Source organism: Parabacteroides goldsteinii, from assembly GCF_020091425.1.
GTDB lineage: Bacteria > Bacteroidota > Bacteroidia > Bacteroidales > Tannerellaceae > Parabacteroides > Parabacteroides goldsteinii.
The window spans coordinates 1,441,784-1,499,454 of record NZ_CP081906.1 but is presented as its reverse complement, the minus strand read 5'-3'; the positions used below and the strand labels follow the sequence as shown (position 1 = coordinate 1,499,454).

Below are 57,671 nucleotides of genomic sequence, written 5' to 3'. Positions count from 1 at the left end.
TGCCAGGGCTGCACCGACAAACAGTACACCGGGCATCAGTATGCGATGGTCGGATGTCTGGAAAATGGCACGGCAAAGATGAGGAACAGCCAGTCCCAGGAAGACGATCGGACCACAGTAAGCGGTCACGATGGCTGTCAATACACCGGCAGAGGTGATAACGAGCAGGCGTGCCCGTTTGATATTCAGTCCCAGATTACGAGCATACCCATCGCCGAGAAGCATCAGATTCAATGTCTTTATCAATAGGAACGAAAGAGGGATCAGGATAGCCATAATCGCTACGAAAAGCATCATCTGATTACCGGAGACACGCGAGAAACTTCCCAGCCCCCAGATCACATAAGCACGGATATCTTCTTCCACACTAAAAAACTTCAGGACTCCGATTACCGCATTCGCCACATAGCCGATCATCACACCGATAATCAATAGCGTCACATTCCCTTTTACCTTCTGCGAAACATAAACGATCAGTGCCATGACAGACAAGGAACCGACTATGGCCGCAATGGATAAGGCAATCTCCCCCATAAAGCCCAGCTTACTCAACGCCACGCCTCCCAGACTTCCGCTCAGTAAAACAACGAAGGCAACTCCCATACTTGCACCGGAACTGATACCCAATACAGAGGGGCCGGCCAACGGATTGCGGAATACGGTTTGCATCTGAAGCCCGCTGATCGCTAATCCGGCTCCGGCGACTAATGCCGTTAAGGCTTGCGGAAAGCGTGATTTCCAGATAATATTCTGCCAGGTGACCGGTTCGTCGCCATTGCCGCAGATGATATTCCAAACCGAATGGAAGGGTATCGAAACAGAGCCCAACACCAGATTCAGAAACAACAACACGACGATCGAGACAAAGATCACAAACATCAGGAAAGTGTTAGAATACTTCATCGTACCCATTTATTTAAGTAAATCATAATAGACAGGCGTATGATCCGGCAGTAGATTCGGATGGAAGATATGCAATAAATCGCCCAGCACCACTTCCGGCTCGGTCGGCATGCTTTCGTAAAAAGGTTTTTCCCTCATGTTGCAATAGATCACTCCTTTTTCCTTGAAGGCACGGAAGTCTGCATAACGGGGATCCTGATCTTTCAGTGATTTATAAGTATATATTCCCGGATAGCTGTTTACGATACGCCAGTAGTCGGCTTCGTCGGCCTGGTTATAGACGGTCTCGAAGTCGAGCGTCACACCGCCGGAGCGATCGTCGTCTTTCAAAAAGTAATCAGCGCCGGCATCTTTGAAAAGTTGTGCAAGGAAGCTCTTTCCTCCTACTGCATACCAGTTACCACCATGTATTTCGCCACTGAACACGACAGGACGTTTCTGCACTTTACCTTCGGCTGTCAGCTCTTTCAGCTCGTTGTAGCGGTTCTCTATAGCCAAGAATTTTTCATTGGCTTCCTGCTCTATCCCGAGTAACAAACCGACGAACTTGATCCATTCAGCCTGCCCCAGCGGTGTCATTTCTTTATATCCCAGATGAGGAATCAGAGGGATACCGATATCTTTCATTGTTTCATAGCCACCACGCTTAAAAGGTGAGATCAGGATCAGGTCGGGATTGATACTCATGATCACCTCATTATCGAAGTTGCCTTCGATCCCGATCTTTGCCGTCTTTCCTTCCTTCAGCTGATTATTGATAGTTTTATTAAACAGATGGCGCGTACTCGTAATGCCGACAACCTTATCCTCCGCTCCCAACTTAATGAAATTGGATAATTGCAGGGAAGTCATACAGATAGCACTACGTACAGGTGTTTCGATAACCGTATAATCCGCATGAATCCCTTCCGGCTTCGTCCCCCGGGGAACCAAAGCATACAGGAAATGCGTACTTTCTTCATTCTGCGGATCATGTATATCCACCAGCGTATAATCATCTTTATAGGTCAGTTGAAAACCTTCGGCATGCTTTGGTGTCACCTGAACCCGGCTATCCGTCATAGTCGTTTGTTGTGAAGAAACATTCTTTTTCTCCTGTTGATTTCCTTTCGATGCACACGACGTAGCCAATAGTGCAACCAGGCAACAACCTGCTAAATACTTGTTCATATTCATATTCTTTTTATCCGACACAAACCGTCCGAACCCACGAGGACAATCGCTATGTGAAAAATGGCAGGTCTTCTGACTTACTTCCATCCCGAAAGCCTTCCCGGCGAGGCTGTCTCTCCGCCAGTGGCAAAAGGTGTTATCGGGATGTTACTGAAGTTTTACAGCAGCGTGGACTGTCCGGGATTTCCACCCGGTTCCCTTTTAATCTGTCTCCATGAACAGGAGTTTTACAGAACCGATTTCGATCGCAAAAGTAATAAGAAGTTTGCAACTTTGCACTATTTTCAGCACATTTGCACCCCAAATAAAAACAAGAATAAAATGACTTACCCGATCAGTTTCGTATCATTAGGTCCCGGCGAACCGGAACTTATCACAGTGAAAGGTCTCCGACAACTTCAGAAAGCAGATATTATCTACTGTCCCGCCACCCGTAACAGGCAAGGTGAAATCCTCTCACGTGCCGCCGATATCGTACGTGCACTGGAAATAAACGAAACTGCCATCCGCTGCTTTATGCTTCCCATGAGCAAAGACCGCACGGAAGCCTGGAAAGCCTACGACGCCCTCTACAACGAAGCCGCCGCAAACTATGCGGAAGGCAGACAGATCGTTATCGTAGCCGAAGGCGATGCCGGCTTCTATTCTTCCATCCAGTATATATATGACAAGTTTATAGAGACGGGAATCGACGTTCAGCGTATTGCCGGAATCCCCGCCTTCATCGCTGCCGGAGCATTGGCCGGCTTGCACATTGTCAAACAGGAAGAACAGATCATTGTTATCCCCGGCACTCCTTCCGCAGAAGAATTGTCAGAAAAGATAAATGTCGGATACGTGATCGTCATTATGAAACTGTCGCAATGTGTGGAAGCCGTACATGCATGTATTCGCAAGCATCCGCAGACACAATTCCATTATTTTGAAAATGTAGGGACGGATAAAGAATACTACACCTCCGACCGGCAAATCATCGCAGAGAAATCTTTCCCCTATTTCTCACTGATGATCATACAATAAAAAAAATTACTATCCCAATTATTGTATCGCAAAAACTATACGGATTCTATGATACCGTTCAGACGGTTCATATGGTAGCGGAGCGACTGGACAGATTCCCAGTTCTGATGCCCCGACTTGCACAACTCACGTGCACTCACTAATACTCCTGAAATGTGACTGCTGATCTCTTCAATCTTTTTATTCGTTTCATTATAAAGAGTTTCAGTCTCTTCCGGTGAATAGATAGAAGCAGATTGTGCCAACGATTCAAGTAACTTCATCTGATAGACTCCGGCCCTGGGGATCAAGTTGCTGATGGCATAATGATGAAGATCCTGGATTTCCTTCTGCTTGGTGGTATCCCAACCGACATTATTCATACTCTCCGAAGAACCCATCTTCGAAAACATTCGAATACCCAAACAATCTGCAATTGTTTTAACCCATGATCCTGTCTCTGTTTCTCTTGAAACGACGCCTGTCAAACTAAATCTCATTGTTGCCATAATCAAATCTCCTTAATTACATAAACCGAAGTTTTTAAAATTGTTATTTACTTTCTTTTTATCACTATAAACTTGCTGTTAGTTTCATTTTGTTATTGTGATATCGCAAAATTAGGCAAATTATCATACACCACAACCCTTTATCTATATTTTAAAGTTCTTTAATACAAGAACTGTCGAAATGCACTGTTTTTGTCAACTGAAGATTACAAATATGTTGAAAAACGCGCACTTCACTTAACAAAGAATCATTGCCGGCCTCCTTTTGGTAACTTTTATCAATATAACACTAATTTTACACAGTTATCAGGTATTACAACCTTTCATTCTATCATTTTGTTATTTAATTAAAAATAATATACTTTTGTTGCCTCTTTAAACTTACATAAGCACATGAAATCGGATATAGAAATTGCAAGAGAAGTCTCCCTTCGCAAAATAAAGGAAGTTGCCACGGGTTTGGGTATTCCGCGCGAAGAAGTACAAAACTATGGTCGGTATATCGCCAAAGTGCCCCTTCACCTGATCGATGAAGAGAAAATCAAAGAACATAACCTGATCCTGGTAACGGCCATCACGCCTACCAAAGCAGGTATCGGTAAAACAACCGTATCTATCGGTCTGGCCCTGGGCCTGAACAAGATAGGTAAAAAAGCAGTCGCCGCCCTGCGTGAACCCTCGCTGGGTCCGTGTTTCGGTATGAAGGGCGGAGCAGCCGGAGGCGGATACGCACAGGTACTGCCGATGGAAAACATCAACTTGCATTTCACCGGTGATTTCCACGCGGTTACATCTGCCCACAACATGATCACGGCGTTGCTGGATAATTATATCTATCAGACACGCAATACTTGCGAAGGGCTGAAAGAGATCAAATGGAAACGTGTGCTCGACGTAAACGACCGTAGCCTGCGCAATATCGTATCCGGCCTGGGAGGCTCGGCAAACGGTGTTCCGACAGAAACAGGATTCGACATCACGCCGGCTTCCGAAATGATGGCTATCCTTTGTCTGGCAACCGATCTGGAAGACTTGAAACGCCGCATCGGTAATATCCTGCTGGGATATACAAACGACGATCAGCCGTTCACAGTCAACGACCTGGGTGTTGCCGGAGCGATCACCGTACTACTGAAAGACGCCCTTCTGCCTAACCTGGTGCAGACAACAGAAAATACCCCTGCTTTTGTGCATGGCGGCCCGTTCGCCAACATCGCCCACGGCTGTAACTCGATCATTGCGACAAAGATGGCGCTTACCTACGGCGATTATGTGATCACGGAGGCTGGTTTCGGTGCCGACCTGGGTGCTGAAAAGTTCTTCGACATCAAATGCCGCAAAGCCGGCCTGAAACCGAAACTGACGGTTATCGTTGCTACCGCACAGAGCTTGAAGCTGCATGGCGGCGTTCCCGAATCACAGATCAAGGAACAGAACATCGAAGGTCTGCGCAACGGCTTTGCCAACCTCGACAAGCATGTGGCCAATATGAAACGTTTCGGTCAGGAAGTGATCGTTACCTTCAACCGGTATGCTACCGATACGGACGAAGAAATCGCCCTGGTTGCCGAACATTGCAAAGAGCTGGGTGTAGGCTTCGCCATGAACAGCGTATTTGCCGAAGGCGGTGAAGGTGGCGTGGAACTGGCCAAGCTGGTAGTAGATACGATCGAAAACAAGCCGTCGGGCGAGTTGAAGCTGATCTACGAAGATACAGACAATGTACGCGACAAGATCAAAAAGGTATCCGAAGAAATCTACGGTGCCGCCTCAGTCACTTATACGACATTAGCGGACAAAAAGATCAAACAGATCGAAAGCCTGGGCATCTCCCACTACCCGATCTGTATTGCCAAGACACAATATTCATTCTCTTCCGACCCGAAGGCTTACGGCGTTGCCAAAGACTTCGAACTGAAAGTGCGCGATATCATCATCAACAACGGCGCCGAAATGATCGTTGTCATCATGGGTGAGATCATGCGTATGCCGGGACTCCCGAAAGACCCGCAGGCAAAACGGATCGACATCGTGAACGGGCTGATCGAAGGGTTGAGTTAATTAAAAATTAAGAGCTATTTGTTTATAGTGACAGGAGTTACTAATTCCATCATTATAAACAAATATTCATATCTGATCAATTATGATTCAACGCGTCGATCATTTATTCCTGTTGAAAAATTTATTAAAGAATACTATCTGATAGTCAATGGAATTGCGCCAATAGTCGCCATTATGCGCACCCGGGCGGACAATGAAGTCGTGGTCGATCTTGTATTTCAGCAGCTTTTCATGGAAATTGTTATTTACTTCAAAGAAGAAATCACTGTAACCACAATCAAAGATCAAAGCTAATTCGTCGTTCTTTAGATGCTCGACCAGGTTGATGACCGTATGTTTCTCCCATACTTCTTGATTTTCACTTTCTTTGCCCAGCCATTCACTCATATTCCAGTTATTGGGAAAAGGACGGATATCGACACCGCCGCTTGTGCTTCCGGCTGCACCGAAAATATCCTTATGACGGAACGAGAGCCACATGGCACCGTGGCCTCCCATGCTCAGACCGGTGATGGCGCGTGCCGTGCGGTCTTTTATTGTCGGATAGTTGGCGTCGATATAGTTGACCAGCTCCTTAGCGACAAAAGTCTCATAGCGGTAAGAAGGATTGACCGGACTGTCCCAATACCAACTGTTCTTGCCATCCGGACACACAAATATGATTCCATACCGGTCAGCGATCTCGGGTAAGTTTGGTTTCAGACCGATCCAGGTTTTGGCATTTCCTCCATGCCCGTGCAGTAAATAAATGACAGGAGCCGTTATCTTTCCGCTTCCCGGCAGGACGATAACGGTCTGAATCTCTTTATTCATCGCATCACTGCGTACATTGATCGTATCAACAACTGCCGCCTGAACAGACAAGGCGAAAAAAGCGACTAGAGACAAAAAAAATATCTTTGCTTTCATAATCTTGTATAGAATTTATTAGTTGAAAGCAAAGATATTTATTTTTTGGTTAGAAGACTTCTTTCCAGTGCTTCAGATTTGTATCGATCGTATCCATTACTTCTTTTGAGCGGCCTTCCATCAGCAGTTTATACATGGTCTGCGCAAATCCGAGCATCTGGGTGAACTCGATCTTCGGAGGCATCGCCAGGGCATTCGGATCGGTCATGATATTGACCAGGACGGGACCGTCGGAGGCAAAGGCTTTTGTCAGCGTCGGCAGCACATCATCCGGATTGCTGACATTGTATCCCGCCATTCCCATCGAGAGGGCAACGCGGGCAAAGTCGGGATTGAGCATCGTTGTCTGCCAGTCCGGCAGTCCGGCGACTTCCATTTCCAGTTTGACCATTCCCAGTGAACGGTTGTTGAAGACGATCAGCTTGACCGGCAGTTTATATTGCACGATCGTCGCCAGGTCGCCCAGCATCATCGAAAGGCCGCCATCGCCACAGAGGGCAACCGCCTGACGGCCGGGATAAGCCAGTGCCGCCCCTATGGCCTGCGGCATGGCATTCGCCATCGAACCGTGGTTGAACGATCCCAGCATCTTCCGTTTTCCGGTTGCTTGCAGGTAACGGGCGCCCCATACGCAGGTCATGCCCGTATCGACCGTAAAGACGGCATCTTTTGAGGCCAGTTCGTCGATCAGGGAAATGACATATTCCGGATGGATCTTTTCATCTTTGCCTTTTACTTCAGCGGCCGAGCGCAGGTTTCGCTTCACCTTGTCGTAATGGGCCAGTTGTTCACGCAGGAAGCTGTCATTCGTTTTCTGACGGACCAAAGGGAGTAGTTCCTGTAAGGTATCTTTCACATCGCCGCAGAGTCCCATCTTTATTTTGGCACGACGCCCCAGACGGTTTGCTTTGATATCGACCTGCACGATTGTATTGTTTTGCGGCATAAAGGCTTCGTAAGGGAAATCCGTACCCAACAACAATAAGACTTCCGCTTCGTGCATGCTGTAATAGCCGGAGGGCATTCCCAGCAGGCCGGTCATACCCACTTCGTTCGGGTTATCGTACTGGATTTCCATTTTACTTTTGAAAGAATATGCCACCGGGGCATTCAGACGTAGGGATAATTCGACCAGTTCCTTATGGGCGTCTTTCGCTCCTATTCCACAGAAAATGGTTACTTTTTCCGCTTTGTTCAGCAGGTCGGCCAATGCGTCGATCTCTTCTGCCGAGGGGCAGACGCGCTGTTTGGTAGGGAAAGGCTGCTGGGATGATTCGCCCGACGTTGCAGTCTTCGAAGTCAGGTCGCCGGGCAGACCGATCACTCCTACTCCGCGAAAAGAAAGGGCGGCCTGTATAGCTCCCTGCAACATGCGGGGGAACTGTTCGGGCGTTGTTGCGACCTGGTTGTAATAACTGCAATCTTCAAATAATTTGATTGTATTGGTTTCTTGAAAATATTCCGTTCCGAACTCGTGGGTCGGCAATGTGGATGCGATGGCCAGCACCGGAGCTCCCGAACGTTGGGCGTCATATAACCCGTTGATCAGGTGGACATGCCCAGGGCCGCTGCTTCCCGCACAGCAGGCCAGTTCGCCGTTCAATTGCGCTTCGGCGGCGGCGGCAAAAGCGCCTGTTTCTTCGTGGCGGACGTGGATCCATTTGATCTTTCCGCTTTTACGCACTGCTTCGTTTACCTCATTCAAGCTGTCTCCCGTGACAGCATAGATACGTTTTACGCCTGCCTTTTCAAGCGTGTCGACTAATTGTTCCGCTACATTCTTTGCCATAATTATATGTACTTTTTCTTTTATGTTTTGTTTATAAAAGAACTATGGTAGAATGCAAAATGTTTTGAAAACAGGGCATAATAAACATCGACAGATTTTATAAGTGTATCCCAGTCCTTTTTGATATAAAATCGTTACCTTTGCGGCGATTGTTTAGGGAAATAGTTATGGGAACTTCAAAAGAAATGACCTCCGGCGCTGCATTACCGTTGATCTTCAACTTTGCGATGCCGGTACTTTTAGCCAATTTACTCCAACAGACCTACTCTTTGATCGATGCGGCTATTGTTGGCAAGTTTTTAGGGATCGATGCTTTCTCGGCTGTCGGTGCCAGTACTTCCGTCATTTTTCTTATCATCGGGTTTTGCAACGGGTGTTGTGCGGGATTCGGCATACCGGTAGCGCAGAAGTTCGGAGCCAGGGATTACAGCACGATGAGGCGGTATGTTTCTATCAGCCTGCAACTGGCGGCTGTCATGTCGGTTATTATTGCGGTCGTTACAAGTCTCTATTGCCGGGATATTTTAAGGATCATGCAGACGCCGGAGAATATATTCAGGGATGCTTATTTCTATTTGCTGGTTACTTTTATCGGCGTTCCGTGTACATTTTTCTATAATCTGCTTTCCAGCGTCATCCGTGCACTGGGCGATAGCAAGACTCCATTCTGGTTCCTGCTTTTTTCAACGATACTCAATGTGATTCTCGACTTGGTTTGCATCCTGGTATTTAAATGGGGAGTTGCCGGGGCAGCCATTGCAACGCTTCTTTCACAAGGTATATCGGCCGTTCTCTGCTACATTTATATGTATCGCCGCTTTGAAATATTAAGGAGCACGCGGGAAGAACGGAAGTTTCGGTCCAACCTGGCAGGGAATCTGATGTGGATTGGTGTGCCGATGGGACTTCAGTTTTCCATCACGGCAATCGGCAGCATTATGTTGCAGAGTGCTAATAACGCACTGGGATCAGCCTGCATTGCTGCGTTTGCTTCGGCTGTGCGCATCAAATCGTTCTTTATCTGCCCGTTCGAAAGCCTGGGGATTGCCATGGCCACTTATACCGGACAGAATTACGGAGCCGGAAAGCCGGAACGTATCTGGCAGGGTATTAAGGCAAGCGGATTGATGATGATTGTTTATGCTGCATTTTCTTTCCTTATACTGATGCTGGCATCACGCGAACTGACGCTGATCTTTGTCGATCCTTCCGAGACGGAAATCATAAATGATGCCGTTCAGTTCCTGCATATCTCCTGCTCATTCTTTCCGATTCTGGGGATTCTGTGTATCCTGCGTTATACAATCCAAGGAGCCGGATTTACGAATCTGGCCATGCTGTCTGGCGTATCCGAGATGATTGCCCGTACGCTGGTCAGTATTTATGCGGTACCTGCTTTTGGATTTATGGCTGTTTGCTTCGGCGATGCGACTGCCTGGATGGCTGCGGATTTATTTCTGATTCCAGCCTTCATCTATGTATATAAGAAAATAAAAAAGGTAAAAAGATAAAACTCGCAGTACGGACTGCGGAGAGAGCGGGATTCGAACCCCAGGAACCTTTCAGTTCAACGGTTTTCAAGACCGCCGCAATCGACCACTCTGCCATCTCTCCAATAAATCAAAATTATCAACACCTCTTTAGAGGTTGCTTTTCAAAGCAGTTGACGTTTCTTGTTTACGGGTGCAAAAGTAGGTAAAAGATTTATACGCTCCAAATTTTGGATGCTTATTTTTATATCTTTTTTTACGATATCCAACATAAAACCACCTTTTTTACAGGTAAGTTTCTGATACTCTTTATAGATAGAAAAGATCACAAATTTTGAATCAGTTCACGCTGTGCTTTAAAAAATGCGATCCTCTGCCTCTCACCACTGACTGAAATCATGATAGAAGAACGGATCAGGGCTCTTAACCATTTCCGCAACTTCTCGTAAGTCCCCTCATCCAGGGAGGCGACCGAACTGAGGATGAATGTTTTTATCAGGCTGATATGGTAGTTTTTTATCTGAACGCACCAATAACTCGTATCAAAATTCACACTCGATATATAGATAAAGACTTTATTACCGGTCTCTTCAAAATAGCCGCGTGTTGCAAGTTTCTCCATTTCATCCAACAAATCCATCAGTTCATTCTTCAGATATTTTACATCCTCTTTCCCGATCAGATGAATACTCATAAAATAATTAATATCATTTACCAGATAATGAAATATCAACGGATCGAGTATGTAATATGAATGATGGATATGCCGTGCTTCTTCTACCCCGGCCAACTGTATTCCCAGAAAGCGGTCGGTGACCTCTATCTCTTCAAAACGCTTTGTTTTTCCTGGAGTTCCGCATTGGTACAACCACTTGAAAAGATAAAAACGTGAAATATATTTATATTTCATATAAAGCTGCTGAGGCAAGATATTCGTACAATCGATCAGTTCGGACCTATCGTCTTCGCGTGCCAGACCTAATATATCGATATACTGATCCAGCATATCATAATCAGTCTCCATCGGATTCACAAAATCCACCAATTTCAATTGGAACGGCCTGCTTTTTGCAGTAACTGTACCGACCAGGTTATCCAATGATATTCCAAATGCATTCGCGATAGTGACGATCTCTGCAAATGTAAAAGCGACCTCTCCCCGTAAACGCCGGTAAACAGCTTCCTTCTCAATACATAACAAATCAACAAGCGCATTTACTAAATTCGTTTTTTGAGGAAATTCCTCTTTGATGGCATTTAGCAAATTATCATACAAAAGTTCTTTTTTCATGTTACAGAATTATAAGTCTTGATATTAGTGGATCTATAGTTTTCATGCAAAGATAAATAAGGAACCCATAAATTAACTGTCGGACAATCCGGTAAAGCATCTTTTAAAACCCAAAAAAGGCTAACAAAACAAACAAACATTGAATCTTGGTTGCTGATAAAAGTCGTATTCTCAGTTAATAATCTATAATATCCTTTTTCACAAAACCTATAAGGCTTTAATAATGGAACGTTGTTTCTCAAAAAAGCGGATACGCTGCCTGGCACCACTCACGGAGATCATTGTCGACGATCGGATCACAGCCTGGAGCCATCCCGATATCCGTTCATACGTCTGACGGTCCAAAGAAACGACAGCATTCAGAGTGAAGGCTCTTATCAGGCTGACACGTAAATGTTTCACCTCCACACACCGGTAGCTGGTATCGAAATTCGTACTCGATATATAAAAATAGACACTGTTTCCGGTATCATCAAACTTTCCTTTTATTGCCAACAGTTCCATATCATCCAAAAATTGCAACAGCTCTTTTTTCAGCAACTGCAAATCCTCTTTTCCCAGCAAATTGACACTCATAAAATAATTGATATCATTGGCCAGATAACAAAAGATCAACGGATCCCATATATAAAACGTCTGGCTGATAAGTTTTGCGGCCGCAACGCTCCTCTCCTGTATCTTTTCCAGACTTTGAGTCGGATAAACGTCTTTAAAACAAAGTTTCCTGTCAAGGTCCTTATTCTGATAGATCCATTAAAAAAGGAAAAAGCGCGATATATTTTTATATGCCAGATAAAGAGACTGGGGCAAAACGCCGGAGCAATCCATGACTTTCGATTTTTATCCTCTTTTCCCTGGTTATGGATATAAATATAATGTTCCAGCATCTCATAATCGATCTCACCGGAGTCAACATATTCAATCAGCCTCAACTGGAAAGGCCTGCTATGAACATACCGGGCTCCCACCTGGTTATCAAGAGAGATTCCAAGCGTACTCGCAATGACAGCTATCTCAGAGAAAGAAAATGCCACTTCACCGCGCAGCCGTCGATATACTGCTTCTTTCTCCAGATTTAACAGATCCGCAAGCGTATTCGTCAGTATTCCCCGGTTGGGTATTTTTCCCCTGATAGCATCCAGTATATTATCATACAATAAATCTCTTTTCATAGTTTTATCCTTTCCATGCCAGCCTGGTTATTACCTGCTTTCATGCTTATTATTACAAATATAAAGATCTATTCTCCCTAAAACCAGACGATATGAAATAAAGCCGGTATTTTTTATGATGTTTTCAGGCATTACATATCCATCCAATCCGCACATAATCAAATAATAAAATAAACAAGTACCGATTTACGGCAATTGCCATTCAGAAAAGCATAAACCGGCAAAAAAAGAGAAATAAGCGATCTGGCAAGACAAAAACAGTCGGTTCCTTTCCGTCGTACGCCAATAACACCTTTTATAAATAAAGAGAAATACCCAGTTCTCCATTTTACATCAGGCTTACAACATAATACTTGTTATCAGGCAAATACAAGTAAATTAAAAAACATACATTTACTTTTGTAAATATGGCAAAACTTGTACTTTAAACCGTCCCAAGATGTGAACTCAGACAGGATTACAGCATCCTCATATAATGTACATAGGAATGTGAATCCGAATCAGTTACAAATAACCAAAACATTCTCGGTAATAAAATGAAAATTGCAGCGGTAAAAGGGGATGCTGCTAAAAGGGGTTGTCCGTTCTGACGACAGGTTGTGAAATCTACAAAACGGCAGCTCCTTTTCTTTCAGGGATTCAAATACATTCATTATCTTCGTAAACTAAAACAATTAAATATATGCATATCACAAAAATTCTTTCATTTATAGTCACTATGACTCTCCTTCTCTTTTCCTGTATAAAGGATGACGAGAACGAAACTATTAATTATATCAATGTCAACAGCCAGATCCCTACATTTGCAGTCGAAGATACAGCCGGAAACACATTCAGCTCCAAACAGTTCATCGGAAAACAATCCTTACTGGTATTCTTCGGAACTTACTGTCCGGATTGCAAACAGGTTCTGCCGGTTATAGAAGAGGTCTGGAAAGAACTGAAAGACGACCCCAGATTCCTGCTGGTAACGATTTCCCGGAAAGAAACAGCCGAAGTTGTTTCCAATTACTGGAAAGAGAATCAATTCACAATGCCATTCTACCTGGATACCCGCGGTGAGGTTTTCTCCCTCTTCGCCAACAATACGATTCCCCGGATATATATTATCAATCCGGATAACGAAGTCGTCTGGATGGCTGTTGAGTCTTTGGATATTTCAGCAAAAGAACTAATTCAAAAGATCAAGGGTTTGAAATAAAGCAAGGCACACCATCATTCTTTCATAACAATCCGTACAGGACCTAACAAACCGGATTCCAATAAAGGAGAATCTTTGGTATAATGGGTAAATGTAGCGAAGGTATATCTGTCGCCCGGTCTTTTTTCATCTCCAATCAAATTTAAAAGGTTGTTATCCATATTTCATGATATGCAAATATATCGAATCCGAATCAGCCTTATTTTTACAAATTTGACTTTATATCTCTAAAAAATGACAGTTCTTATATAAATCATTACGGATTCATCTACAGAAGACGTATTATGCAGTAAATGTGGTTTATACTAAATAAAAATTGTCCATATAAAGCTTCAAGCAATATGCTCTTAACTAATTACATGGACAATTATTATTTCTATTCTTTACGAAATGTGCGCAGAATGAGACTCGAACTCACACACCGGAACCGGCACTACCCCCTCAAAGTAGCGTGTCTACCAATTTCACCATCTGCGCGAATGGTGCCCAGAACAGGACTCGAACCTGCACGCCTTGCGACACACGCACCTGAAACGTGCGCGTCTACCAATTCCGCCACCTGGGCATTTTCCATTACATAAAAAAGGCGGCCTCTTACCGCGCTTATTATTTATGAGCGGAAGACGGGACTCGAACCCGCGACCCTAACCTTGGCAAGGTTATGCTCTACCAACTGAGCTACTTCCGCGATAACGGGTGCAAAGATAGAGGTATTTTTTTATTTTCCAAAACCGGAAGATACTTTTTTTATACTATTTTTTCCTTACTCACCCGTTCAAATTTCTATCTTATTTTAACACAGCAACTTTCATCCCGAAAAAAATCAGATACAGGAAACGAGTTCACTGAATAAAGTTGTCATTACTACCGCAGCCTTGTTGGCAGCCACGATTACATCCGCTCCGTCATTCACAAAATCGTCGGCAAAATGATAACCTTCATTCGTAATAACCGACATACCGAACACCCTTAATCCTGCATGGCGGGCTACGATTACTTCCGGAACCGTACTCATTCCAATCGCATCACCTCCTACCCGGCCATAAAAAGCATATTCGGAGGGTGTTTCAAAAGAAGGACCGGTCAGACCGACATATACACCTTTTTTCAAAGGAATATTATGAGAAGCTGCAATCTCTTCCACCAAACGGACAAACTCACGGTCATAAGCACGGGTCATATCCGGGAAACGAGTACCGAACAATTCATTATTCGGACCTATCAACGGATTAGGCATCATATTTATATGATCACGGATAATCATCAGGTCACCGACTTTGAAAGTGTTATTTATTCCACCGGCAGCATTCGACACCAAAAGATTCTTTATACCCAACAGTTTCATCACACGAACGGGAAATGTCACCTGTTGCATGGAATACCCTTCATAATAATGAAAACGACCCTGCATAGCCAGAACTTGCTTACCTCCCAGTTTACCGCAAATAAAATTACCTTTATGACCGGCAGCCGTAGAATGCATAAAATGAGGAATCTCTGCATACGGAATTACAATGGCATCCTGTATCCGGTCTGCCAATGAACCTAATCCGCTACCGAGAATAATAGCCGTTTCCGGATTTCCGGTAATGCGTGCAGCTATAAATGCCGCTGCCTCCTGATATTGTTCGTTTGTATAATTTGTATTCATAGCATTATAAATTTATTTCAATATAATAATCTCCCCGAAATGCCATTATGACAGAAACGTATCTTTATAAAGACTTTTCTGTCATACCTACCTCTAAATTCATTTAGACCTAGGTGTAAATAGATTTAGAGGTAGGTGTAAATCATTTTAGACGTACGTCTTTTACAAAAGACATTACGAACTTTTCCAAAAAAGCTACTGATGATGTAAAACAATCATCGGCAACTTAAAAGTTATCTTTTCATTAAATTGTAGGCTATTTGTGCCGCGCGTTCCATTATCTCCTCTTCACCCGGTACTTTCTTATCCTGCATCAGGATTTTTCCGTCACAAATAACAGTATCGATGCAGCTGCCGTTTGCAGCATAGACAAGGTTGGATATGAAATTGAAATTCGGAGTAAATGCCGGCATATTCAAATCTACCAAAGAAAGGTCTGCCAGGTAACCTTCTGCTATCCGTCCGGCTTTTAAGCCCACAAAAGAGGCTCCGGCTTCCGTGGCGGAATGGAATATTTCATCGGCTGTAACGGCTTCCGGGTCTTTTCGCCAGACTTTTCCCAACAGGGAGGCCAGCTTCATCGCTTCCACCATATCGAGATTATTGGACGACGAACAACCGTCAGTACCCAGACCGACAGTGATGCCGGCTTCACGCATTTCCTTAAATTTGAAGTGCATGCCGGAAGCCAGTTTCATATTGGAAGCCGGATTATGAGCGACCTTCACTCCATGGTCTGCCAGCATACGGATTTCATCCGCATCTACATAGATACCGTGGGAAATCAATAACCGGGGAGACAATACACCCAACTTATATAAATACCGGACAGGAGTCGCCCCGAACTGCTTTACAGAGTTCTCCACTTCCCCTTCCGTTTCTGCCAGATGCAGTTGGATTGGCACGTTATGTTCTTTTGCAAAAGCATCCGCCCATTGCAGCAACTCACCGGAAACCGTATAGATGGCGTGCGGACCTACGGAGAAATGTATCCGTTTATCGTATCTGTCCATCTCTTTATACAACTTCTGAATGGTCTGTTTGCTTTTCTCTGCCAACTCCGGTTGGAAATGGTCGAAACAGGCACTGGAAATGACTGCCCGGATTCCCATCTCTTCAACAGCCTCTGCCGTAGCATGAAACTTATGATACATGTCGAAAAAAGTAGTCGTTCCGCTTTTTATCATTTCCAGACAGGCCAGTTTAGCTCCCCAGAAAACATCTTCTTTCGTCAGCTTCGCTTCATTGGGCCATATCTTTTCTTCCAACCAGGGCATTAAAGGCATATCGTCTCCAAAGCCGCGGAACAAAGTCATAGCCGCATGTGTATGCGTATTGACAAATCCCGGAATGGCAGCCTTACGACGACCGTCAATTACTTTATCGGCGACAACAGACAGGCCGGGACCTATCTGTTTGATGTATTTGTTTTCTATATAAATATCGGTAGCAACGCCATTCAGTTCTACCTCTTTAATCAGCAGCTTCATATAAACTTAGCTTTCATATTTTTTATTTTCTCATCACGGATACGCGCCAGCAAACCCTCTTTCTTATCACGTTTTACTGCGGCGTAGGCACAACTTTCCTTGATTTCTACAACGCCTAAATCATCTTTGTCCAATCCGCCTTTCTGGAACAGAAAACCGACTACATCCTTCTTACTCAACTTATCCCGTTTACCGCGGTTAATGGTCAATGTAACCCATTCCGAACGGAGCGGTTTTTTGGCCTTCTCCGGCAGGAAGAATTCATCCGGCTCACGGGTGATATATTCGGGAACAGTCTCTATCTCATTCAGTATCATAAAAGCATTTCCTTCCGCATTCATACGGGCCGTACGTCCGTTTCTATGGATAAAGGCTTCTTCATTGATGGGAAGATGGTAATGAATCACATTCTTTACTTCCGGAATGTCCAATCCGCGGGATGCCAGGTCGGTAGAGATAAAAACGGATGCACTGCCATTACGGAAAAGCGACAACGCCCGTTCACGCTCCGGCTGTTCCATACCTCCGTGGAAGTATTCATTATCCACTCCCATTTCTGTCAGATAATTACTGACACGTTCCACTGATTCACGCTGGTTACAGAACACCAGGGCAGACTCGCCTTTCAACTCTCCGAGCAATTTATACAATGTCTCCAACTTATCCTTAACCGGCGATTTCACAATACGCAGAGTCAGACCTTTCGCCTCTTTCACGCCGGTCAGGAACGACAGGCGGACAGGCGATGTAATACCGGTAAAGGGAGGAATTTCCACCGCTTCGGTTGCCGAAGTCAACACTCTACGACGCACTCCGGGAAGATGTGAGAGAATCTCTTTCATCTCATCCTGGAAGCCCAGTTCCAGAGACTTGTCGAATTCGTCCAGAATCAGTGTACGGACGGTATCCAGATTAATATTCCCCCGTTCCAGATGGTCGAGGATTCGTCCGGGCGTACCGATAAGCACCGTTGGCGGATGCTCCAGACTTTTCTTTTCTGTCCGGATAGGATGGCCGCCGTAACAGCAGTTCACCTTATATCCGGCTCCGAGCGAACGGAATACCGTCTCTATCTGTAAAGCCAATTCACGAGACGGGGCGATGATAAGCGCTTGTATCTTCTTATCCTCATCCGTCAGCGTAGTAAGTAAGGGCAGCAGGAAAGCCAGAGTTTTACCCGACCCCGTGGGACTGAGCAACACCATATCCTTCGTCGTTCCGGCATCAAGCACGGCCTGCTGCATTTCATTCAATGCCTCGATACCTGTATTCGACAGAGCACGGGCTATCACTTCGTTTTGTATCATTTATATTCTTTATAAAATTCGGCAACCGATTCAATCCCTTTATAGAAGAAGTCGAGCGTGCAACTTTCATTAGGAGAATGAATAGCATTCTGTTCAAGTCCGAAACCCATCAAGACGGTTTTTATACCCAATACCTGCTCAAAGGTGGAGATGATAGGAATACTTCCTCCGCGACGTACTGCCAGCGGTTTCTTGCCAAAAGCAACCATGCAAGCCTTTTCCGCCGCCTGATAAGCTGGCAAGTCAATCGGACAAACATACCCCTGTCCACCGTGTTTCGGCGTGACTTTTACCTTAACAGATGCAGGAGCCACCTGGTTTATGTAATCTTCAAACATTTTTGATATTTTGGAATGCTCCTGATGCGGAACCAGGCGGCAGGATACTTTTGCATAGGCTTTAGACGGAAGCACCGTTTTACTGCCCTCTTCCGTATAACCGCCCCAGATTCCACAGATATCGAACGACGGACGGCAACTGTTTCTTTCCAGCGTCGAATAACCTTTTTCACCGGACAAGGCATCCACTCCGATAGCAGCCTTATATTTCGCTTCATCGAACGGGATTTGTGCAATCATTTCGCGTTCGGCCGGAGACACTTCTTCTACATCGTCATAGAAACCGGGAATTGTGATACGTCCGTCAGCATCGATAATATCGGCCATCAGTTTACATAATACATTAATAGGATTAGCCACTGCCCCACCGAAATGGCCGGAATGCAAATCGCGGTTCGGGCCGGTCACTTCGATTTCCCAATAAGCCAAACCACGCAGGCCGGTTGTCAACGACGGTGTTTCGGCATTTACCATGCTAGTGTCGGATACCAGAATCACATCGGCCTTCAATAAATCTTTATGTTCACGGCAGAAGGTTTCAAGGCTGGGAGAACCGATCTCCTCCTCTCCTTCGAAGATAAACTTCACATTACACTTCAGCAGGTCGAGCTTCAAGGCTGTTTCAAAGCCTTTTACCTGCATCATAGACTGTCCTTTATCATCGTCCGCACCACGAGCCCAGATACGGCCGTCGCGTATTTCGGGTTCAAACGGCTGGCTTTTCCATAAGTTCAACGGCTCAGCCGGCATTACATCATAATGGGCATAAACAAGCACAGTCTTGGCATCGGGCGAAATCATCTTTTCGCCATATACGACCGGATTGCCTTCCGTCGGCATCACCACGGCTTTATCCGCTCCGGACAATAGTAACAGTTCCGTCCAGCGCTGGGCACAAGCCTGCATATCAGGTTTATGCTCTTGTTTGGCACTGATGGAGGGAATACGGATTAAGCTGAACAACTCTTCCAGAAAGCGTTCTTTATTGGATTCGATATACGATTTTACTGACATAAAACAGAAGATTTAATTTTAAATTTAACGTTTTTATTTAAGGTTACAAGTTTACGAATAAATTACTTAAATCCCCATTTTATTGTCATATAAAATATAGTAAGATATTAATGTAACGTCAGTTTTGTATAGCGATAAAAGCCTATTTTATTTTCAGCCCGGGAAGCAAGGGAGTTGTATCCGTCAGTTCCAGTTCCTCAACCATAGATAAAGTTCCCTGTTTGTATTTCTGGAAATGAGGCGTTTGGATATGCTTTTCATAAGCCTCCCGGTCTGCATAGATTTCAAGGATTGTTATTTTATTCGGTTGCTTTTTATCGGCCGTGGCATATAAAGTAAGTACGCCCGGTTCCAGGCGCATGGAGGCTTCAATCTCTTCTTTCAGGTAAGCATTATATGCATCCAATTGTGCCGGGTCTACAGTAATTTTGGAGAGGCGGACCAGGTTATTTGCCGGACTTACGGCAGATGCTTCCTTTATTATTTTCAAGGCCTTTATTGCCGGCGGGAAACCGATATACGGAAGACATTGTATGACTGCCGCCACAACCGTCTCCTTACTGTTACCTGCATTCAGATTTCCCTGAAAATGAGAACGAAGCTGGCTGTCGGCTCCCAATGTCGTCAGGACACAATATCCCAGTAACTCACGTGTCTTGAGGTCAAGTCCGCCACGGGTATACATATCACCGAAACAATATTCTGTCAGGAAACGTTCCACATCGTCACCCATTTCACCCGGAATATCTTCCATCACCTGGCTGATACCGCCGGGATAAAGCCGGTCTTGCACAGCCGCCCCTTTTTCATGACGGTTTTCTTCCGTAACCGTGCCTTGTTTTTCCAATGGCAAGGAAATGTCCCGTTCTTTAAATACTTCGTTAATGACGGTCAGCGCGTTCAAGGTTTTGGGAAAACCGATAAACGGAGCGCATGAATAAATAGCTTCACGAAGTTCAACAGGAGTAACTCCCACATTCAATGCCGCCCCTGCGTGTGCCTTCAGCTGGGGCAAAGTCTGCATAGTTGCTAATGTAACACAGGTTATCATTTCACGGGTCTTTATATCCAGCTCTCCCGTGCGGAATACTTCTCCGAAAATAAACTTCTGAAGAATATCCATCATTTCCGGGTCAGTTCCCTGCCCGGTCAGGGCTTCGCCACCGAATAAAGTGGTATAATTCTTTTTACATAATTCAATCCTATCCATATCTTTTTCTGTTTTAAGGTCCGAAACATTCTGAGCAATAGCAGGCATTAAGCCTAATACGATGAATACCAATGTTAACAATTTACGTTTCATATCTTTCTGTTTTACTGATGTTGCAAAGCTAAAGAAACCGGACCGTTTCGATTGTAGACGGATTACAGATAAATATACCTAAATTACAGATGAGAGATTGGTAAATATCAGAAGAGTCTGCCAGAGGTTTCCAAATCGAGCAACCACTGTTTGGCAGGCAGGCCACCGGCATATCCAACCAGCTTTTGGTTACTCCCGATAACACGATGGCAAGGAACAAGTATCGAAATGGAATTTGCACCATTAGCAGCAGCCACGGCACGAATAGCTTTCAGTTTACCCAAATCCTGCGACAAAGTAGCATAAGAGACCGTTTTCCCATAAGGGATATTCAATAACGCATTCCAGACTGTTTTCTGAAAATCAGTACCGGCAAATAGCAACGGGACGTCGAACTCCGTTCTTTTTCCGGCAAAATATTCATCCAGCTGGGCAACTGCCCGGACAATCACTTCGGATTCACCTGTTTCATAGCGGGCATGCAATACCTTTTGCAGCCGCCGATCAATCAGTGCCCTACGGTTCTCATCCATCCAGTCGCACAAACAAAGTTTGCCGTCCAGCGAACCCAGTATCAATTCTCCGCAAGGAGACTGATAGTTTTGTATCCAAATAATATTTTCCATACTTTAGTTCTTTATTTTGCAAATATAAGGAGTTTATAAATAGATAATAACCCAAATCTAAATTACCTTTATCACTTTCCGAACAAAAAAAGGTCGTTACTCTCGCCAAAGAGTTGGGAGTGGTTCTGGACGAATACTTCGACGGATATATCGAGCCATACAACTGTAATCAATTCACAATCAAACTTATCACTTAAAATAAATACCCTGTATCTTTTACCAGCCATGGCAGGTTGAAACGGTAATGGTTACGACTACTTACCAGATGTATCATTCCATCCGGCGATTGCGTACCGGCCAGATAACCGCGGGGTTCCGCATGGCTCCCGTCCATTTCAAAGAAACCGGTCCAGGCGCCTCCATCCATAAAACGTTCTTTGCCATCGGTCAGTAATTTCTTAACAGGCCATGTCTTTCCATCGTCGAAGGAAAGGGCGGCATACATTCCGTAACCGGTATATTCCTTGCCGTCCTTATCTTTAAAGGTCATACCATTCAATCCATTTTTCAGACGGAAAGGATGGTTCGTGAAAGAGACTAGCAAAACAGGTCCTTCCTGTAAACGCATCAATACCAGACGCTGACCGCCATCAATCGGGGGAAATTCAGAAGCGCTGTATGTCCAGGTGCGTCCGTTATCTTCCGACAGGCTCATGGGCATCCGTTCCAGACCGTCTTTATCGACAATGCCGTCACCACGTCCGAATGCCATAAAACGGCCGTCGGACAGTTGCACTACTCCGGCATGGATTCCGGCAATAGTACCGCCCGAAGCACCTGCTTCAAACTTACCCGGATTGGTTTTGCCCATATCTTCCCAGGTCAGACCGTTATCCTTGCTGATATGCAATGCCGTGCCGCCATTGCTCCTGGGAGTTGCGTCGGCGGCTTGTACCAGCCAACCTTCCTTAGTGCGGAAAGAACCGGCTATCACCTGATGCCGCCTGGCATGCTCAGGGGCGATGATACGCGGACGACTCCAGGTTGCACCGTTATCCGTGCTTGTCCGCATGACCATAGCGAGGGTTTCCCAGGTACCGGCAGCTTCCACCCCATTTATATGGACGAGTGTACCCTTATTATTCAGCAGGGAAGAACCGGTCATATTCCGGTCGGGCACCTTGAAGAACTCGTGCGGCTCGCTCCATTCGGTACTGCCTTTCTTCAGGCGGCTTTCCAGAATCACCATCTCCCTACCCGATTCTTCGTCGCATGTAAACCAGATAGCCAACAAATCCCCGTTATCACACCAGGTTATGGCAGGGCAATGGTTATGCTTGTAGAACGGGACGCCGGAAGAACATTCGGGCGTTTTCACATAGACGAGAGGTTCACCGAAGAAAGGTGTTTTCAAAGGAGCGTCCCAGCTATGTTTCTGCTGTGATATATGCTCTTGCAGGGTCGGTCCGGCCACAGGAAGCGGCTGGGTTTTAGGCATATCGGCCTGCACTACCCGGAAGCCGGTGAGCCAGTGTTTATCTTCAGGTATCATCGCCATACGGTTGGCGGAACGCAGGAATCTTTCCGGAGTGCTATGGCTTCCGCCACGTGTCACTTTATATAATCCGTCAGCACGGCCCACCGGGTCTGTTTGCGGTAATGCTTCGTAAGGTCCGTACCAATCGCTGCACCATTCTTCTACATTTCCGTGCATATCGTGCAGTCCGAAAGGATTGGCAGGAGTTTTGCCAACCTGAAGGCTGATTGTAGAATCCGTTCCCCAGACATTTTGCTGGTTCTTATGATACACGCCATGAAGTCCGTCGTCCATCCAGAAATTCCAGTAGGACCCGGCACGGCAAGCATATTCCCATTCGGCTTCGGTTGGCAGACGATACGTCTTCCCTTCCTTTTCCGAAAGCCAGTCACAGAATGCTTTCGCCTCGTGATAGTTCACATAAATAACAGCTTCGTCATCTTCTTTCGAAAGGCCGTACTTTCCCCGTAAGTTTTTATGGGAAGGGTCAAAACGCTCGTATTGGGCATTTGTCACTTCGGTCGTTCCCATCAAAAAAGGGTTTGTGATCGTTACCGGATGAATCGGTGCTTCATCATAATCTTCTCCCCATCCGTGGCTTCCCATGTGGAAAGAGCCGGCCGGAATCCGGGCAAATTGCATTCCCAGGCTATTTGTTTCCTGGGCATTCGTAGTAAAGGCGCCTAATACAAAAAGGCAATAACATAAGATAGCAGCGTTTCTCATTTTGATTCGTTTTTCCATATTCCGGAATAAAGATACATATATTATCCGGAAAACTATTCAATATTACCGAACGCAGATGACGCAGAAAACACAGATACTCGCAGATTTATAATTTCTTTTCTTATAAAACATCTGCGTTACTCTGTGTATTCTGCGTCATCCGCATTCAGTAATAGCTTAATTAACCCTGCGTCTCCAGATAAACGACATGAGTCTGAAGGTATTCTTCCAGGCCATGCTTACCGTCAGCACCACCAATACCCGATTTACGCCAACCGGCATGGAAACCCTGCATGGCTTCAAAGTTTTCACGATTGATATAAGTTTCACCGAACTTCAAGGAACGCATCAGCTTAAACGCCATATCCAGATTCTGTGTATAGACGGAAGAGGTCAACCCGTATTCGCAGTCATTTGCCCAGGTAATAGCATCTTCCACATCTGTAAACTCTACAACCGGGAGAACGGGCCCGAATGTTTCTTCCTGGATAATATCCATCTTCTGTGTACAATTAGTCAAAAGGGTCGGTTCAAAGAAGTAGCCTTTAGCTCCGATACGTTTGCCTCCATAAGCCAGGGTCGCCCCCTGCTTAACGGCTTTTCCGACTTTTTCTTCCACTGATTTCAAGGCACCGACATCAATCAGCGGTCCCATATCCAAATCTGCGACCTCGTTGGGGTTGCCTACTTTAACCTTACCAAAGCCATCCAGCAACTTTTCAATAAAAACATCTTTAATACTGGAATGCACATAAACACGTTCACAACAGTTGCACACTTGTCCGGTATTGATCACGCGGGAAGCAATGATCGACTTCACGGTCAGATCCAGATCCGCATCCGGCATAACGATAGCCGGAGCCTTTCCTCCTAACTCCAGCGATACCTTCGTCACATTAGCTGAAGCGGCTTCCATCGTCTGCACACCGGCAGAAACACTTCCTGTCAGGCTGACCATTCCGACTTTCGGATTAGCGGCCATCTCATGCCCGACAACCGATCCGCGACCATTTACGATATTGAATACACCTTTAGGCACTCCCGCTTCATCCACGATCTGGGCAAAGACATACGCATTCTCCGGTGTCAACTGACTTGGTTTCAACACAATCGTATTTCCTGTCAACATAGCCGGGGCTGCCTTACGGGCAACCAGGAAGAACGGGAAGTTCCACGGCAATATACCGGTTGTCACTCCGATAGGTTTCTTAAATACAAAGATAGTCTCATGAGGACGGTCGCTGGGTATGATCTCTCCTTCATAACGGCGTGCCCAACCGGCCATATAATCGATATAATCGGCTGTAAAGTTAACTTCCACATTGGCCAGTCCCTGCGTCTTGCCTCCTTCACGTACAATAATATCCGTCAGTTCTTTTTCCCTTTTTCGAATTCCCTGTGCTATTTTGGTCAGATACTGTGCACGTTCAATGGAAGTCAGTCGTTCCCATGCTCCTTGCGCCTTCTCCGCCGCATCGATGGCAGCCCGAACATCATCCACTGTCCCGTCAGGCATACGGGATATAACTTCTTCCGTAGAAGGATTCAACACATTGATCCACTTTCCGGATCGATTCTCGATGAACTGTCCATCGATGTACATTTCTAAATCTTTCATGGTCTCTTTAAATTGATAATTAATACTAATATGTATTCTTTATACGAATTAAGGCATTCTGATACCTGTTATGCACAGATATGTCTGATTATCGGTCTCCTAAACAATGCTACATTGTATAATCTCCTGGTAAAAAGTACTTTGTAAAAGTAAAAACTTATTTTCATAATAAAAAATACAATGATGAAAAAAATCAGTACGATAACTTTTTATAAGTTTAGTAACCAATATACGGCTCAATGGGAAGCTATAATAAAAAAAGGTCCATGCCCGAAAAAGACATGAACCTTCCTTATTGTATAAGAGAGTTTATAACTTATATTTATACAATTGCGCCATCACCTTCTGATACTCGTTCTGCAACTGCATATAATTCTGCATGCTCTGATAGAAAGTCGTTACATCGACGAAATATTCAATCATACTGATTTGGCCGGTCTGGATAGCCTTATTCAGCAATGCCAGGCTATTCTGACTTTTCAGAACCGTATTGTATTCATCCATAGAAGTTTTCAGAGCGACCGACTGGTTATACAACTGGTGTAATTCACTTTCCACGGTCGTTGTCGTACTTTCCAGTTGAAGGTCGGTATAAAGAGCCTGCGCTTTAGCCTGCTTTACATTATTCCTGTTTGAGAACAAAGGAATGCTGATACCAACCAGGAAACCATTAAAACGCTCTCCGCCGGTAGCCGTATTCATACGATACCCCAACTCAAAACCGGGCAAACTCTTCGACTTATTGACGCTCAACTGGCGGCGGGCAGCCACCTGCTCGCTTTTCAACGTAAGCAACTGAGGATTGGAAGTCACAGCCTCCGCACGTAATTCCTCGAATGACAGGATATCACCGTCCGACATATAGGTCGTGTCCGTGAAGTCGATAGCAATACCACCATTCAATGTTGCCAGTTCCTGAAGTTTGGCAATACGGGCAGACTCGTTCATACGGGCTTCCGTTTTCGCATTCAGCAGCTCCAGGTCAATCTTATTTGTTTCCAGAATATTCGCATCGCCGGTTTCCAGACGCATGGCATACAGTTCCGCCAGTTGTTCCGCATTCTGCCTGCGTTGGTCAAGTAATGCCCGTTGCTGGTTCAGCAGGACCAGGTCAAGGCAAATCTCTTTCGCCTGCAAAAGTATTTGCTGACGGAACTCTGCACCCTGACGGTCGAAACTGGCGGCTTTCGATTTCGCCAGTTTATTCTTCTGTACATATACCGAAGGGAAGTCGAACGACTGGGAAGCAACCAACTCTCCCTGTATTCCCATCCCTTCCCGGTTGCCGTACTGATGTACATAGGAAACCGAAGGGTCTGGCAGGTTATTATCCAGCTTCGCTTCCAATTTCTTAGAAACGGTAAGCTGGTTGTTCGCCTGCAATTCTTTATTATTGGCTTCGATACTGCGCAGGACGGCATCAATAGAATTCTGCCCGTTCACTGAAAGCGCAGCGGAAGCCAACAAGGTAATTACTATGAATTGTTTCATTTTTCCTTATTCATTAAAAGATAAACAATAGGGATAATAAATCCGTTCAGGAAAGTAGATGTCAGCAACCCTCCCAGGATGACAGTCGCCATCGGACTCTGTATCTCATTACCCGGCAAATCTCCGTTCAATGCCAACGGTATCAATGCCAAAGCCGAACTTAAAGCAGTCATAAGAATCGGGTTCAGACGGTCCAGCGAACCGTGTATCACTGTGTCGTAAACAGAGAACCCTTCACTACGCAGCTGTGCATAATGACTAATCAGCAACATACCGTTTCGGGTAGCGATACCAAACAGCGAGATGAAACCGATAATAGCCGGTATACTGATTTCGCCGGAAGTCAGCCACAAAATAAACACGCCACCAATCAAAGCCAACGGCAGGTTCAGCAGGATAACACCACTCTCCTTCGCATTCTTAAACTCATTATAAAGCAACAGGAAGATTACCAGCAAAGACATCAAAGAAGTGAGCAATAGCGTGCGGCTGGCAGCCTGTTCACTTTCAAACTGTCCGCCATATTCGATATGATACCCTTCGGGCAACTTGATTGATGTTCCAATCTTATTCTGAATATCATTTACAACACTGCGCAAATCCCGTTCGGATACGTTTGCACTGATTACTAACTTACGCTGAACGTTTTCACGGTTAATCGTATTCGGACCGGTTACTGAACGAACCTCGGCAATATAACTCAGCGGGATTTTCTTCCCTCCGGCATCTATCATCAGATTACGGATATCTTCCATCGTTGCACGGCTCTCGTCGGAAGTCTTTACTGTCAGGTCGAATGTTTTACCGTCATCATACACCTGGCTGACAACTTCGCCACCCAGCATGACATTAATATATTCTTCAAACTCAGGAAGAGATACGCCATATTTAGCCATCAGTTCACGTTTCGGTGTGATGGTCAGCTGCGGACGTTCAATCTGCTGTTCTACTTTCAGGTCAACCAGCCCCGGAATACTCTGGATAGAGTTTTTGATATCGTTACCAATCGTAAAGAGACGGTTCAAATCGGTACCGAACAGTTTAATGGCGATATTGGCTTCCGTTCCCGAAAGCATCGCATCGATACGGTGAGAGATAGGCTGGCCGATTTCGATATTCGCACCACTGATAGTCGACAGCTTCTTACGGACATCATTCATCACAGTTTCCCGGCTACGGTCTTTCAATACGAACGGGGCCTCTATCTCCGAAACGTTCACACCCAATGCATGTTCATCCAGTTCGGCACGTCCGGTCTTACGGGCCACCGTCTGGATTTCGGGCACCTGCATCAGTAACTCTTCCGCCCGATGTCCCATCCTGTCTGATTCATCCAACGAAATACCCGGCAGCGAACTTACATTAATAGTAAAAGAACCTTCGTTGAAAGGAGGAAGGAAACTGCGTCCCAGCGTAAAGAAAATACCCAACGCCACAAGGAACAGACCTACCGTAGAACCCAGTACAATCTTCTTATGCGCCAAGGCAACTTTCAATGCGGAAGCATATACCTCCTTCAATTTACGGGCTACCCATGCCTCTTTTTCTATCTTCTTATCGGTCGACTTATTGCCCAGCAGATAACTACACAATACCGGCGTCAAAGTAAGTGCAACAACGGTAGATGCAAACAAGGCAACGATAAACGCAATACCCAGCGGCACCAACATGCGTCCTTCCATGCCATGAAGGAAAAACAGGGGTACGAAACTTACCACAATAATCAACGTGGAATTCAAGATAGGCATACGCACTTCACGGGAAGCGTCATAAACCACCTCCAATACCGAGCGTCGCTCTTCCGGAGGAAGTATCCGGTTCTCCCGTATTCGTTTATACACATTCTCCACATCGACAATCGCATCATCCACCAGCGAACCGATAGCAATCGCCATACCACCCAGAGACATTGTATTAATGGTCATTCCCATATAATGCAAAACCAGGATAGAAACGAGCAATGACAAAGGCAACGCCACCAGCGAAATCACCGTCGTACGGATATTCATCAGGAAGAGGAACAAAACGATGACAACGAAGAAACTTCCTTCAAACAAACTGTTCTTTACATTATTAATAGAACTGTCGATGAAACGGCTCTGACGGAAAATATCGGTAGAGACATTCACGTCCGTCGGAAGATTCTTTTGCAGGTCGGCTACGATACCGTCCAGCTTGTTTGTCAGGTCGATTGTACTGGTATTCGGTTGCTTGGTCACCGTTATCAGAACAGCATGCTTGCCGCGTTCAGAAGCTGTACCCAGTTTAGGACTTTTGCTTCCTATCTTCACCGTCGCCACATTTTCCAGCATGACCGGAAAACCGTCTACTGTCTTGATAACCCCTTTTGCCAGTTCCTCCACTTTCGGAGTGGAAAGAACGCCACGGATGATATATTCATTGTCATATTCATACAAGACACCGCCATTTGCATTGCGGTTCATATTACGGCAGACCGTCAGGACTTCATCCAACCCTACTCCATAATGTTTCATACGGGCGGGGTCAAGCAATATCTGATATTCTTTGATATCGCCACCAATCACAGCGACCTGTGCCACACCGCCTGTCGACAACAAACGCGGACGGATTGTCCAGTCGGCAATCGTACGCAAATCGAGTAAAGAAGTAGAATCGGCAGTCAGACCGATAATCATCATTTCTCCCAGGATAGAAGATTGCGGTCCCAGCGTCGGCTTGCCAACGTTCTCGGGAAGGCTTTCACTAACGACTGCCAGCTTTTCCGAAACAATCTGGCGGGCACGGTAGATATCCGTACCCCAATCAAATTCAACCCATACAACAGAGAAACCAGTGGTAGAGGAAGAACGTACACGGCGCACATCCATAGCTCCGTTCACAGCCGTTTCGACCGGGAAAGTAACCAGGCGTTCCACTTCTTCAGGAGCCATGCCATTTGCTTCCGTCATGATAACCACAGTCGGAGCATTCAGGTCGGGAAACACATCTACATCCGTATGAAAAGCTGTATAGGTTCCCGCTATCATCAGCAGCAATGCACAGATCAGGACAACCAATCTGTTATGCAGCGAGTAATATATTATTTTATTCAACATAAGAATAATTATTTAATTAGCCGATATGCCAATGTGCCAATCAAGATAGTACCATGAGATTTCCATTGGCACATTGGCATATTTGCATATTTGCTCATTATTAATGATTATGAGTATGAGCCGGAATAGCATTGGAGGCAGAAGCCAGTTTGACCTGGTAAGCGCCTTGTGTAACAACCGTATCTCCCGGTTTTAGGCCAGACAGAATCTGGACTTCAGCACCATTGTTGGCACCCAATTTCACTTCCTGCTTTTTGTATCCTTCCTCATCCAGACGGATAAATACGGAATAAACGCCTTGCTCTTCTATCAACGCGGAAACCGGAACACTCAACACATCCTGCATCGGAGAGGTAAGCAAATAGATTTCAACAAACGAACCGGGAATTACAGCCCCTTTATTATCAAATTCAAAAGTCACAGGAATATAAAAAGAATTGGCATCCGAAGCCTTTCCGTAAGAAAGCAAACGTCCGTGAAGTTCGGAAAGCTCATACACCTGGTTGTCATAAGGAGTTCGGAAATTAGCAGACTGTACAGCCGGTAGATATTGATAATACTTTTCCGACACTTCGGCACGAAGCACCAGGCGGCTATTCTGAGAAATCGTAGCCAACGGTTGTCCCACAGCGACATAATCGCCTTCTTTCACCTGAAGGTTCTTCAAGTATCCGTTCATCGGAGAAACAACCGAGACACCGTTCTCTGTTTGTTTACCGGCAATGGCATCGTAAGCGGCCTTTGCATTTTCATAGTTCAGACGTGCCTGTTCAAAGTCCTTGGCAGAAACGATCTTATCTCCCACCAGCTGTTGCATACGTTCATATTCCTTCTTGGCATTTTCGTATGCATATTTGGCACGGGCTGCCACATTCCCCTCAGACAAATTACTGGAAGCCAGGCTCAGGATAGCCTGCCCTTTTCGGACCGGAGTACCGTCCACAAAAGATAAACTGCCGAATGTAACGATACCGGGGACAGTAGCTACCACAGTCGTTTCATCACCTTGTGCAGCCATCACGCTTCCGCTGGTCTTTATCACATCGGTAAAAGGAGCCGGTTCCATCACTTTCGTCTGTAAACCGACTGCTTTCGCTAATTCTTCTTTGAAAATGATTTCATTGGAATGTACGCCGGCAGCAGCTTCATTCCCATGTTCGTGTCCTTCATGCTCGTCTCCTTCGTGTTCATGGTCATGTCCTTCATGCTCATGATCGTGACCCTCTTCATGTTCATGTGCTTCATGATCATGATTATGCTCTTCAGATTTAGTAGCTCCGCCACCACAACCTGCAAATATGTAGGCACATAAAACCCACAATAAATATATCTTTTTCATTGTATTATAATGTGTTATTAATGCATAATAAATAGCTCGGCGTTTAGATAAAAACACCGAAAAGCGAATAAGGTTCGCCACCATCAGTAACAATTATAACACAGGAGGGGCTCGCAGTCCACTTGCACACGTTATCCAGCTATCGTGCAGAGACTTAATATAAAAGGCTCGACTACGTTCAAAAGGTTGTCCGCAAAAAGCCGGTTCGGGAGGGTTAATATAATCAAATAAAACTTGCAAAGGGAAAAGCAGGTGACTAGCATCCACATCCGTCGCATGTGACAGCAGAGAGGTGAAAAGAGCAACATTATGCCCGTTACAACCGCAATCGTGAGAAGAAGCACTTTTGTGACTGTGTTCAGTCAGCGGTTTAAAACAAGGCAGACCGTTACTGTGATGATGATGCGGTATGATGACCGAAAGCAGCATGATGATGCCGGCTATCAACATTACGTAACGGATTATATTTTTCTTTGCTCTCATATTTATTCTGCAAAAATAGAAAGTTTATTTTGCAACACAATGGCAAATATCAGATATATAGCAAAAAAATTCCGGCCGAGAGTCACCTCCCAGCCGGACAGTTGTTCATGGTATTAGCATTAGTGGTCTACTCATTCTGATTATACAAGCAAATGTTTGGTTAGGTCAATAATTTATAAACAAAAAATCTAAGACTAAAATAAAATAAAGTTCATCCATTCTAATGCTATTTCAATTAACATCACTTAGTATTAATAGTAAACTGCAATAACTATCCGTTCAAACCATCATTGCCGTCTCTCTTTTGAGATATGCGAATTTACTAAGCAAATACGGGAGTTTTATTTCGCATATAAGGTATTTTCAGTCACACCTATTTCTCATTCGCCTATTTTCTCCCTCCGTATTTTCGAAAATACGCAACCCGTGAGTGTGCTTATTACATTTGTTGCGTTTTTCGAAACAATACGCTTTGTTTATTGTTTAATAATTGAACATATATATTATTTAAAAGGGAGAATTGGAAATGAATACAGATGTATTAAATACAAATCTGATCGAGGTAATGAAAGAGAAGATACCGGATGGGGTTAATTTAGCGAATACCCTGATGGATATTCTCTACATAGGAAAAGAGGCCGTATACAGAAGATTACGCGGCGAGGTTCCCTTCACCCTCAATGAGGCTTCCATCATTTCAAAGAAACTGGGAGTTTCACTTGACCAGATCGTGGGTATAAGCTATACTAATAACGCAATGTTCGACCTGAATCTTTTACATTATTCAGATCCTATCAAAACGTATTACAAAATCCTTGACCACTATCTTGAATTGTTTGAGTCTCTGCGAGACGATCCGACTTCGGAGTTAAGCACAGCCTCAAATATGATACCACAGACTTATTATCTGAAATACGATAGCTTGTCTAAGTTTCGGTTATTTAAATGGATGTACCAGAATGAAAAAGTAAATTGTGTAAAATATTTTTCAGAATTAAATTTATCCGAAGAACTCAAACATGCCCAAAAGGCATTCGTAGAAGCCAGTACATATATACAGACAACAAACTATATATGGGACAGCATGATGTTTAACTACCTGGTGAACGATATTAAATATTTCGCCAGCATTCATTTAATCACGGAAGAGGAAGTAACCAAACTACAGGAAGAACTCCTCCGGCTATTGGACGACCTGGAGACAATCGCTTCCAGAGGTAAATTTGACTCGGGTAAGGATATACATATATATCCAACATAAACTTCGAAGCCACATACAGTTTTGTGGAAACATCCAGTATGCAATTAAGCCTGATCCGGATCTTTTCAATCAACTCGATCACATCGAGAGACAAAGAGATGTGTAAGAACCTGAAAGAATGGATTCAATCCTTACGTAAGTTTTCTACGATGATCTCCGAAAGCGGAGAAATGCAGCGTATACAGTTTTTCAAAAAACAACGGGAACTTGTAGAGAAGATGTAATAGGAAGCATGAGTTTTTATGTTACTATATGAAGAAAGGACGGAAATCTGTAAAAAGATGACCGTCCTTTCTTTTCATGTATATCAGATAATCTTATTTATCCAGTTTTGTACAGATCAGTTCTGCCGCTTTCTTACCGCTCATCAGCATACCACCGAAAATCGGTCCCATACGGAAGCTACCGCTTACACCGTTGGCTGCCATACCTGAAACAAACAGTCCCGGATAGATTTCTTTTGTATTTTCTACTGTAGTCTGTTCACCCAACTCAACGTTTAATGAACGTTCGCCGATTACACCGCCGGTCGGAGTATTCAGTCTGATATCGTTTTTGCGGGCAACAGTACGTGCCACTTCGCAGTCGTGTCCTGTTCCTTCCAATACGGCTTTTGCCATAATAGTCAGCGGATCTACATGCATACCTTCGCGGATTACCGGGGCCCAGTTAACTACCACACCGGCTACTGCATCGTTGTGGAATACCACATCTTCCACAGAATAGCAGTTAAAAATAGTAGCACCGGCTTTCGTTGCCTGATAGATCAATGCAGAAGTAGTATGAACCGAATCCATAATATAAGTACCATTGCCGGCATCATGATAAGAAACACCCAGTTCCTTCACGATCGGCATGGCTTCTTCCTGTACGACAATATCATTAAACATCATGGCACCGCCCCACATGCCTCCTCCCGGAGCCAGTTTACGGTCGAAAAGAGCCACTTTCTTTCCGGCTTTAGCCAGATAATAAGCTGCTACGATACCGGAAGGGCCACCACCAACAATAGCCACATCAATTGATAAGTTGCTTTTCAGTTTTGCAAAATAAGAGTCAATAATTCCTGTTGAAACGATCTGTTCCATTACAATAATAATTAGAGTTTAAACATCGGAGAGCACATAGAGGTTAAAGCTCTCCTTTATTTAGCAATTCTACCGATTCTCCCTTCACGGCATTACCCGGGCAGGTTCTATGGGTATAATCTCAGCCTGTGTATTAAGGCACCCCTATGATAAGTCGACGACAAAGATAGTAAATTATCCGAAATGTGGCGGACGCTTATTCATTTTCCGCTCAACAAATGCTTTCATGAACTCGACAGTCTCGTCTACACCCAATACGGATACGTCGATAGAGAAATTATAGGAAGAGGCTACACCCCATTCTTTATTCGTATAATAGTTATAGTAGGCTGCACGCGATTTATCGGTCTTCCCCATCAGTTCCTTTGCTTGTTCGACAGTGATATTCTGGCTTTCAAGGATACGCTGGATACGGTTTTCCATATTATTATGGATAAAAAAACTAAGACAATCCGGATCGTCACGCAGGATATAATCGGCACAACGTCCCACCAGCACGCACGACTGCTCCGATGCCAACTTACGGATTGCGTCACTCTGGAATTTAAACAGTCCGTCGTTGGAAAGAATGTCATTATAAGGAGTGAACATTCCCATATAGGAATATCCCATAGTAAAAGCATATGCCAGTCCGCTCGAAGCACGTTCGTCCGCCTTTTCGAAGAACTCTTCGCTCAATCCGCTTTCTTTGGCGGCCACCGCCATCAACTCCTTATCATAATAACCGATGCCCAATGCCTGAGCCAGTTTTTTCCCTATTTCACGACCACCACTGCCAAACTGCCGGCCGATGGTCAATATGATTTTGTTATCCATATACTAACCGATTTTATTATCTTGCGATAAATATACAATATTTTTTTTAGTTAGGTGATTCATGTTTAAACTTCTTGAATTGATTAACCAGTACGATTGCCGTAACAACTGTTGCGATCGTATCGGCAACCGGCATACTGATCCAGACTCCCAGCGTACCGAAGAAGCGAGGAAGGACAATCAAACAAGGAATCAGAAACAGCATTTGCCGGGTAAGTGACAGGAAGATAGCCTTCTTCGACATACCAATCGAAAGGAAGAAGTTCGTTGCCACCATCTGAAAGCCGACTATCGGGAAAACGGCAAATACGATATGAAGACCGAACACGGCCGCTTTCACCAGTTCGTCATCCGTTGTAAACATATTCACGATCAGGGTCGGGAATAACTGGCAGAGCAAGAAACCGGTCGTTGCCACTCCGATTGCCCACTTCATCGTCAACTTGGTTACTTCCGTTACACGGGGATATAAGCGGGCACCGAAATTATATCCGGCAATAGGTTGCATCCCCTGGTTGAAGCCCATAATAATCATTACAAACAGGAAAATAATGCGGTTTACGATACCATAAGCACCAATCGCCATGTCTCCCCCATGTTCTTTCAGACCGCGGTTGATCAGGATAACAATCAGACAGGAACAAAGATTCATCAAAAAAGGCGACATCCCGATATACAGAATACCCTTCACCACCTCTTTCCTCAGTTTATAAATCCCTTTCTTAAAATGGAGCAACTGTTTCGGACTTGAAAAATGAATCATCTGTCCCGTCAAGGAGATTACCTGCGAAATGACTGTCGCCCATGCAGAACCCTTGATTCCCCACTCAAAGCCGAAGATAAAAATCGGATTCAAGATACAGTTTATCACCACAGAAGCCAGGGTGGCATACATAGCCTGTTTGGGAAAGCCCGACGAGCGCAACACCGCATTCAATCCCAGATACATATGGGTTATCACATTCCCATATAAAATAATCTGCATGTAATCGCGAGCATACCCTATCGTATTTTCACTGGCCCCGAAGAAATAAAGAATAGGGTCGAGCAAGAGCAAAAAGACAATGGTAAAAGCCACCCCGAGCAGTACATTCAGGACAAGTACATTCCCCAATACCTGGTTGGCTCCTTCATAATCCTTCTGTCCCAGCTTTACCGAGACTAATGTAGAAGCACCGACACCAACCAGCGAACCGAAAGCTGCCGCCAGGTTCATCAACGGAAATGTCAGAGCCAGACCCGAAATAGCCAACGGTCCTACCCCATGTCCTATAAAAATACTATCAGCCATGTTATAAAGCGAAGAAGCGGTCATGGCTATAATTGCCGGAATAGCATACTGCGTAAGCAGTTTTCCGATACGCTCGGTACCCAGTACCAAAGGAGAGTTTTGTTTTGTCATAAAAATCAATTGATGCGCAAAGGTACGGATATTTACGATTAATTTTTACCTTTGTTTTCCTATAATAAATTAAATATGGCAGAGAATTTAATCATAACGGAGGGAGACAAAGAACAACAATACCAAACGTTGTTCCCCCAGATAGAAGCGTTGCTGGCCGGTGAAACAGATATGACAGCCAATATGGCGAATGTTGCCGCAGCATTGAAACAGACATTCGATTTCTTTTGGGTAGGTTTTTACGTGGTAAAAGAAGATATGTTGGTGCTCGCCCCTTTTCAGGGACCGATTGCCTGTACCCGCATCCGGCACGGCAAAGGTGTTTGCGGTACGGCATGGAAAGAAGCAAAGACCCTGATTGTTCCAGATGTAGAGCAGTTTCCCGGGCATATAGCCTGCAATGCAGCTTCCAGGTCAGAGATTGTGGTTCCGGTGATCCGCGAGGGGAAAGTCATAGCGGTTCTCGATATAGACAGCGATAAGCCGGATAGTTTCGATGAAGTCGATGCAAACTATCTGGAAAGGATATGCGGATTGCTTTGATATAAAAAATAAGAGGTGGTTAAAACCACCTCTTACAAACGAGTTTAAAAGATGATCTCTATTTTACCAAAACAAGGGTTAGCTTCGAGTGTCTTACAATAGTTTCCCCAAGCAATTTCCGGGTAATCCCAACGGTTATTGACATACAGGATCAGTTGTCCGTCGGCACGCTTATTGGAGCGGCAGGCAACGGAAGCATCCGGTGAAACAACCGACAGGCCGGTGAACGGATTACCGGCGTTCAACGTATAATAATAGATGTTCTCCTTCATACCCTTTGCCATTTGGGTAAGCGGACGATCGCAATTCGCTCCGGCATCGGCCCAGTAATAATAATTATGAGTGTCCATTTGCCATGGTTGTTTCGGACGTTCGCCGTACGCCGCCTGATTCGGGTTATAGAGAGAAGTTTCCCCCTCATTGCCGGCAAACTCTCCGGCCGGATAATAACTCCAATGTCCGCGACGTTTCCATTTGAGTTGCTCCATCGTTTCGGGAAGATAGAACGAAAGTCCCGTTTCACGCAGAAAACCATTAGGCTGCCCGTTTGTCAGGTAATTGATTTCCATACGGCCTTCCGGGGAAATCAACAGGCGGATATCGGTATCGACATCGTTATAACGGCCCTTCAATATGACCTGTACATTTTTACCCTGCTTCATATACGTAACACTCTGTTTTCTCCAATCCGCATCAGCCGTCAGGAACTTGGTGGCGCTTTTACGGACTTCAGCTCCGGTCAGATGATTCAGGTTGATATCCAGATTCAGGAAAGGGCCCTTTTCAATAAATACTCGTCCGTCGACCGTTGCGTTACAGATTAATCCCGTTTCTTTGCAGAAAGGTATTTCGAAGCCATCGCCTTTCACGACAATACGGTCAGTATTTTCTTCAACCAGAAGCGGACCATTACGGTGCGACTGTGGCAAGGTAATCGCCGGCTGTCCCAGCGTCACAAGTGAAGCATCTATTAAATCCCCACCGGCAGTAAAGAAACGGATAAGAAGTTCGCTTCCCTCTTCCCAGTTTTCAGCCGGGATAATCAGGACTCCTTTCTGATGCGGCGCGATGGATGCTGTCTGCGTCTCTTTCTCTATTCCTTTATATGTATACCGCACTTTTATTTCATTCAGGTCAGTATGGTCGAAGCGGTTGTAAACGGGAAGCAACAGGCGCTCACCCGTCGTATAGTCACCCACTTGTTCCGTCAGCAGGCGGACAGGCGAATAGGCTTTCTTGGTTGCCCAGAACTCCGGTTTCTCACGGCGCCAGACATCGACTATTCCCCATTCACCGTAACCGACACAGTTGCCCTGGAAATCTTCCGGCTTGGCTGTACGGGCAAATTCTTTCCAGAAAGAAGTACCCATCTTCGGTTCGGGCAGCATGAACGTCTCGTCGATATATCCCCAAATCGCACCGCCCAAACCTCCGGGAGCATCAAACAGGCCGCTCCACATCTTATCGATAGAGATTCCCCAGAACTCACGGATGTTCGGATCATCCTGCAAAGTCTTATAGGTATAGCAAGCCGGGTGCGCCCATTCATCGAACAAAGCCGGGATGCCATGCCCCTGGTAATTACGCGTCGCACGTCCCCATTGATTCAGGTTGCCATCCACATCCTGATAATGCATGCTGAGAATATCATATATCGGCTTCTTCTCGCCCACCGAACCGGGATAACTGAAAATGACCGGACGTGTCGTATCCGTTGCTTTCACCCAATCCCAGCAATCCTGGAAATTCTTTCCGTACACACTCTCGTTTCCAATCGACCAGAACAGGACGGACGGATGCGAACGGAATGCCTTCACCATCTCACGGCATTGTGACAAATAACGGGGAGCAAACTCCGCACTGTCCTGCGTCCTGCCGGGAGCATAGTTCTTCTGGCGGTATGTATCGACAAAGCAGACGGCCGTTTCGCTCTCCACATAGATACCGAAACGGTCGCAGAAATGAAGGAAACGTTCGGAGGGCGGATAATGCGAAGTACGCACGAAGTTCATATTCGATTGCTTGAAACGAAGAGCGTCCAGGCTATCCAGTTCGGCTGTCGTGGTACGCCCCAGCGTCGGATGGATATCGTGGCGGCAGGCTCCGCGCAGCTTAACGGGAAGGCCGTTCACCAGCATACGGTCCTTTACAATCTTCACGTCACGGAAACCAATTTGCTGACTGAAGCGGCTGATTTCCTTGCCTTCCTCACGAAGCGTAACCGTTAATGTATAGAGGTTCGGATGTTCGGCATCCCATTTCAACGGATTGCGGACGGGGAGTTCATTACTGTTTCCGTCTTCTTTCAATACAAAAATACTTTGTGACAAAGGGACCTGGCGACCTGCGGGGTCGGTCAGGCTGTAGACCACTTCGGCATTTCCCGCCGTCCTGCCGGTATAGGATACTTTCAGCACGGCATCCCGGTATAACGAATCGAGATGAGTCTCCGCCGCAAAATCGTAGAAACAGGTTTCAGGCAAGGCGAAAACCGTTACATCCCGAAGAATACCGCCAATCGGATGATGGGCATACCCCGAAGCATAGGAGATATCATCGATGCGATCGGTTATTTCAAGCTGTATCTCATTCTTTTTTCCCGGCCGTACAAATTCCGTCACATCCGTCTCCCAACGGGTAAAACCGCCATGATGTTCACGCACCTGTTTTCCGTTCACCGAAAGGATCGCGTGACTATATACCCCGTTGAAACGAAGAATGACCCGTTTCCCTTTATAATCGGCCGGAAGGGTAAATGATTTACGATAAAGATAAGGCGTATCATGTTCGATAGCATATCCCTGCATAGCCAGTTCTCCCGGAACCTGAACGGTATTCCATTTACCCTGCGGGGCGAAACGGAATTGCCAGTCACCATTTAACAGCAGGGAGGACGAACTCATTCCCTCTACTTCAGCAGGTATGATATAGGATGCTTCTATCGGCAAAGCCTGCAAACCGGCTGCCATACTCCCATGCCCGATAAAGCAACAGGAAGCCATAAGTAATAAGATCTTTTTCATACTTATATGTTATTACAATTATTTCTATATTCACCACCAAAGGCAATAAAACGTCACCAATATAGCAATGACAATCAATGACAGGATATTGAACAGCCGGCTGGTACGGAACAAACCGGGACGATGGGTGGTATATTCCTCATTCATATGTTTACTGCTGCCCAACAGGATGATCAAACCGCAACAAAGCAGAAAGACAATCCCCATACGGTCCAGCCAGGGTAATTCGGGACAAAGGAATTTCATCAGCGTAGAAAACACAAACGAACCGAGAGCCGCAGCCAACGCTCCGTTTGCCGTCGCCCGCTTATAGAAGAACCCCGCCAGGAAAATAGCCAATGCCCCCGGACTGATAAAGCCGGTGAACTCCTGGATATATTGAAACGCCTGGTCCAGCCCCGACAACATCGGAGCAATCGATACCGCAATCAGCAACGACCCGAAGCTGGCCCATCTCCCGGTCAGCACCAACTCCTGCTGTCCGGCATCCTTCCTGAAATAAGAGCGGTAAATATCCATCGTGAAAATAGTTGAAATACTATTCATCATCGAGGCCAGCGAACTGACAATGGCCGCTGTCAGCGCTGCAAAAGCGATCCCTTTCACTCCTACCGGCAGCAGATTGCTGAGCAACCACGGATAAGCCTCGTCCGACTTTTCCAACGGGGCATTCAGGGCAAAGGCCGCAATCCCCGGAATCACCACCAACAAAGGAACCAGCAGTTTGATAAACCCGGCAAACAACATACCGTTCTGCGCCTCTCCTACCGATTTGGCCGCCAAAGCACGCTGGATGATATACTGGTTGCATCCCCAGTAATAGAGGTTGGCAACCCACAGTCCGCCGACAATAACAGAGATACCCGGCAAATCCTTATAACTCGGATGCGACTTGTCGAGAATCAGATGAAATTTATCTTCCGCCTGTGTATAAAGGTTCGTGACTCCCTGCCATACACCTTCTCCGCCGCCCAGCATATTCAATGCGATATAAGTGGTTATCAATCCTCCGCCTATAAGGAATACCACCTGGATAACATCGGTCAGCGCCACCGCCTTCAGTCCGCCATAAATGGAATAGATTCCGGCAAAAGCCGCCAGTCCGACAATGCCCCAAATCATAGGGACCCCCATCACCTTTTCGATCGTCAGTGCACCGAGGTAAAGGATGGAAGTCAGGTTGATAAAGATAAAAACAGCCAGCCAGAAAACAGCCATGACAGTCTTGACCCGTTTATCGAAGCGTTCCTCCAGAAACTGGGGCATGGTAAATATCTTCTTTTCGAGGAATATCGGAATAAAGTACTTGGCGACGATAATCAATCCCAGCGCCGCAATCCATTCGTAAGTAGCCATTGCCAACCCGATTGCATAACCGGAACCGGACATACCGACAAATTGCTCCGCCGAAATATTAGAAGCAATAATCGAAGCACCGATTGCCCACCAGGCCAGTCCGCGCCCCGCCAGGAAATAATCGCCGGCATCCCGTTCTTCCCCTTTTTTCTTCCGGGAGACAAACAGGCCGACGAACAGGATCAGGGCACAGTAGGCGATAAAAATGACCAGGTCTATAGTATTCATGGTATCAATATTTAATGTTCTATATCTTTTTCTGAAAATATGGTCAAAATCCTCTGCGAAATTGCCTCGCTAATTAGAAAGGCATTATAGATTACCTACTAAATAGCCTAGTTAATCAGAAAGGCACTATAATCATACTACAAAAATGCCTTGCTAATTAGCTAGGAATTATAGAAGATATACAAAGTTGCCTTTCTGATTAGCAAGGCAATTTCGCAGAAGATTATTATATGCTTCATTTCAATATCAGTCAAAATTCATCCTGCATCAAGGCCGAACGTCCTCCATCCATCAGAATCGTCGTTCCACTGATAAACCGGGCTTTGGGAGATGCCAGATAGACACAAAGTGCGCCCACTTCGTCCACCGTGCCGATCCGTTTAACCGGATGCAGGTTGATCGTTCTCCGGCGTTCCTGCTCCGCATCCGGAAAGGAGTCAAACCAGGTATCGTTGCCCGCCGTATCAATAAAACCGGGTGCTACACCGACCGTACGGATGGCTGGTCCCCATTCAATTGCCAGGTTACGCACCAGTCCTGTTATCGCCGTTTTGGTAACGCTATACGGAAAACATCCGGGTATCGTACCGAACGCATGGTTGGAAGTCATCAACAGGATGACACCTTCCCCACTCTTTTCGAGATAAGGCTTACACAACTTTGACAACCGCCAATGGGAAGCCAGATTCAAATCCAGGTTATACTGCCAACGTTCTTCGGTACATCCTTCGGCTCCCTCAAACACATTCACTCCGGCACTGGAGACCAGGATATCTATCCGCCCGAACGTGCCGACCGTTTCCCGAACCAGCGCTTCCAGGTCTTCCGGACAGGTCACATCTGCCTGCCTGTATAAGGCCCGTACCCCCTCTGCCTCTACGGCTTTCCGGAAGGCAACCGCACATGGATCACCGGGCTCTTTCCGGGAACACCCGGCAACATGGGCGCCGGCCTTTGCAAACTCGATAGCCGTACCCAATCCTATGCCGGATGATACACCGGTTACAAGCACCACTTTATCTGTATAGTCTATTATAAAACTCATACGCTTAAATATAGAAGTTATCGGGAGCGTTCGTAATAATACCCGGATGTTTCTCCATCTCCTCTTCCACCAGATCGACGCCTAAACCGGGACGATTGGACAAATGCAGATGACCGTCGTAAACCATTTCGGCAATCGGATGGTCGATCACCGTATCTCTCCAGGGAACATCGTTGAACATAAACTCCTGACGGAAGAAATTCGGTATCGCGGCACACACATGCGAAGAAGCCAGTGTCGACAACGGCCCGTTCGGATTGTGAGGTGCAATCAGCACATTATAGGCTTCCGCCATCGTAGCCATCCGTTTCATTTCCGAAGGGCCTCCGCAACGGGTAATATCCGGCATAATCACGTCACAGACATGTTTTTCCAGCAAAGAACGAATACCGAAACGGGTATAATGGCGTTCTCCCACACAGATGGCCACATCCGAAGGGATACGTTCACGCATAGCCCGCAAAGTCTGGGAACTTTCGGGGCCGGCAGGTTCCTCATACCAGGTGATATCCAGCTTTGCCAACCGTTCGGCCATCTTCACTGCCACACGGTAGTTCAGCATGGCATGCGTCTCGATCATAATATCGAACTCCGGTCCAACCGCGTCGCGGACAGCTTTCGATACATCGAAAGCCAGGTCCTGTTGCTCGGCTGTCAAAGTCAGATTCGAGGCCAGGTCTTCGCCATAAAAATAATTGGTATGTGCAAACGGGTCGAATTTCAATCCGGTGAATCCTGCCTCTTTTACTTTCAGGGCCTGCTCCGTATAATCTTTTGCATTATGGCCACCGCCGGTAAACCAATAGTTTGCATACAACAGAATATCTTTACGATAAGCACCTCCCAGCAATTCATAACAGGGAACACCCAACACTTTCGCCTTCAGGTCCAGTAAAGCCATGTCGATACCGCTGATAGCGCACAGGCTGGCTCCATACGGGCCGATCCAGTTCAGGTCACGATAAAGTTTTGTCCAGATAAAATCCGTTTTCATCGGATCGAGGCCGATGATACGCTGCCCCACATGTTTGGCAGCTTCGAAAACGATCGGGCTCCCGGGCCAGTTGGTCGCTTCGCCGACACCGGTGTAGCCTTCGTCTGTATATATTTTAAGTAGCGTCCAGTTGTATTTGATACCTTGTACCAACCATACTTTAACATCTGTGATTTTCATTGTCTATTCCGATTTAATTACATTATACCAAACTGATCGAAAGCATCACGTGCTTTCATTCCTTCCTGAATTTTCTTTAATACCATACGCTCGCCGCGGGCTTTTTCAAGGGCGCGGGTAAAGACTTCTTCTTCAATACTGCGGGGTACGACACATACACCGTCGATATCTCCTACCAGCACATCGCCATCATTAATCCGCACGCCATCCATTTCGATAGGTACCCGATAATCAATTACTTTTCCTCTCGGCGCCTGGTCCTGTGCATAAGGTCCGTAAGAAAAACAAGGAAAGTCGAGCGCCAAAATACCTTTTGTATCACGGGAATACCCATTGACCACTGCGCCGGCCGCTTTACACTGGATAGCACGGGCACTCATCAACTCTCCCCATAAAGCATAACAGGGAGACGAACCGGAGCAAACATACACTTCATCTTCCTTCAGGTCATCCAACGCTTCGAGCATCAACCCGAAAGAGCGTTTCAGCAACGGATTTTCTCCGCACTCTTTACCATGTTCCAGCACATCAGCCTCCAGCACGGTCATAGCACGCCCTACCACCAGCATATCATCACGAAGCGGACGAATCTGCGGAGGAAGGAACTGACGGGTATATCCCATCTTATCCATTATGTCACCGATTACTGCGGTATAAAGCTCCTCCTTTATCAAAGAGAACAGAGCTTTATCATCATTCCATTCTTTCATATCCATATAGTTTATCAGTATAAATTATTCAATGATTACTGATCACAAAGTTAGCCGGAGTATACAAAAAGTCAGCCCGAAATTCATATCTCAACGTATGCAGGAAGGACCTTTTACGAAGAAAATGTGTACAAAACGGAAACTACTTGGTAACTTCCCGCGGCGTGATCCCCATCTGCTGTTTAAAGACCCTTGAAAAGTATTGCGGTGATTTGAACCCACAGATAAAACAGATTTCTTTAATCGACATCTCCGTATTGCGCAACAATTCAATCGCTTTGTTAATACGGATCTGATTCAGATAATCCAACGGAGAAAGATTCAGGTGTTGCGCAAACAGTTTGCGGAGGTACCGTTCGCCTACTCCGGTCTGCCCGGCCACATCACTGATGGATATATCGGTCTGATAATTCATACGAATATAGGAAATTGCCTTTTTCAGCGACTCATTTGTACAAATCGGCAGATAGGATTCATCCATGTAGCGATAGATAAGAATCAGCAGTTCCGCATAGTACATCACCACCAGGTATTGATAGTATTTATTTTTCAGGTTCATCTCGTTTACAATGCGCTGGACAGCCCGTATAATACGGACATTATTCACGATCTTAATCAGGCGGTTCTCTTCCGAAAAGATCGTTACGGGAGTCAGCTCGCCTGTCTCATCCTGTGCATGCGGATTGAAACGGGAAAATATTTCCGGTAGAAATTCCAGCTGCATCAGTGTCGTTCCTTCCGAGCCTGCTTCAAAGGTATGTTCCACATTCGAACAGATAATCATCATCTCGTTCTCATTGAAACTGATACTTTCGTTTTCCAGATGAAGGATGCAGTTGCCTTTCTTTACATAGTTGATCTCGATGCGCAGATGCTGGTGAGGGCCGAATGTTTCAAACGGCTGGAAAGAGACGAAACGAAAGACATCTGCCAGACGTTTATATTTTAGATTCTCCGTTATCCCCTCTAAAAGTCCCCAAAGAGACTGTTCTGTTGTCTTGTTATCCATGATATTCCTTTCCCTTGTTCTGAAGCAAAGATAGAGAAAAGACAGTACCGGATTTTACACTTCGAAGAAAAAAGAAGGACCGAAATGGTATCTTTCGGTCCTTTAACTTATACAAATCGGAACTAACCTATATATTCCTTTATTTTTCCAGTAAAATAATCATTCCGCCTCTCCCCATAATCTCACATTGCTTCAAGGAAGACAGTTTTCCTTCCCATTGTGTATTTCTAATCTCAGGTAAGATATAAGAAGATGGTTTGAATCCGAGCAATTCCTCATCCAGTGTGATTTCAGCCGTCTGAGGCATATCCGTCCAGTTTGCCAGTACCACCAGCGCTTTATCACCATTCACATAAACGGTAGCCGGGATGTCCTTATTATCCGTTTTCACTGGACAACGTTCGTCCCAATAACCTCTCATCTGTGCATTCTTCATGCCAAAATCATCCCAAAGTTTCCAAAGCGGAACAGGATTTCCGCTCCACGGCAAACGGGGAAGCATTCCGTAAACCATCCCTCTGAATAGGTTCCGGGCATCCAGCGTTTCACTCATCAAGCCGAAAGGAATACCGGACATTTCCACCAGCCAGAAATCCAGCGTATTATTTGCTCTGAAACCTTCACCGATCCAGGTGCGGTCCACATAAGGTAACAGTTCCAGATACAAATGCAGTGAATTGGCATAACCGGCCCACTGGTTCATATGGTTCCAGGAATGGATATCTATCAGCCGGCGCTTTCCGTCGGCATCCATAATACGGCGGGCACGTTGCAATGTCTGATGGTCCAGAGCACTGTCATCAATATAAACACCATCCAGTCCCAGGTTCTTTATCATCCAATCCAAACCTTCCAGATAGTAATTGTTCCAGCGGGAATCAGGGGTAGTAATAACCGAGATATCCATATCGCCGGCATATTTACCTTCTTTAAAAGCATTATACCAGGCCGGAATGAAATGAGTCGTCAGGTTCTTGTTCAACCATTCGTGAGGACCGTTCCGGTGAATCAGGGTACGGGCATCTTTTCCGGGACCGTCATGGATCACTTCACCACCCAGGCTACGTAACGCCCAAAGTTCAGGTATCTTCACCGTCAACTCACGAGTCGTATAATAAAGCCGGACATCCAGGTCCTTGCTGTGTGCATCCGAGATAAAACGTTTCAAATCCGGAACTGCTTCATCATAATAAGGATAGTTAATGAACGGATATACATCTTTCTTATGATGGATATTAATCATATTGGCACCTGCTTCCAATGCAGCAGGGATATAACCGGCACTCACATCGCTGTTGGAATGGTAGAAACGTTTTTCCGCCAGTTCTTTCAGGTTAAGCGGTTTCACCGGAGTAACCAGCATATTGAAATTATAATGAAGAACATCACCTTTCTGCATAGTCCGTTCACCACTATAGGCCGTCATCAGGACTGTACCGTCTTTATCGGGCAGAATATCGATACCGCCCTTATTGGCATTTCCCCACGAAGCAGGCAGGTTCAGTTTACCTAAACCATAATAAATATTCACCAGCGGGCGGACATAGTTTTCATCTTTGAAGCAGAAGTTCAGACCGGCATTTATATTTCCCATCCAGATCTTATCCTGATGTTTGTCGACATTCCATTGCCAGTTAATTACAGAATCCGGACGGAAACCGCCTTTATGTCCCAATCCCATCATATATTTGGCAGCATACGAAGTATAAGGTACTTCCAGGCGGATATCCTTTACTTTCACGTCTCCCAGGGATTTCACCTGTATCTGATAATCGACCAGACCATCGAAACCGAATTTACCGGAACACTGTACTTCAAAATTACGGTTCTTCCGGGTAGCTATCCAATTTACCGACGCATTATTCCGTCCGGTGATCCGCAGGGAACCGGGTTTCAGCACTTCTTCGCCATTCTCCGTTTCTATCACGAACCGCATTTCTCCTGCCAGAACGGGAGTATTGCTCTGATCGTTCAACTGGTTACTCTGATCATAACGGGTAGAAAGGGATTGAGGAAGGCCCTCTTTCGACAGCTCCATCGTTCCTCCCAACCAGGAAATCGTTTGTTTCTGTAATTGAACCGGGATATACGGAGCCGTCGGTTCATCGGCGTTACCAATGGAAGAATCCAGCCAGCGCAGGCGGGTTTTCCTCCATCCATCGTTATCCCCGTGGTTGGCGATGGGAGAACCTTGTACGGTCAATTCACATGCGATCTCTACCGGTTTGGCATCAGCAGCTTTGATCGTAACTTTTCCTTTATAAACGCCGCTTGCCGTTACAGGTACATCGGAACCGATCCATAATGTCTGCACATTTCCTTTGGAGACATTCACCGTCTTTTTAAAAGATTGGCCATTCGTATCAGTCCCTCCCAGGTTAAAACAACGGAAAGCAGAAGCCGGAATCTTATTTCCCTTTTCATTCTTCCAGTCAGAGAAGATAACAGATACGTCCGACAAGTTTTCATACGGAGCGAAGATTCCTACCTGCCAGGTATAGAACTCACCCGGAAGACAATCGCCCCGGAACTTTGTCCGCGAATCAACCGACCGTTCCACCCAACGCACAGGGATTGCATCCGTCATACGGATATCATGTAACCGGTCTTCCGTAAAACAGAAGTAACCGGCTTCCGGATTTTCCTGTATCAACCTCTTCACCGCATCCGATGAAGCCACACGGCGCATTTCCGAGTCCTGCTCATTCACCGTACCCTGTCTTTTCAAGTCATCAAAGGCATTCGTTACATCATCTTGCGCCTGCATAACACAAGGCAGGGCCAGAAGCGAATACACCATCAGGTACTTAATTTGTTTTCTCAACATTGTAGTATTCTTTTGATAATTGTTTGTATTTGTCCAACATTCGGCGGGCAACAGCCACTTCGTCTCCTTCCGTTACCGGAGTACGGGCCTTACCCGGACGATCAACGAAAGCCAACTCCCAGTCAGCCAACGAATCATAAAACTCATTCGCACGGAAAGCCTGACGGCCTAAATCCATCTTTGCATCTTCCTCCCTATAAATCGTTCCGTTATCGAGATGTCCCTGCAACATATCATAGAACTGTTTCCAACGTTGCAGATAATATCCCTCGATCAAACCGGTCCATTCACGCCATGAGTAATCAAATTGACGTACATCGACCTGTCCGCCCCAGATAGTCACCAGTGAAGAGGCATTCTTTTCAAACAAATTGCGTTCTTCATCGGTCGTTCCCCAGGCACGGGCATCAGTCAACCACTGGTCAAAGTTAAACTCTGTACGGGTACGAAGCAAGATATCTACATCTTTTAATAACTCGAGGAAACGTCCGGAGTGCAGAGCAAATGCCTCTTTATCCTTTTTCTTAAATGCCTCGGCGGCTTTTTTATGTATTTCCTGTCCCAGGTTTGACATAATCTGACGTTGTACATCTACAATATCGAAACGATAAGGTCCGGATCCTTTCAATTGTTCCGCATCCTGTAATAAACATACTTCAGCTTCTATCAATGATTGCGGATCATAAGGAATATTAAAACCGGCATTCGGCCCCGACTTCTTCACATCCACAGCAGGACGGGCACAGATGATCGAACTGGACTCGACCCCATTCGTCCCGGCCCGATAAGGACCCGCCAGCAATAACTCCCAGGCCTTATTGGCGGCATCCGAAAATGCGCCATAACGACGTTCCGCATATTTATTCAACCATTCTTCCAGCTTTACCGAATCCTGATGAACCGGCATTTCAAATGCCAACTCATAAAATACAGGATTTTGTCCGATCGACTCCATGAATAAACCGGAACCTACCACATTCGGCGTTTTCTGTTTCGCTTTCATAAACTGATTGGATGATACCAGCGGCAAATCTCCGTGAAGATTGACACGTCCGCCGAAGTTATGCAGATTACCAACCACAAAATCATGATTACAGAAATGATCTTCTCCCCCTAACGCCCCGTTCAGGCTCAATACGAGCAGGTCATGTTTCGGTACGACGGATGCAATATCTTTCCGGAAGCTCCAGGCTTGCATCACCCACAACGCATCCGGATCGAACGTCTTCATCAATTTATGGATGGAAGAACCTACAGCATTCAGATATTCAGGGGTATCCACAGGCGGCTTGCTTTCATGGAAAGGATCGGCTGCATAGAGTCCGTAGGTTCCATATAATTTCTGTTCCTCTTCCAGAAAAGTTTTTCCCAGTTCCGTAAACAACGGATCCAGCGGATCTAACTGGCAGATACCTTCAAATCCATACCAATCCGGTTGTTTCTGTATCTTTGCTTCCGGAAACTTTTCCATCATCTTACGAGGTACAGCACCGGAAAAACCTTGCTGTATCGGTGTCATGCCTAATTCCAACTGACGGTTTACCACTTGTTTACCCAAAGCAATATGCGAATCGATCCACGATTTCGGCAGCGGTCCGCCAAAACTTTCGATATTAGGCATCCACTGCCAGGCAAAATGGGCAGGATCGACCAGATAAGAACGCGCTTCCTCATCCGTAAAACCGAAACGAAGCAGTGTGTTATACCAAACACCTTCCAAACCGACAACCGACAAAGGTGTATTGATCGAATTCATAGCCATATAGTCGATCTCACGCTGCCAACGTTCCCAATCCCACCAGGCACCGGTATAGCTCAAGGTACAATAATTAAAATAGACACGATACTTACCGTTAATTATCCGGTGTGTCGTCTCTGCCGGAACAGGCAATGTCGCCGGTAAGTTCAACTGATCGCCAAACCAGGAAACATGGGCATTACAATGATATTTCAAATACTGGTTATAAGCTGTTGCCAACGATACCGTATTGTTCCCCCGCAACACAACCTTGCCGTTCTCCCCAGCCACTTCATAGACATCGTTCCCGTTCTCCGGCTCTATCAGTTCCAGACTAAACTGTTGACTATAACCCGGAGTAATACGTTCGATCAAGTCATAAGCAGCCTGTATCTGCGGATCTTTCTGACAAGACATCAGAGATAAAATACAAAAAAGCAAAAATACTTTACTTACAATTCTCATGGTATAAATCTTTATAATTATTTATATTACTAGACGTAGAAAAGCCCGTTTACCCTATAAGGATACGCAAATAAACTTACTTTACACGTTCTACATATCTATCCCTGATATCCTACAATAGTTCGTTAAAAAGAACGGATAGGCATCCGTTCGCCATTCCCTGCCTATCCGTTGGAAGAAAAGCGTACGTTTTTTTTCCTATATCCCGGCAGGTCATACCCTATAATGTACATACCGATACTCTATATTGTATTGGTATATTCATTATAGGGTATAGCAGACAAATCCATGGGGATAGATCTATTAATAGGTGTTCACCCGATATGGGCGACTTAGTAATGCCATCATGCCAGTACTACTATGTCATCTTGCTAGCATAGTAGTATCAGTACCATTAGCTCTACTGTGTAAAGGTGGTTAACACTATAGTGCTACCTATTCATCCTTTATTCTCATCTTTCAGGTTTCATCCCTGTTTACAGCTTTAATATTCAAAGGATCCGGCTGAAAGGAGAAAAAATGCGAAGGCTTATACGATAAAAGAGGGGTACCTGTCCGATAAAAAACGGAGAGGCATCGGAGGACAGACAGATATTTACCCATTTAGAAAACTATTGGTATTTTTTACCTGTAAGATAAGTCTTCTCTCATTCTTAAAACATTTTTCAGTGCACAAACCATGAACATCAAAGGACAGAAGACACCTGAAAACTGAAAGATGAGAAATAAAAACACACTGAGAGAGGAGGTTTTTATATAAAAATTGTCACTAGAAAATTGGAGAAGCCTAACTTATATGTCTATCCCCACTGATTTTCTTCTAAGCCGTTCTAATGTTCAATTTTAACAAGATAAATATCTCTGAAAAAAAATAAGGGACTTTTGCATTCAAAAGTCCCTTATTTTGTAATCAAAAGTCCTGTCTTAACATTTCAAAACACCGGACCTTTTTTTCTGCTATTTTAGATCTGTCTTTACGGATGAAAAGAAACCGTTACTTTCCCCTGTACTTTATCGCCTTTTCGCAACGGCTTGTATTCTTTCTCGGCATGAGGGATCAGGAAGTTTTCCTTTCCCGGATTGTTATAATCGGCAACTAATAAGCGAATTGCATCGCCTTCTATCCAGGCACGGACATACTGCGTTCCGTCGGATTTCACTGTGACAGATTGTCCTGATCCGTCTTTCAGCCGGGCTGAGTAAATATTCTCCTTCGTAGAACGGAACATGTTTGAACCGGCTGCCGTCTGGTCATACGACCAGGATTTTACAGGTTGTTTGGAAGGACCTGCCAGTCCGGATACAGGCAAAGAGGCATCGAATGCTTCAGCTTGTCCCGTCAACGCTCCTATATGGTCTTCCGGATATACATTCCAATAGCCTTTCCGCTTCCAGTCCAGATGGGTAAAAGAAGAAGGTAAAGTAAATACCAACCCTGTTTGTCTCGGGGAAATATCCTGAAGCATAGTGAAGTCGTAGACAAAAGTGACTTCTCCGTTCTTATGAAAACGATATTCAAATATGCCTTCGGCTTCTTTATAAATTCCTTTTACTTTTATACTAATAAGTTCATCACCCGGCAGACAAGTAACAGACTGAGCTATCCAATTTTCGCAGACTGGGTTATATGGCTTGAACTTCTGGTCTTTTCCGACCATCTGGACACCTTCGCCATCTCCGTTCAACGGCAGTACCATCAAAGCAGGTGATTGCAGCAATACGGCATTACCTCCCTGACCGGCGGACAACAATCCGTTGCGTTTATCCACAGTAAACACTCCTCCTACCGACTGAATCTCGATAACATCGGCTTTTTCCTGACAAGAGAGTTGTCCTGACTGCCCTTGTCCCTGTGGCTTGATCTGTTCCGGTAAAATACGGAAACTGTATTCATCGATCACAAAACCACGGACACCGGTAACCGTCAGTTCCAGCTTCTCCGTATTCCGTAAAGATTCCGGCAACTGAATTTCAAACTCTCCTTCCGAGCGGGGAGCCATATCGGTTGTTACCCTGCCGCTCTTTCCTCCGGCTTTCCACACGATGAAACATTCCGACAGATTACTGAAATTATGACGGTTCTCCACATGGAAACGGACAATACCGTCGGCCGACATATTTCCTTTCTGTACGATCTTAACCGGACTGAATGCTTTCTTCATTCCCCAATATTCCGGTTTCTCACGCCGCCATCCATCTATCGGTCCCCAGGTTCCGTAACCGACCGCCTTTTCACCCGGCAGGAAGAAGGTATCGTCGATACCGGCCCATATCGCACCGCCCAGAACACCCTGGCTATGATACATATCATTCCACATCTGGTCCAGCAGAGGTCCCCACATCGAACGAAGTCCCGGATCGGCCGCCAGTTCCAAGCGGTTGTAAGCATTCAGGTGGCAGAACTCGTCGAATGTGACGGGGCGTTTGCTATTGCGGTATTTATTCGGTCCGGTAGGTCCGGGATAATGATGATTGGTTACTTCCAGTTCGCCGTTATCGGCATCCGGTCCCCACTGGCTGAAGATGCGCGGACGTGTCGGGTCCATCTGCTTCACGACTTCTCCCGCCTTTTTGAAATATTCGGCATATTTCAATGATTCATTTCCCAGCGACCACATAATAACGGAAGGATGGCTGCGGTTCAGGTTTACCATCTCGACATGCTGGTTCACCAGTACGGCATCATGCATCTCTTCCGGTACATTCGTGTTATGTGCCCAGCAGAAAGGAGCTTCCACTTCTACCAGCATTCCCAGTTCATCGCAGGCTTCCAGTAAGGCTTCATCGGGCGGATAGTGGGACGTACGGATATAATTCACATTACCACGACGGAACAACTCGACATCTTTCCGCCACATGCCGTCATTCACAGAACGTCCGCGCAACGGCATGACCTCATGACGGCAAACACCCCGCAGCTTTACCGGCATATTATTTATATACATCTGGTTGCCGCGAACTTCCACCTGGCGGAAACCTACCCGGTGTACCGTTTCATGCAACACCTTTTTCCCCTCTTTCAACTGACAGGTGAGCGTATATAAATAAGGATGCTCGGAATCCCATTTTTCCGGCTTCGCTATATCAAAAGATATTTCAACCTTTTCCGTCGCTCCCATCGCCATGTTTTGAACCGGAAGAGTATTCTCTTTCAGTTGTATTTCTTTTCCATTTGCATCTTTCAACGTAAAATGAAGGGACAAACCGGATTTTACGGCAGACGATTCATTCGTTATTTCAATATTAGTCTTCAATACGGCATCGACATAAGAAGTATCGAAAGATGTACTGGCATGGAACATCGAAAGATTCACCTCGGGCAAGGCAAAAAGATAAAGATCTCTTGTTATACCACCCAACGGATGAACGGCATATTGAGAAGCACTGGATGTCGAATCGGCAAGACTTTCTGAAATGACAGAGACTGCAATACGGTTTTCCTTTCCTACCTGCACCAAATCCGTCACATCCAGTTCAAAAGCCGTAAAACCACCTAAATGAGAACCGGCCTCTTTTCCGTTTATATAAATCCGGCTATCACTGTATATGCCGTTACAACGCAGTTTGATCTGTTGCCCACTCCAAGCAGAAGGAATAGTAAACGTACGGAAATAACCGGCGGCCTTCCCCTTCTCGACTTCAAACCCCTGCATCACCCATTCGCCGGGAACCTCTATGTTCTTCCAGTCACTAACACTTCCTTTCTTCCAAAATTCTTTTTCGGGAGAAGGGTTAAACTGCCAATACCCTGCTAAAGGTACTTTCTGCTTTTCCACCTTTATGGGTAAAGGGGAAAGACGCGGAACAGTGAAATCCGCAGCACAAACCGGAAGAGCCAATAATATCCAAACTAATAAATGAAAAAATCGCTTCAAATTCATATGTATTTTATTCTTAAATCACCCCTACAAAACTAACCATACAAAAGCAATTCACAAAGACTACTTCGAATGGAAGATGCTCTATTTCGGAACTAATAAATCCGAAATAAAACAAATTTAGGAACTGGATAAAACAAAAAGATGTGATCTTCTCTTATCAGTTAAAAGAAGCCACATCTTTTTATTCTTTAAATAAAGCCGGATAATCAGAAAGCCTTAACCGTTTTCAATATATAATCCTGTGTGGAACCATCTGCTGCAGTCACCCGGTAATAACGATCTTTTGTAAAATCACCGGGGGCTCCTAACGTAGGCGCTCCCTCCAACGGTGAAATGATAGCGGCATCCGAAATGGAGACATATACCCAGAGCTTCGATAAACCATCCTGTGCGATCTGTTCTTCGAACATCTTATACAGCATTTCCTTCGTAACGGAACCGGATGGTCCCGCTTTCTGAATACTATTCAGAGTATGAGTCAGAGTCGTTTTAAAACCAGTTATTCCGTTTTCTTCCACATTCTCTATCGATTTACTAAAAATCACTTCACAAACGCGTCCTTCAAGAATTTCCTGATTGGCAGTTCCTTTCTGAATCGTATCGTTATATAAAAAACGATATGAATAATCGACATTCGTCATTTTTTTATCCGATGAGTTCTCTAAATCCTCCAGATTGTGATATAAACAACTATTCATAGAGAATATCAATAAGCATCCGACCAATATATTAAAATATCTTTTCATTGTATTTGTCTTTTTATTTACTATTAATAAGATCATTCCCATCCCGCATTCTGTACAACACCGGATTTCAAGCAGAAGCTACGGTTCAACGGTACTAAATAGCGTTTCGGGGAGAACCGGGCTTCTCCTATCGCATTATTTACTTCAAAAAATTCATACTTCTGTCCGTCACGAGAGATACGTATACCACGTAATGGTCCAACCAATTCAGGGATAACGAAACCACTCGTTGCATAGGCCCCGTTACCGACACCGCCACTCTGACGCATTCCCCATCGCAAAAGAGACCAATAGCGGTCATTGCATTCATACACCATTTCAACATTACGTTCACGTTTATAGGCTTCGAATAAAGGATCGTTCCAGCCGTTTCCGCTTTTCGTATTGAGATATGCCGCAGCTTTTTCCGGGCTGAACCCTCCATGTTTTACCATCGTCGGGATCATATATTTACGGGCATTCGCAAAATCGCCTTTCATCAGATAAGCCTCTGCCATATTTAAATAAGCCTCGCCATAACGTAATACGGAATAACAATAATCCAGTTTTTGTGAACCTGGGTCAGGTAAAGAAACAACAGGGTCATAATGATATTTCAACATGGCATAACCGGTTGAAGAATTATAGTTATCCAAATCTCCTGCCCTACGTCCGTATTCATCTTCCGCTCCTGCATTGATCGGACTGTTAGAGTTGGAACAGTTTCCGTCACGACGGAAGAAAATACGTTCCTGACCATTGAAATACAGACAGCTATCATATAAAATCGTTGTATAGAAGCGTAAATCTCTTTTCTTATCCTTACTAAAATACATCTTTTCATCGACGTTTGTCCCTGTCTGTACATATGATGCATCTTCCCAATACTTGATCGATCCGTCTGTTTCTTCTACCAGATAATCGTCTACTAAATCCTGCGTAGGCCATGAACCACCATCCATTCCCCAATAATTCATCGTTGCATGGATCGGAAAATTCTTTTTAGCATATTCCGATATATTACCGGCATGCCATAAACCCTGATATTGCATAGGAGTATCATGTAGGGATGAATTTAATTTAAGACGTTCCACTACCAGAATTTGTTCCTGTGCTGTAACTGCCGTTTCGTACGAACGGAACATATCATAATAAGGACTCAGTTGGCTGCCATCGGCATCTAATCCTAAGGCCGTACCTGCTGCAATCACTTTATCATAATATTGGCTTTGGGCAGAACCACCATCGGCATAAGCCGCCGCTTGATTTGCTACACGCATCAACAAAGCATGGGCAGCCATACTACTGACACGTCCTCTGGCTACTTTTCCGGTTGCCGGTAATGCCTGGGCCGCTTCTTCCAAATCCTTTATGATAAAATCATATGTCTCCTTAACTGAAGAACGTGGTATTTGCAAATCATCCTCTACAGACAACACACGGTCAATAATCTGTAGTCCTCCATATTGACGGGCAAACAAGAAATAATGAGCTGCACGTAAAAATTTCAATTCCCCGACAGTACGGGTTTTAAATTCTTCTGAAAATATTTCACTTGCGGTAATCTCTTCCATTGCTGTGTGAATACGCCAAAGAACACTGTAATCCAACCATTCATAATTATCATCTGCGGTCACCCCTTCTGCACGGTCCCTCGACCAGTAAGAACTGTTCAGCGTACCTGTCATAGCATTCTTTGTTGAACTTTCAGCATGGCAGGAATAACGATGTCCGTATGCTCCTAGCCACAAACTTTTTTGTAGTACACTCGAGTAGATGGAATACACAAATGATTCTGCCAACGTTTCACTCGTCCATGTATCATCCCCAATGATCTTATCATACGGTCTCGTATCAAGAAAGTCCGAACATGAAGTATTTGTCAATGCAAGGCCTAAAACAACAAGGCCTATATATATTCTTTTCATAATTTACTCTTTTATCTGTTATTAAAATCCTAATTGGAATCCAAGGGAATAAGTACGCATCATCGGATAAGCATATCCGTCGAAGTTCGAAGCTTCAGGGTCAGCATATTTCACAGAAGGACCGATAGCGAATAAGTTCACACCAGAAGCAAAGACCGTCAGATTCTGTAACCACGACAAGCTTCTCAAAGCTGCATATTTCAAATCATATGAGACTGTCAACGATTTCAAACGCACATAATTTGAATTGCGAGCCCAAAAATCAGAATCGACATAGTTATTATTTTCATTCAACGACGTATTACCCGGACGAGGGAATGTAGCATCGGTGTTAGTCGGTGACCAGGTATCGAGCTGATAAGTAAAGTCCAGCCTTCGTTCACCTTCTTTTCCCATAGCTACAGCACTCATATAAGTCTGTCTACGACCGGTTCCCTGGATATTTGCCAAAACATTTAAACCTTTCCAGTTTGCCGACAAGTCGATACCAAATACAAAACGCGGACTTGCATTGTTTCCGTATTTACGCTGATCCTGCCCTGTAATCTGACCATCACCATTCACATCGGCATACCATAAATCACCGGGGCGCAGGTCTTTCGAATTAATACGTTTCGGATTATTCAATACATCTTCCGGAGTCATATAAAACTGTGTCCCGACGAAGCCTGTTCCCAGATAACCTTGCTTATATCCTTGTTCACGAGTATAAGGATTTGACAAAGTCACTTTATCTTCATTGGTTATTGCCTTAATCGAGCGATACCAGGTAAAGTTGAAACCGGCAGAGAAATTAACTTGCCCAATCTTATCCGTATATTTTACAAAACCATCCAATCCTTCAGAACGGTCTTCTGCCTTGGAAACAATCAAAGGCAGGTCATAACCGATCGGATCCGTATATTCATATTTCGGTGCCACCAGATATCCCTTTGTCCGTTCATAAAACCAGTCGAACGAACCTTCCAGTTTGTTTCCCAACGTAGAAAAATCAATACCAACGTCTGTTTTATCA

Annotated in this window: 40 protein-coding genes, 4 tRNA genes, 1 pseudogene and 1 riboswitch (2 of these 46 running past the window's edge); of the genes and pseudogenes, 6 read left to right on the top strand and 39 right to left on the bottom strand. The window is 45.2% G+C overall.

Annotated features, from left to right (window positions below; genetic code table 11):
* Window positions 1-903, bottom strand: the 5' portion of a protein-coding gene (locus K6V26_RS07080; protein WP_007653531.1) for an iron ABC transporter permease. The gene continues 135 nt to the left of window position 1, outside the view; only the first 903 of its 1,038 coding nucleotides appear in the window; the start codon lies at window positions 901-903; the stop codon falls past the left edge of the window.
* 9 nt (window positions 904-912) lie between these two features.
* Window positions 913-2,073, bottom strand: a complete 1,161-nt coding sequence (locus K6V26_RS07075; RefSeq protein ID WP_224264943.1) for an ABC transporter substrate-binding protein — start codon at window positions 2,071-2,073, stop codon at window positions 913-915.
* 48 nt (window positions 2,074-2,121) lie between these two features.
* Window positions 2,122-2,331, bottom strand: a riboswitch (cobalamin riboswitch).
* Window positions 2,332-2,397: 66 nt separating this feature from the next.
* On the opposite strand from K6V26_RS07075, the gene cobI reads away from it, so the two are divergent.
* Entirely contained in the window at window positions 2,398-3,096 is a 699-nt protein-coding gene (cobI, locus tag K6V26_RS07070; protein ID WP_048317340.1) for a precorrin-2 C(20)-methyltransferase, read from the top strand.
* A 35-nt stretch (window positions 3,097-3,131) separates the two neighbouring features.
* On the opposite strand, the gene K6V26_RS07065 is transcribed toward cobI, so the two are convergent.
* Complete coding sequence (locus K6V26_RS07065) at window positions 3,132-3,584, bottom strand: hypothetical protein (protein WP_010803462.1); 453 nt, start codon at window positions 3,582-3,584, stop codon at window positions 3,132-3,134.
* Window positions 3,585-3,977: 393 nt separating this feature from the next.
* Here K6V26_RS07065 and K6V26_RS07060 point away from each other — a divergent pair, with 393 nt between their 5' ends.
* Window positions 3,978-5,645, top strand: a complete 1,668-nt coding sequence (locus tag K6V26_RS07060) for a formate--tetrahydrofolate ligase (RefSeq protein WP_007653523.1) — start codon at window positions 3,978-3,980, stop codon at window positions 5,643-5,645.
* A 99-nt stretch (window positions 5,646-5,744) separates the two neighbouring features.
* On the opposite strand, the gene K6V26_RS07055 is transcribed toward K6V26_RS07060, so the two are convergent.
* The gene (locus K6V26_RS07055; RefSeq protein WP_007653521.1) at window positions 5,745-6,554 is read right to left on the bottom strand and encodes an alpha/beta hydrolase; all 810 of its coding nucleotides are present in this window, start codon (window positions 6,552-6,554) and stop codon (window positions 5,745-5,747) included.
* Between the two features lie 49 nt (window positions 6,555-6,603).
* A complete protein-coding gene (locus K6V26_RS07050) occupies window positions 6,604-8,343 on the bottom strand; it encodes a thiamine pyrophosphate-dependent enzyme (protein ID WP_048317335.1) in 1,740 nt (579 codons plus the stop codon).
* 167 nt (window positions 8,344-8,510) lie between these two features.
* Here K6V26_RS07050 and K6V26_RS07045 point away from each other — a divergent pair, with 167 nt between their 5' ends.
* The gene (locus tag K6V26_RS07045; RefSeq protein ID WP_048317337.1) at window positions 8,511-9,854 is read left to right on the top strand and encodes an MATE family efflux transporter; all 1,344 of its coding nucleotides are present in this window, start codon (window positions 8,511-8,513) and stop codon (window positions 9,852-9,854) included.
* Between the two features lie 18 nt (window positions 9,855-9,872).
* Here K6V26_RS07045 and K6V26_RS07040 read toward each other — a convergent pair.
* The 4 genes from K6V26_RS07040 to K6V26_RS07025 form a co-directional block, all read right to left on the bottom strand.
* Window positions 9,873-9,957: transfer RNA gene (locus K6V26_RS07040), tRNA-Ser, on the bottom strand.
* 201 nt (window positions 9,958-10,158) lie between these two features.
* Window positions 10,159-11,124, bottom strand: coding sequence for a helix-turn-helix domain-containing protein (locus K6V26_RS07035; RefSeq protein ID WP_010803497.1), 966 nt, complete (start codon window positions 11,122-11,124; stop codon window positions 10,159-10,161).
* 207 nt (window positions 11,125-11,331) lie between these two features.
* Window positions 11,332-11,700 (bottom strand): hypothetical protein, encoded by a 369-nt coding sequence (locus tag K6V26_RS07030; protein ID WP_224264942.1) that lies wholly within the window; start codon window positions 11,698-11,700, stop codon window positions 11,332-11,334.
* A gap of 35 nt (window positions 11,701-11,735) precedes the next feature.
* A complete protein-coding gene (locus tag K6V26_RS07025) occupies window positions 11,736-12,296 on the bottom strand; it encodes a helix-turn-helix domain-containing protein (RefSeq protein WP_224264941.1) in 561 nt (186 codons plus the stop codon).
* Window positions 12,297-12,978: 682 nt separating this feature from the next.
* Here K6V26_RS07025 and K6V26_RS07020 point away from each other — a divergent pair.
* Window positions 12,979-13,497, top strand: coding sequence for a TlpA family protein disulfide reductase (locus K6V26_RS07020; protein ID WP_048316328.1), 519 nt, complete (start codon window positions 12,979-12,981; stop codon window positions 13,495-13,497).
* A 393-nt stretch (window positions 13,498-13,890) separates the two neighbouring features.
* Here K6V26_RS07020 and K6V26_RS07015 read toward each other — a convergent pair.
* The 15 genes from K6V26_RS07015 to K6V26_RS06945 form a co-directional block, all read right to left on the bottom strand.
* Window positions 13,891-13,974 (bottom strand) — tRNA-Leu (locus K6V26_RS07015).
* A 3-nt stretch (window positions 13,975-13,977) separates the two neighbouring features.
* Window positions 13,978-14,062: transfer RNA gene (locus tag K6V26_RS07010), tRNA-Leu, on the bottom strand.
* A 50-nt stretch (window positions 14,063-14,112) separates the two neighbouring features.
* Window positions 14,113-14,185, bottom strand: a tRNA-Gly gene (locus K6V26_RS07005).
* 135 nt (window positions 14,186-14,320) lie between these two features.
* On the bottom strand, window positions 14,321-15,148 hold the full coding sequence (locus K6V26_RS07000) for a purine nucleoside phosphorylase I, inosine and guanosine-specific (RefSeq protein ID WP_048316326.1): 828 nt from the start codon (window positions 15,146-15,148) through the stop codon (window positions 14,321-14,323).
* Window positions 15,149-15,381: 233 nt separating this feature from the next.
* On the bottom strand, window positions 15,382-16,638 hold the full coding sequence (locus K6V26_RS06995; RefSeq protein WP_048316324.1) for an amidohydrolase: 1,257 nt from the start codon (window positions 16,636-16,638) through the stop codon (window positions 15,382-15,384).
* Window positions 16,635-17,945 carry a DEAD/DEAH box helicase gene (locus K6V26_RS06990; protein ID WP_048316321.1) on the bottom strand — a complete coding sequence of 437 codons (1,311 nt, stop codon included), beginning with the start codon at window positions 17,943-17,945 and terminating at the stop codon, window positions 16,635-16,637. The genes K6V26_RS06995 and K6V26_RS06990 overlap by 4 nt, the downstream gene beginning before the upstream one ends.
* A complete protein-coding gene (locus K6V26_RS06985) occupies window positions 17,942-19,297 on the bottom strand; it encodes a dipeptidase (RefSeq protein WP_224264940.1) in 1,356 nt (451 codons plus the stop codon). Before K6V26_RS06985 ends, K6V26_RS06990 begins: the two co-directional genes overlap by 4 nt.
* Before the next feature lie 142 nt (window positions 19,298-19,439).
* Entirely contained in the window at window positions 19,440-20,600 is a 1,161-nt protein-coding gene (locus tag K6V26_RS06980) for a carboxymuconolactone decarboxylase family protein (protein WP_224264939.1), read from the bottom strand.
* A gap of 107 nt (window positions 20,601-20,707) precedes the next feature.
* Window positions 20,708-21,226: a methylated-DNA--[protein]-cysteine S-methyltransferase gene (locus K6V26_RS06975; RefSeq protein WP_048316317.1), complete on the bottom strand. Its 519-nt coding sequence runs from the start codon at window positions 21,224-21,226 to the stop codon at window positions 20,708-20,710.
* Between the two features lie 193 nt (window positions 21,227-21,419).
* A complete protein-coding gene (locus K6V26_RS06970; RefSeq protein WP_224264938.1) occupies window positions 21,420-23,429 on the bottom strand; it encodes an SUMF1/EgtB/PvdO family nonheme iron enzyme in 2,010 nt (669 codons plus the stop codon).
* A 181-nt stretch (window positions 23,430-23,610) separates the two neighbouring features.
* Window positions 23,611-25,047, bottom strand: a complete 1,437-nt coding sequence (gene aldA / locus K6V26_RS06965; RefSeq protein WP_224264937.1) for an aldehyde dehydrogenase — start codon at window positions 25,045-25,047, stop codon at window positions 23,611-23,613.
* A gap of 309 nt (window positions 25,048-25,356) precedes the next feature.
* A complete protein-coding gene (locus K6V26_RS06960) occupies window positions 25,357-26,538 on the bottom strand; it encodes a TolC family protein (protein WP_224264936.1) in 1,182 nt (393 codons plus the stop codon).
* Window positions 26,535-29,615, bottom strand: coding sequence for an efflux RND transporter permease subunit (locus K6V26_RS06955; protein WP_224264935.1), 3,081 nt, complete (start codon window positions 29,613-29,615; stop codon window positions 26,535-26,537). The genes K6V26_RS06960 and K6V26_RS06955 overlap by 4 nt, the downstream gene beginning before the upstream one ends.
* Window positions 29,616-29,715: 100 nt before the next feature.
* Window positions 29,716-30,954: an efflux RND transporter periplasmic adaptor subunit gene (locus K6V26_RS06950; protein WP_224264934.1), complete on the bottom strand. Its 1,239-nt coding sequence runs from the start codon at window positions 30,952-30,954 to the stop codon at window positions 29,716-29,718.
* A 93-nt stretch (window positions 30,955-31,047) separates the two neighbouring features.
* Complete coding sequence (locus tag K6V26_RS06945) at window positions 31,048-31,437, bottom strand: DUF6769 family protein (RefSeq protein WP_224264933.1); 390 nt, start codon at window positions 31,435-31,437, stop codon at window positions 31,048-31,050.
* Between the two features lie 526 nt (window positions 31,438-31,963).
* Between K6V26_RS06945 and K6V26_RS06940 the strand changes: the two are divergent.
* A pseudogene (locus tag K6V26_RS06940) lies at window positions 31,964-32,922 on the top strand (hypothetical protein).
* Between the two features lie 93 nt (window positions 32,923-33,015).
* Here K6V26_RS06940 and K6V26_RS06935 read toward each other — a convergent pair.
* The 3 genes from K6V26_RS06935 to K6V26_RS06925 form a co-directional block, all read right to left on the bottom strand.
* The gene (locus tag K6V26_RS06935; protein ID WP_224264932.1) at window positions 33,016-33,786 is read right to left on the bottom strand and encodes a sulfide-dependent adenosine diphosphate thiazole synthase; all 771 of its coding nucleotides are present in this window, start codon (window positions 33,784-33,786) and stop codon (window positions 33,016-33,018) included.
* Window positions 33,787-33,960: 174 nt separating this feature from the next.
* Window positions 33,961-34,602 (bottom strand): cytidylate kinase-like family protein, encoded by a 642-nt coding sequence (locus tag K6V26_RS06930; protein ID WP_007653382.1) that lies wholly within the window; start codon window positions 34,600-34,602, stop codon window positions 33,961-33,963.
* A gap of 46 nt (window positions 34,603-34,648) precedes the next feature.
* Complete coding sequence (locus tag K6V26_RS06925; protein WP_129698857.1) at window positions 34,649-36,004, bottom strand: MATE family efflux transporter; 1,356 nt, start codon at window positions 36,002-36,004, stop codon at window positions 34,649-34,651.
* A gap of 75 nt (window positions 36,005-36,079) precedes the next feature.
* On the opposite strand from K6V26_RS06925, the gene K6V26_RS06920 reads away from it, so the two are divergent.
* Complete coding sequence (locus K6V26_RS06920; RefSeq protein WP_010803514.1) at window positions 36,080-36,547, top strand: GAF domain-containing protein; 468 nt, start codon at window positions 36,080-36,082, stop codon at window positions 36,545-36,547.
* Window positions 36,548-36,591: 44 nt separating this feature from the next.
* Here the strand turns inward: K6V26_RS06920 and K6V26_RS06915 are convergent, their stop codons facing one another.
* The 12 genes from K6V26_RS06915 to K6V26_RS06860 form a co-directional block, all read right to left on the bottom strand.
* The gene (locus K6V26_RS06915) at window positions 36,592-39,570 is read right to left on the bottom strand and encodes a glycoside hydrolase family 2 protein (protein WP_224264931.1); all 2,979 of its coding nucleotides are present in this window, start codon (window positions 39,568-39,570) and stop codon (window positions 36,592-36,594) included.
* Between the two features lie 30 nt (window positions 39,571-39,600).
* Complete coding sequence (locus K6V26_RS06910; protein ID WP_224264930.1) at window positions 39,601-41,154, bottom strand: sodium/sugar symporter; 1,554 nt, start codon at window positions 41,152-41,154, stop codon at window positions 39,601-39,603.
* A gap of 250 nt (window positions 41,155-41,404) precedes the next feature.
* Window positions 41,405-42,199: an SDR family NAD(P)-dependent oxidoreductase gene (locus K6V26_RS06905; RefSeq protein ID WP_224264929.1), complete on the bottom strand. Its 795-nt coding sequence runs from the start codon at window positions 42,197-42,199 to the stop codon at window positions 41,405-41,407.
* Between the two features lie 4 nt (window positions 42,200-42,203).
* On the bottom strand, window positions 42,204-43,373 hold the full coding sequence (locus K6V26_RS06900) for a mandelate racemase/muconate lactonizing enzyme family protein (RefSeq protein ID WP_048317495.1): 1,170 nt from the start codon (window positions 43,371-43,373) through the stop codon (window positions 42,204-42,206).
* 17 nt (window positions 43,374-43,390) lie between these two features.
* The gene (locus K6V26_RS06895) at window positions 43,391-44,083 is read right to left on the bottom strand and encodes an RraA family protein (RefSeq protein ID WP_048317509.1); all 693 of its coding nucleotides are present in this window, start codon (window positions 44,081-44,083) and stop codon (window positions 43,391-43,393) included.
* 142 nt (window positions 44,084-44,225) lie between these two features.
* Window positions 44,226-45,092 (bottom strand): AraC family transcriptional regulator, encoded by an 867-nt coding sequence (locus tag K6V26_RS06890; RefSeq protein WP_224264928.1) that lies wholly within the window; start codon window positions 45,090-45,092, stop codon window positions 44,226-44,228.
* 139 nt (window positions 45,093-45,231) lie between these two features.
* Window positions 45,232-47,919 carry a glycoside hydrolase domain-containing protein gene (locus tag K6V26_RS06885; RefSeq protein ID WP_224264927.1) on the bottom strand — a complete coding sequence of 896 codons (2,688 nt, stop codon included), beginning with the start codon at window positions 47,917-47,919 and terminating at the stop codon, window positions 45,232-45,234.
* On the bottom strand, window positions 47,900-50,122 hold the full coding sequence (locus tag K6V26_RS06880; RefSeq protein ID WP_007653366.1) for an alpha-N-acetylglucosaminidase: 2,223 nt from the start codon (window positions 50,120-50,122) through the stop codon (window positions 47,900-47,902). The genes K6V26_RS06885 and K6V26_RS06880 overlap by 20 nt, the downstream gene beginning before the upstream one ends.
* A gap of 974 nt (window positions 50,123-51,096) precedes the next feature.
* A complete protein-coding gene (locus K6V26_RS06875) occupies window positions 51,097-54,003 on the bottom strand; it encodes a glycoside hydrolase family 2 TIM barrel-domain containing protein (RefSeq protein WP_224264926.1) in 2,907 nt (968 codons plus the stop codon).
* Between the two features lie 206 nt (window positions 54,004-54,209).
* The gene (locus K6V26_RS06870) at window positions 54,210-54,749 is read right to left on the bottom strand and encodes a DUF5018-related domain-containing protein (protein ID WP_007653362.1); all 540 of its coding nucleotides are present in this window, start codon (window positions 54,747-54,749) and stop codon (window positions 54,210-54,212) included.
* Between the two features lie 32 nt (window positions 54,750-54,781).
* Window positions 54,782-56,656, bottom strand: a complete 1,875-nt coding sequence (locus tag K6V26_RS06865; protein ID WP_224264925.1) for a RagB/SusD family nutrient uptake outer membrane protein — start codon at window positions 56,654-56,656, stop codon at window positions 54,782-54,784.
* Between the two features lie 21 nt (window positions 56,657-56,677).
* Window positions 56,678-57,671 carry the end of a SusC/RagA family TonB-linked outer membrane protein gene (locus K6V26_RS06860; protein WP_224264924.1) on the bottom strand. It continues 2,138 nt past the right edge of the window, so 994 of the gene's 3,132 nt are visible here — the last part of the coding sequence; the start codon falls outside the window, past its right edge; it ends in the stop codon at window positions 56,678-56,680.

Coding starts and splice junctions, on each gene's coding strand:
- K6V26_RS07075 (WP_224264943.1), bottom strand. CDS start 2,073: ATGAACAAGTATTTAGCAGGTTGTTGCCTGGTTGCACTATTGGCTACG.
- cobI (WP_048317340.1), top strand. CDS start 2,398: ATGACTTACCCGATCAGTTTCGTATCATTAGGTCCCGGCGAACCGGAA.
- K6V26_RS07065 (WP_010803462.1), bottom strand. CDS start 3,584: ATGGCAACAATGAGATTTAGTTTGACAGGCGTCGTTTCAAGAGAAACA.
- K6V26_RS07060 (WP_007653523.1), top strand. CDS start 3,978: ATGAAATCGGATATAGAAATTGCAAGAGAAGTCTCCCTTCGCAAAATA.
- K6V26_RS07055 (WP_007653521.1), bottom strand. CDS start 6,554: ATGAAAGCAAAGATATTTTTTTTGTCTCTAGTCGCTTTTTTCGCCTTG.
- K6V26_RS07050 (WP_048317335.1), bottom strand. CDS start 8,343: ATGGCAAAGAATGTAGCGGAACAATTAGTCGACACGCTTGAAAAGGCA.
- K6V26_RS07045 (WP_048317337.1), top strand. CDS start 8,511: ATGGGAACTTCAAAAGAAATGACCTCCGGCGCTGCATTACCGTTGATC.
- K6V26_RS07035 (WP_010803497.1), bottom strand. CDS start 11,124: ATGAAAAAAGAACTTTTGTATGATAATTTGCTAAATGCCATCAAAGAG.
- K6V26_RS07030 (WP_224264942.1), bottom strand. CDS start 11,700: ATGAGTGTCAATTTGCTGGGAAAAGAGGATTTGCAGTTGCTGAAAAAA.
- K6V26_RS07025 (WP_224264941.1), bottom strand. CDS start 12,296: ATGAAAAGAGATTTATTGTATGATAATATACTGGATGCTATCAGGGGA.
- K6V26_RS07020 (WP_048316328.1), top strand. CDS start 12,979: ATGCATATCACAAAAATTCTTTCATTTATAGTCACTATGACTCTCCTT.
- K6V26_RS07000 (WP_048316326.1), bottom strand. CDS start 15,148: ATGAATACAAATTATACAAACGAACAATATCAGGAGGCAGCGGCATTT.
- K6V26_RS06995 (WP_048316324.1), bottom strand. CDS start 16,638: ATGAAGCTGCTGATTAAAGAGGTAGAACTGAATGGCGTTGCTACCGAT.
- K6V26_RS06990 (WP_048316321.1), bottom strand. CDS start 17,945: ATGATACAAAACGAAGTGATAGCCCGTGCTCTGTCGAATACAGGTATC.
- K6V26_RS06985 (WP_224264940.1), bottom strand. CDS start 19,297: ATGTCAGTAAAATCGTATATCGAATCCAATAAAGAACGCTTTCTGGAA.
- K6V26_RS06980 (WP_224264939.1), bottom strand. CDS start 20,600: ATGAAACGTAAATTGTTAACATTGGTATTCATCGTATTAGGCTTAATG.
- K6V26_RS06975 (WP_048316317.1), bottom strand. CDS start 21,226: ATGGAAAATATTATTTGGATACAAAACTATCAGTCTCCTTGCGGAGAA.
- K6V26_RS06970 (WP_224264938.1), bottom strand. CDS start 23,429: ATGAGAAACGCTGCTATCTTATGTTATTGCCTTTTTGTATTAGGCGCC.
- aldA (WP_224264937.1), bottom strand. CDS start 25,047: ATGAAAGATTTAGAAATGTACATCGATGGACAGTTCATCGAGAATCGA.
- K6V26_RS06960 (WP_224264936.1), bottom strand. CDS start 26,538: ATGAAACAATTCATAGTAATTACCTTGTTGGCTTCCGCTGCGCTTTCA.
- K6V26_RS06955 (WP_224264935.1), bottom strand. CDS start 29,615: ATGTTGAATAAAATAATATATTACTCGCTGCATAACAGATTGGTTGTC.
- K6V26_RS06950 (WP_224264934.1), bottom strand. CDS start 30,954: ATGAAAAAGATATATTTATTGTGGGTTTTATGTGCCTACATATTTGCA.
- K6V26_RS06945 (WP_224264933.1), bottom strand. CDS start 31,437: ATGAGAGCAAAGAAAAATATAATCCGTTACGTAATGTTGATAGCCGGC.
- K6V26_RS06935 (WP_224264932.1), bottom strand. CDS start 33,786: ATGGAACAGATCGTTTCAACAGGAATTATTGACTCTTATTTTGCAAAA.
- K6V26_RS06930 (WP_007653382.1), bottom strand. CDS start 34,602: ATGGATAACAAAATCATATTGACCATCGGCCGGCAGTTTGGCAGTGGT.
- K6V26_RS06925 (WP_129698857.1), bottom strand. CDS start 36,004: ATGACAAAACAAAACTCTCCTTTGGTACTGGGTACCGAGCGTATCGGA.
- K6V26_RS06920 (WP_010803514.1), top strand. CDS start 36,080: ATGGCAGAGAATTTAATCATAACGGAGGGAGACAAAGAACAACAATAC.
- K6V26_RS06915 (WP_224264931.1), bottom strand. CDS start 39,570: ATGAAAAAGATCTTATTACTTATGGCTTCCTGTTGCTTTATCGGGCAT.
- K6V26_RS06910 (WP_224264930.1), bottom strand. CDS start 41,154: ATGAATACTATAGACCTGGTCATTTTTATCGCCTACTGTGCCCTGATC.
- K6V26_RS06905 (WP_224264929.1), bottom strand. CDS start 42,199: ATGAGTTTTATAATAGACTATACAGATAAAGTGGTGCTTGTAACCGGT.
- K6V26_RS06900 (WP_048317495.1), bottom strand. CDS start 43,373: ATGAAAATCACAGATGTTAAAGTATGGTTGGTACAAGGTATCAAATAC.
- K6V26_RS06895 (WP_048317509.1), bottom strand. CDS start 44,083: ATGAAAGAATGGAATGATGATAAAGCTCTGTTCTCTTTGATAAAGGAG.
- K6V26_RS06890 (WP_224264928.1), bottom strand. CDS start 45,092: ATGGATAACAAGACAACAGAACAGTCTCTTTGGGGACTTTTAGAGGGG.
- K6V26_RS06885 (WP_224264927.1), bottom strand. CDS start 47,919: ATGTTGAGAAAACAAATTAAGTACCTGATGGTGTATTCGCTTCTGGCC.
- K6V26_RS06880 (WP_007653366.1), bottom strand. CDS start 50,122: ATGAGAATTGTAAGTAAAGTATTTTTGCTTTTTTGTATTTTATCTCTG.
- K6V26_RS06875 (WP_224264926.1), bottom strand. CDS start 54,003: ATGAATTTGAAGCGATTTTTTCATTTATTAGTTTGGATATTATTGGCT.
- K6V26_RS06870 (WP_007653362.1), bottom strand. CDS start 54,749: ATGAAAAGATATTTTAATATATTGGTCGGATGCTTATTGATATTCTCT.
- K6V26_RS06865 (WP_224264925.1), bottom strand. CDS start 56,656: ATGAAAAGAATATATATAGGCCTTGTTGTTTTAGGCCTTGCATTGACA.